The 57,671-nt window shown below is 41.4% G+C and carries 62 protein-coding genes, 1 other RNA gene and 2 other annotated features (2 of these 65 running past the window's edge); of the genes, 51 read left to right on the top strand and 12 right to left on the bottom strand.

Features of this window, described 5'->3' with window-relative positions:
* The 23 genes from IEW67_RS01665 to yajC all read left to right on the top strand — a co-directional run.
* Window positions 1-765: the 3' portion of a rod shape-determining protein gene (locus IEW67_RS01665; protein ID WP_188631313.1), read on the top strand. 276 nt of this gene lie to the left of the window's left edge; the window shows 765 of its 1,041 coding nt (coding positions 277-1,041); the start codon falls outside the window, past its left edge; its stop codon occupies window positions 763-765.
* A 12-nt stretch (window positions 766-777) separates the two neighbouring features.
* A complete protein-coding gene (gene mreC, locus IEW67_RS01660) occupies window positions 778-1,659 on the top strand; it encodes a rod shape-determining protein MreC (protein ID WP_188631312.1) in 882 nt (293 codons plus the stop codon).
* Window positions 1,659-2,198, top strand: a complete 540-nt coding sequence (gene mreD, locus IEW67_RS01655; RefSeq protein ID WP_188631311.1) for a rod shape-determining protein MreD — start codon at window positions 1,659-1,661, stop codon at window positions 2,196-2,198. The genes mreC and mreD overlap by 1 nt, the downstream gene beginning before the upstream one ends.
* A 40-nt stretch (window positions 2,199-2,238) precedes the next feature.
* A complete protein-coding gene (gene minC / locus IEW67_RS01650; RefSeq protein ID WP_188631310.1) occupies window positions 2,239-2,925 on the top strand; it encodes a septum site-determining protein MinC in 687 nt (228 codons plus the stop codon).
* Window positions 2,918-3,715, top strand: coding sequence for a septum site-determining protein MinD (gene minD / locus IEW67_RS01645; protein ID WP_188631309.1), 798 nt, complete (start codon window positions 2,918-2,920; stop codon window positions 3,713-3,715). The genes minC and minD overlap by 8 nt, the downstream gene beginning before the upstream one ends.
* Before the next feature lie 195 nt (window positions 3,716-3,910).
* Complete coding sequence (locus IEW67_RS01640; protein ID WP_188631308.1) at window positions 3,911-4,672, top strand: M23 family metallopeptidase; 762 nt, start codon at window positions 3,911-3,913, stop codon at window positions 4,670-4,672.
* Complete coding sequence (locus tag IEW67_RS01635; RefSeq protein WP_188631307.1) at window positions 4,659-5,522, top strand: site-2 protease family protein; 864 nt, start codon at window positions 4,659-4,661, stop codon at window positions 5,520-5,522. Before IEW67_RS01640 ends, IEW67_RS01635 begins: the two co-directional genes overlap by 14 nt.
* A 69-nt stretch (window positions 5,523-5,591) precedes the next feature.
* Window positions 5,592-5,665, top strand: a sequence feature (ribosomal protein L21 leader region).
* Window positions 5,666-5,678: 13 nt separating this feature from the next.
* The gene (gene rplU / locus IEW67_RS01630) at window positions 5,679-5,987 is read left to right on the top strand and encodes a 50S ribosomal protein L21 (protein ID WP_188631306.1); all 309 of its coding nucleotides are present in this window, start codon (window positions 5,679-5,681) and stop codon (window positions 5,985-5,987) included.
* 11 nt (window positions 5,988-5,998) lie between these two features.
* Window positions 5,999-6,328 (top strand): ribosomal-processing cysteine protease Prp, encoded by a 330-nt coding sequence (locus IEW67_RS01625; RefSeq protein ID WP_188631305.1) that lies wholly within the window; start codon window positions 5,999-6,001, stop codon window positions 6,326-6,328.
* A 14-nt stretch (window positions 6,329-6,342) separates the two neighbouring features.
* Window positions 6,343-6,633, top strand: coding sequence for a 50S ribosomal protein L27 (gene rpmA / locus IEW67_RS01620; RefSeq protein WP_188631304.1), 291 nt, complete (start codon window positions 6,343-6,345; stop codon window positions 6,631-6,633).
* 108 nt (window positions 6,634-6,741) lie between these two features.
* Window positions 6,742-7,263, top strand: a complete 522-nt coding sequence (locus IEW67_RS01615; RefSeq protein WP_188631303.1) for a Spo0B domain-containing protein — start codon at window positions 6,742-6,744, stop codon at window positions 7,261-7,263.
* 17 nt (window positions 7,264-7,280) lie between these two features.
* A complete protein-coding gene (obgE, locus tag IEW67_RS01610) occupies window positions 7,281-8,561 on the top strand; it encodes a GTPase ObgE (RefSeq protein WP_188631302.1) in 1,281 nt (426 codons plus the stop codon).
* A gap of 36 nt (window positions 8,562-8,597) precedes the next feature.
* Entirely contained in the window at window positions 8,598-9,449 is an 852-nt protein-coding gene (gene pheA, locus IEW67_RS01605; protein WP_188631301.1) for a prephenate dehydratase, read from the top strand.
* Window positions 9,450-9,583: 134 nt separating this feature from the next.
* On the top strand, window positions 9,584-10,534 hold the full coding sequence (gene safA, locus IEW67_RS18390; protein WP_188631300.1) for a SafA/ExsA family spore coat assembly protein: 951 nt from the start codon (window positions 9,584-9,586) through the stop codon (window positions 10,532-10,534).
* 121 nt (window positions 10,535-10,655) lie between these two features.
* The gene (gene nadE / locus IEW67_RS01595) at window positions 10,656-11,402 is read left to right on the top strand and encodes an NAD(+) synthase (protein ID WP_188631299.1); all 747 of its coding nucleotides are present in this window, start codon (window positions 10,656-10,658) and stop codon (window positions 11,400-11,402) included.
* A gap of 64 nt (window positions 11,403-11,466) precedes the next feature.
* Window positions 11,467-12,024 (top strand): YhcN/YlaJ family sporulation lipoprotein, encoded by a 558-nt coding sequence (locus IEW67_RS01590; RefSeq protein ID WP_188631298.1) that lies wholly within the window; start codon window positions 11,467-11,469, stop codon window positions 12,022-12,024.
* A gap of 293 nt (window positions 12,025-12,317) precedes the next feature.
* Window positions 12,318-13,046 (top strand): YebC/PmpR family DNA-binding transcriptional regulator, encoded by a 729-nt coding sequence (locus IEW67_RS01585; RefSeq protein WP_188631297.1) that lies wholly within the window; start codon window positions 12,318-12,320, stop codon window positions 13,044-13,046.
* Window positions 13,047-13,149: 103 nt separating this feature from the next.
* Window positions 13,150-13,752: a Holliday junction branch migration protein RuvA gene (gene ruvA, locus IEW67_RS01580; protein ID WP_188631296.1), complete on the top strand. Its 603-nt coding sequence runs from the start codon at window positions 13,150-13,152 to the stop codon at window positions 13,750-13,752.
* A 15-nt stretch (window positions 13,753-13,767) separates the two neighbouring features.
* The gene (ruvB, locus tag IEW67_RS01575) at window positions 13,768-14,769 is read left to right on the top strand and encodes a Holliday junction branch migration DNA helicase RuvB (RefSeq protein ID WP_188631295.1); all 1,002 of its coding nucleotides are present in this window, start codon (window positions 13,768-13,770) and stop codon (window positions 14,767-14,769) included.
* On the top strand, window positions 14,766-14,963 hold the full coding sequence (locus IEW67_RS01570) for a DUF2905 domain-containing protein (protein WP_188631294.1): 198 nt from the start codon (window positions 14,766-14,768) through the stop codon (window positions 14,961-14,963). Before ruvB ends, IEW67_RS01570 begins: the two co-directional genes overlap by 4 nt.
* Before the next feature lie 19 nt (window positions 14,964-14,982).
* Window positions 14,983-16,011 (top strand): tRNA preQ1(34) S-adenosylmethionine ribosyltransferase-isomerase QueA, encoded by a 1,029-nt coding sequence (gene queA / locus IEW67_RS01565; protein ID WP_188631293.1) that lies wholly within the window; start codon window positions 14,983-14,985, stop codon window positions 16,009-16,011.
* Between the two features lie 36 nt (window positions 16,012-16,047).
* On the top strand, window positions 16,048-17,187 hold the full coding sequence (tgt, locus tag IEW67_RS01560) for a tRNA guanosine(34) transglycosylase Tgt (RefSeq protein WP_188631376.1): 1,140 nt from the start codon (window positions 16,048-16,050) through the stop codon (window positions 17,185-17,187).
* A gap of 18 nt (window positions 17,188-17,205) precedes the next feature.
* Window positions 17,206-17,475 (top strand): preprotein translocase subunit YajC, encoded by a 270-nt coding sequence (yajC, locus tag IEW67_RS01555; RefSeq protein WP_188631292.1) that lies wholly within the window; start codon window positions 17,206-17,208, stop codon window positions 17,473-17,475.
* A 214-nt stretch (window positions 17,476-17,689) separates the two neighbouring features.
* On the opposite strand, the gene IEW67_RS01550 is transcribed toward yajC, so the two are convergent.
* Complete coding sequence (locus IEW67_RS01550) at window positions 17,690-18,073, bottom strand: TIGR04086 family membrane protein (RefSeq protein ID WP_188631291.1); 384 nt, start codon at window positions 18,071-18,073, stop codon at window positions 17,690-17,692.
* Between the two features lie 141 nt (window positions 18,074-18,214).
* Between IEW67_RS01550 and IEW67_RS01545 the strand changes: the two genes are divergently transcribed.
* Complete coding sequence (locus tag IEW67_RS01545) at window positions 18,215-19,507, top strand: ArsB/NhaD family transporter (protein ID WP_188631290.1); 1,293 nt, start codon at window positions 18,215-18,217, stop codon at window positions 19,505-19,507.
* A gap of 39 nt (window positions 19,508-19,546) precedes the next feature.
* Here IEW67_RS01545 and spoVB read toward each other — a convergent pair whose 3' ends face one another.
* The gene (spoVB, locus tag IEW67_RS01540; protein WP_188631289.1) at window positions 19,547-21,100 is read right to left on the bottom strand and encodes a stage V sporulation protein B; all 1,554 of its coding nucleotides are present in this window, start codon (window positions 21,098-21,100) and stop codon (window positions 19,547-19,549) included.
* Between the two features lie 128 nt (window positions 21,101-21,228).
* On the opposite strand from spoVB, the gene IEW67_RS01535 reads away from it, so the two are divergent.
* The 7 genes from IEW67_RS01535 (at window position 21,229) to dtd (ending at window position 30,218) form a co-directional block, all read left to right on the top strand.
* Window positions 21,229-21,528 (top strand): post-transcriptional regulator, encoded by a 300-nt coding sequence (locus tag IEW67_RS01535; protein ID WP_188631288.1) that lies wholly within the window; start codon window positions 21,229-21,231, stop codon window positions 21,526-21,528.
* Between the two features lie 46 nt (window positions 21,529-21,574).
* On the top strand, window positions 21,575-23,845 hold the full coding sequence (secDF, locus tag IEW67_RS01530; protein WP_188631287.1) for a protein translocase subunit SecDF: 2,271 nt from the start codon (window positions 21,575-21,577) through the stop codon (window positions 23,843-23,845).
* A 110-nt stretch (window positions 23,846-23,955) separates the two neighbouring features.
* Window positions 23,956-24,285 (top strand): LapA family protein, encoded by a 330-nt coding sequence (locus tag IEW67_RS01525; protein WP_188631286.1) that lies wholly within the window; start codon window positions 23,956-23,958, stop codon window positions 24,283-24,285.
* A gap of 176 nt (window positions 24,286-24,461) precedes the next feature.
* Entirely contained in the window at window positions 24,462-26,789 is a 2,328-nt protein-coding gene (gene recJ / locus IEW67_RS01520) for a single-stranded-DNA-specific exonuclease RecJ (protein WP_188631285.1), read from the top strand.
* Window positions 26,779-27,297 carry an adenine phosphoribosyltransferase gene (locus tag IEW67_RS01515; protein ID WP_188631284.1) on the top strand — a complete coding sequence of 173 codons (519 nt, stop codon included), beginning with the start codon at window positions 26,779-26,781 and terminating at the stop codon, window positions 27,295-27,297. Before recJ ends, IEW67_RS01515 begins: the two co-directional genes overlap by 11 nt.
* Window positions 27,298-27,546: 249 nt before the next feature.
* Complete coding sequence (locus tag IEW67_RS01510) at window positions 27,547-29,748, top strand: RelA/SpoT family protein (protein ID WP_188631283.1); 2,202 nt, start codon at window positions 27,547-27,549, stop codon at window positions 29,746-29,748.
* A 23-nt stretch (window positions 29,749-29,771) separates the two neighbouring features.
* Window positions 29,772-30,218, top strand: a complete 447-nt coding sequence (gene dtd / locus IEW67_RS01505; protein WP_188631282.1) for a D-aminoacyl-tRNA deacylase — start codon at window positions 29,772-29,774, stop codon at window positions 30,216-30,218.
* A gap of 147 nt (window positions 30,219-30,365) precedes the next feature.
* Here dtd and IEW67_RS01500 read toward each other — a convergent pair whose 3' ends face one another.
* Window positions 30,366-31,427, bottom strand: coding sequence for an N-acetylmuramoyl-L-alanine amidase family protein (locus tag IEW67_RS01500; protein WP_188631281.1), 1,062 nt, complete (start codon window positions 31,425-31,427; stop codon window positions 30,366-30,368).
* A 91-nt stretch (window positions 31,428-31,518) separates the two neighbouring features.
* On the opposite strand from IEW67_RS01500, the gene IEW67_RS01495 reads away from it, so the two are divergent.
* From IEW67_RS01495 to ssrS, 4 genes are all read left to right on the top strand, one after another.
* Entirely contained in the window at window positions 31,519-31,695 is a 177-nt protein-coding gene (locus IEW67_RS01495; RefSeq protein WP_188631383.1) for a hypothetical protein, read from the top strand.
* Between the two features lie 48 nt (window positions 31,696-31,743).
* Window positions 31,744-31,968: a binding site (T-box leader), on the top strand.
* A gap of 169 nt (window positions 31,969-32,137) precedes the next feature.
* Entirely contained in the window at window positions 32,138-33,421 is a 1,284-nt protein-coding gene (hisS, locus tag IEW67_RS01490; protein WP_188631280.1) for a histidine--tRNA ligase, read from the top strand.
* A complete protein-coding gene (gene aspS / locus IEW67_RS01485) occupies window positions 33,421-35,187 on the top strand; it encodes an aspartate--tRNA ligase (protein ID WP_188631279.1) in 1,767 nt (588 codons plus the stop codon). The genes hisS and aspS overlap by 1 nt, the downstream gene beginning before the upstream one ends.
* Before the next feature lie 115 nt (window positions 35,188-35,302).
* Window positions 35,303-35,488, top strand: a non-coding RNA gene (gene ssrS, locus IEW67_RS01480) — 6S RNA.
* Window positions 35,489-35,570: 82 nt separating this feature from the next.
* Here ssrS and IEW67_RS01475 read toward each other — a convergent pair.
* Together IEW67_RS01475 and IEW67_RS01470 are read right to left on the bottom strand one after the other, a co-directional pair.
* A complete protein-coding gene (locus IEW67_RS01475; protein WP_188631278.1) occupies window positions 35,571-36,236 on the bottom strand; it encodes an RsfA family transcriptional regulator in 666 nt (221 codons plus the stop codon).
* An 86-nt stretch (window positions 36,237-36,322) separates the two neighbouring features.
* Complete coding sequence (locus tag IEW67_RS01470) at window positions 36,323-37,609, bottom strand: replication-associated recombination protein A (protein WP_188631277.1); 1,287 nt, start codon at window positions 37,607-37,609, stop codon at window positions 36,323-36,325.
* Window positions 37,610-37,760: 151 nt separating this feature from the next.
* On the opposite strand from IEW67_RS01470, the gene cymR reads away from it, so the two are divergent.
* The 16 genes from cymR (at window position 37,761) to IEW67_RS01390 (ending at window position 53,567) form a co-directional block, all read left to right on the top strand.
* Window positions 37,761-38,180, top strand: coding sequence for a cysteine metabolism transcriptional regulator CymR (cymR, locus tag IEW67_RS01465; protein WP_188631276.1), 420 nt, complete (start codon window positions 37,761-37,763; stop codon window positions 38,178-38,180).
* 91 nt (window positions 38,181-38,271) lie between these two features.
* On the top strand, window positions 38,272-39,414 hold the full coding sequence (locus tag IEW67_RS01460) for a cysteine desulfurase family protein (protein WP_188631275.1): 1,143 nt from the start codon (window positions 38,272-38,274) through the stop codon (window positions 39,412-39,414).
* Window positions 39,415-39,428: 14 nt separating this feature from the next.
* Window positions 39,429-40,538 (top strand): tRNA 2-thiouridine(34) synthase MnmA, encoded by a 1,110-nt coding sequence (gene mnmA / locus IEW67_RS01455; RefSeq protein ID WP_188631274.1) that lies wholly within the window; start codon window positions 39,429-39,431, stop codon window positions 40,536-40,538.
* 132 nt (window positions 40,539-40,670) lie between these two features.
* Entirely contained in the window at window positions 40,671-41,339 is a 669-nt protein-coding gene (locus IEW67_RS01450) for a tetratricopeptide repeat protein (RefSeq protein ID WP_188631273.1), read from the top strand.
* A gap of 18 nt (window positions 41,340-41,357) precedes the next feature.
* Entirely contained in the window at window positions 41,358-43,682 is a 2,325-nt protein-coding gene (recD2, locus tag IEW67_RS01445) for an SF1B family DNA helicase RecD2 (RefSeq protein ID WP_188631272.1), read from the top strand.
* A gap of 207 nt (window positions 43,683-43,889) precedes the next feature.
* Window positions 43,890-44,087 carry a YrzR-like zinc ribbon domain gene (locus IEW67_RS01440; RefSeq protein ID WP_188631271.1) on the top strand — a complete coding sequence of 66 codons (198 nt, stop codon included), beginning with the start codon at window positions 43,890-43,892 and terminating at the stop codon, window positions 44,085-44,087.
* Between the two features lie 28 nt (window positions 44,088-44,115).
* Window positions 44,116-45,183, top strand: coding sequence for an AI-2E family transporter (locus IEW67_RS01435; protein WP_188631270.1), 1,068 nt, complete (start codon window positions 44,116-44,118; stop codon window positions 45,181-45,183).
* A 384-nt stretch (window positions 45,184-45,567) separates the two neighbouring features.
* Window positions 45,568-48,210, top strand: coding sequence for an alanine--tRNA ligase (alaS, locus tag IEW67_RS01430; protein WP_188631375.1), 2,643 nt, complete (start codon window positions 45,568-45,570; stop codon window positions 48,208-48,210).
* 94 nt (window positions 48,211-48,304) lie between these two features.
* Window positions 48,305-48,574 (top strand): IreB family regulatory phosphoprotein, encoded by a 270-nt coding sequence (locus tag IEW67_RS01425; RefSeq protein ID WP_188631269.1) that lies wholly within the window; start codon window positions 48,305-48,307, stop codon window positions 48,572-48,574.
* Window positions 48,575-48,991 carry a Holliday junction resolvase RuvX gene (ruvX, locus tag IEW67_RS01420; RefSeq protein ID WP_188631268.1) on the top strand — a complete coding sequence of 139 codons (417 nt, stop codon included), beginning with the start codon at window positions 48,575-48,577 and terminating at the stop codon, window positions 48,989-48,991.
* A 15-nt stretch (window positions 48,992-49,006) separates the two neighbouring features.
* Complete coding sequence (locus IEW67_RS01415) at window positions 49,007-49,294, top strand: DUF1292 domain-containing protein (protein WP_188631267.1); 288 nt, start codon at window positions 49,007-49,009, stop codon at window positions 49,292-49,294.
* 256 nt (window positions 49,295-49,550) lie between these two features.
* The gene (gene mltG, locus IEW67_RS01410) at window positions 49,551-50,669 is read left to right on the top strand and encodes an endolytic transglycosylase MltG (RefSeq protein ID WP_188631266.1); all 1,119 of its coding nucleotides are present in this window, start codon (window positions 49,551-49,553) and stop codon (window positions 50,667-50,669) included.
* A 79-nt stretch (window positions 50,670-50,748) separates the two neighbouring features.
* Entirely contained in the window at window positions 50,749-51,411 is a 663-nt protein-coding gene (locus tag IEW67_RS01405) for an O-methyltransferase (RefSeq protein WP_188631265.1), read from the top strand.
* On the top strand, window positions 51,404-52,045 hold the full coding sequence (gene udk, locus IEW67_RS01400) for a uridine kinase (protein WP_188631264.1): 642 nt from the start codon (window positions 51,404-51,406) through the stop codon (window positions 52,043-52,045). The genes IEW67_RS01405 and udk overlap by 8 nt, the downstream gene beginning before the upstream one ends.
* 103 nt (window positions 52,046-52,148) lie before the next feature.
* Complete coding sequence (greA, locus tag IEW67_RS01395; protein ID WP_188631263.1) at window positions 52,149-52,625, top strand: transcription elongation factor GreA; 477 nt, start codon at window positions 52,149-52,151, stop codon at window positions 52,623-52,625.
* Between the two features lie 291 nt (window positions 52,626-52,916).
* Entirely contained in the window at window positions 52,917-53,567 is a 651-nt protein-coding gene (locus tag IEW67_RS01390) for a YrrS family protein (protein WP_188631262.1), read from the top strand.
* Window positions 53,568-53,722: 155 nt separating this feature from the next.
* On the opposite strand, the gene sigK is transcribed toward IEW67_RS01390, so the two are convergent.
* The 7 genes from sigK to IEW67_RS01355 all read right to left on the bottom strand — a co-directional run.
* On the bottom strand, window positions 53,723-54,430 hold the full coding sequence (gene sigK, locus IEW67_RS01385; protein WP_188631261.1) for an RNA polymerase sporulation sigma factor SigK: 708 nt from the start codon (window positions 54,428-54,430) through the stop codon (window positions 53,723-53,725).
* A gap of 158 nt (window positions 54,431-54,588) precedes the next feature.
* On the bottom strand, window positions 54,589-54,963 hold the full coding sequence (mnhG, locus tag IEW67_RS01380; protein WP_188631260.1) for a monovalent cation/H(+) antiporter subunit G: 375 nt from the start codon (window positions 54,961-54,963) through the stop codon (window positions 54,589-54,591).
* On the bottom strand, window positions 54,947-55,258 hold the full coding sequence (locus IEW67_RS01375; RefSeq protein ID WP_188631259.1) for a Na(+)/H(+) antiporter subunit F1: 312 nt from the start codon (window positions 55,256-55,258) through the stop codon (window positions 54,947-54,949). Before IEW67_RS01375 ends, mnhG begins: the two co-directional genes overlap by 17 nt.
* A complete protein-coding gene (locus IEW67_RS01370; RefSeq protein ID WP_188631258.1) occupies window positions 55,255-55,731 on the bottom strand; it encodes a Na+/H+ antiporter subunit E in 477 nt (158 codons plus the stop codon). The genes IEW67_RS01375 and IEW67_RS01370 overlap by 4 nt, the downstream gene beginning before the upstream one ends.
* A 6-nt stretch (window positions 55,732-55,737) precedes the next feature.
* Window positions 55,738-57,213, bottom strand: a complete 1,476-nt coding sequence (locus IEW67_RS01365) for a Na+/H+ antiporter subunit D (RefSeq protein ID WP_188631257.1) — start codon at window positions 57,211-57,213, stop codon at window positions 55,738-55,740.
* Entirely contained in the window at window positions 57,206-57,544 is a 339-nt protein-coding gene (locus tag IEW67_RS01360) for a Na(+)/H(+) antiporter subunit C (protein WP_188631256.1), read from the bottom strand. The genes IEW67_RS01365 and IEW67_RS01360 overlap by 8 nt, the downstream gene beginning before the upstream one ends.
* Window positions 57,545-57,671, bottom strand: the end of a protein-coding gene (locus IEW67_RS01355) for a Na+/H+ antiporter subunit A (protein ID WP_188631255.1). 2,210 nt of this gene lie beyond the right edge of the window; the window shows 127 of its 2,337 coding nt (coding positions 2,211-2,337); its start codon lies beyond the right edge, outside the window — the gene reads right to left on this strand; its stop codon occupies window positions 57,545-57,547.

The raw sequence follows: 57,671 nt of genomic DNA, 5'->3' as shown, positions 1-57,671 counted from the left end.
AGCAGACGATCGCTTTTTGCCAAAAAGCCGAACGTGATGATATGTGTACCATCAGGTATTACGATGGTGGAAGAGCGTGCTGTCGTTGATGCAACGAAACAAGCCGGAGCAAAGGAAGCCTATCCGATTGCTGAACCTTTCGCAGCAGCCATTGGGGCGGGACTGCCGGTTTGGGAACCGACAGGGAGCATGATAGTGGATATTGGCGGTGGTACGACTGAAGTTGCTGTCATCTCACTTGGCGGCATTGTAACCAGCTACTCGATTCGAACAGCTGGTGATAATATGGATGAGTCGGTCACAAATTATATCCGTAAACATTATAATCTGATGATAGGTGAGCGCTCAGCTGAGTCCATTAAAATGGATATTGGCGTCGCCGGAGAAATTAAGGAAGATATTGAAATGGAAGTTCGGGGACGGGATTTGCTGACAGGCCTGCCCAAAACGATTACAATTACAGCCAGAGAGATTGCTGGTTCACTAAATGAAACCGTAGCAGATATTGTTGAGGCTGTGAAGGATACACTGGAAAAAACACCGCCGGAACTTGCCGCCGATATTATGGATCGTGGTATAGTATTATCAGGTGGTGGCTCTCTTTTGAAAAATCTGGATAAAATTATTAGCGATGAGACGAAAATGCCTGTTTTTATTACGGATGACCCTCTAGAAAGTGTGGCAATCGGTACAGGCAAATCGTTAGAATACATTCACCATTTCCGTTCCCGTCCGAATGTATCTTCCCGTCCCACTGTCGAGTAAGCAGGTGTTCATATGAAGCTTTTTCAAAAAAAAAGACTATTTATCCTATTAATTGGTTTCATTATTCTGGTGGCGTTGATTGGTTATTCATTACAGGACAGGGATGAAGAGACAACTGCAGAACAATTCATCAAAGATACAGTTGGATGGGGACAGAATTTGATACACACACCAATCAATTACATTACAAGTATTTTTAAAAACATTGATGATATCAGAAATACTTATGAGGAAAATAAAATACTGCGTCATAAAATATCAGAGTATAACAGCCTACAGTACAAAGTACAGGAATTGGAAGAGGACAATGCCGAGCTGCGGAATACATTGGATAAAGCTGAATCAATTCGTGAGTATAACCCGATTCAAGCAACTGTCATTTCGCGTTCAACCGAGCGTTGGATTGAACAGGTAACAATCAATAAAGGAACTCAAGATGGCATTGAGGAGAATATGGCTGTTATTACGGCGAAAGGTATGGTCGGCAAAGTGGAGAAACCGTCAAAATTCACATCAACGGTGAAATTGCTGACCGGATTCGATCAGTTCAACCGTATATCAGCTACTATTTCCCGGGATGAAGGCGATGATATTAATGGCATGATTGAAGGCTATGACGAAGAATCAGATCACCTGTTGTTCAGAATCATCGAGGAATCGGACAAAGACCTTGAAGAGGGGGAATTGGTCCTATCTTCGGGGATGGGTGGTGTTTTCCCTGCAGGTCTGCAAATTGGTGAGGTTAAAGAAGTTAAGCCGGATCAGTATGGACTGACAAGCACCGCCTTTGTTGAACCATTGGTTGATATGTATGATATCAATAATGTTATAGTTGTCGAGCGACCGCAGCCGGATGATAATTCATCAGAAGAGAATAGGAAGGATGAGTCGTAATGAGACGATTACTGATTCCGCTGATACTTTTTCTTCTGCTGATAATGGAGGGCGTGGCGCTTGAAATATTGCCGGCTTCCCTTTTAAATGGGGATCTGGTCTTTGTCTCTCACTGGATTTTTATGTTTCTTATTCTGGTTGCTATATTTTATGATCGAGAAAGTACATTTTTTTCTGTTTTTTATGGTTTATTATTTGGACTTTTGACAGATATTGTCTATACCGGAATTTTAGGTGTCTACATGTTCAGCTATGGACTGGGTGCCTATATTGTTCATGGGATGACGAAATTACTGCACGCCAATATCTTTGTGACGATATTGCTCGGTATGGCAGGTTTGGTGTTTGTTGAGATCTTTAATAAATTTGTTTTTTCCGTTATAGGGATTTCTGATTTAACCTGGAAAGCTTATTTAATTGAAAGACTGACACCGACAATTATTGCCAATATTTTATTTCTGCTCATTATATATCCATTTTTTGTAAAATGGCTTGTCGAATGGAAAGAAGAACAGTTATCAGGCAGCTCGAAGTTTTAACGGATGTCATGTTATGCAGAATGTTTGAGGTGAATGCAACATGCATGAGGAAAGTCAAACGATTACAATTAAGGGTACCAAAGATGGACTGACGCTAATGATTGATGATAATCAATCATTTGACAAGGTATTGGAAGAACTAGCTGGTAAGCTTTCGGAATATAATCCAAAACAAGATGATCCGATCGTTCCGGTAACTGTCAAACTGGGCAATCGGTATATCAATGATTGGCAAAAACAGCAGCTGCGTGAACTGATCGGTGAAAAAAACCGATTTTCCATTGAACTTTTTGACTCCGATGTTATCCATCGTGATGAGGCTATTAAATGGAAAGAAGACAGCGATATTAAAATAGTTAATAGAGTTGTGCGCTCCGGACAGGTTCTGGAAAATACCGGCGATTTACTGTTAATTGGGGATGTTAATCCTGGCGGGAAGGTTATAGCAAGCGGTAATGTGTTTATTATGGGTAATCTTATGGGGATTGCGCATGCTGGAGCACACGGGGATCAGAAAGCTGTGATCGCTGCCTCCTATATGAAACCGAGCCAGCTTAGAATAGCAAATTATATCAGCCGTGCACCCGACTACGAAACGGAAGGTGTCTATATGGAATGCGGCTTCATCGATGAAAAACAGGATAAAATCATTATTGACCGCCTCCAGGTTCTATCACATAATCGAATAGATTTAAGCGGGTTTGAAAGGAGAATAGTGAATGGGTGAAGCAATAGTCATAACGTCCGGGAAGGGCGGTGTAGGCAAAACGACCACCACTGCAAACATTGGGACAGCATTGGCGCTCATGGAGAAAAAAGTTTGCCTGATCGATACGGATATCGGTTTACGGAATCTTGATGTTATCATGGGGCTGGAAAATCGGATCATTTACGATATTGTGGATGTGATCGAGGAGCGCTGTAAACTCGGACAGGCTTTAATCAAAGATAAACGATTTGCTGATTTGACACTTTTGCCTGCAGCCCAGACGAGTGATAAGTCGGCAGTCACCACGGAAGGCATGAAAAAGATTCTTCAGGAATTGAAGCAATCCTATGATTATATTATTATCGATTGCCCGGCAGGCATAGAGCAAGGATTTCAAAACGCAGTTGCCGGCGCCGATAAGGCAATAGTAATCACAACTCCGGAAAAGTCGAGTGTGAGAGATGCTGATCGTATTGTCGGCCTGCTTGAAAATGAGGAACTCGAACCGCCCAAGATGGTTATTAACCGCATTCGGAATCATATGATGAAAAACGGTGATATGCTGGATATAGATGATATCATTCAAATACTCTCCATTGATCTGCTTGGCATTGTTATCGATGATGATGACGTTATCAAAGCATCCAATAGTGGTGAACCTGTTGCACTTCAGGGGAATTCAAAGGCTTCTGTCGCATACAGGAATATTGCTCGTCGGATATTGGGTGAAACTGTTCCACTTCAATCACTGGAAGAAGAAAAAGGTATGTTTCAAAAGGTGAAGCAATTTTTTGGTATAAAATCCTGACTGCTTCAAACATATACACAATGCGAGTGGTTATTATGCATGATTGGTAAAGCCGTCTTTTAAAGTACTACTCCTGTAAAATCCTGTTCCTGGCACTATTCTTCGCCTGAGAGCAAAACCCTCATACCGTTATATCATAACTTCCTCCCTTATCTCATACACTTGTACAAAAGCGAGACAAGGGTTGTGAAGCGAATGGATAAAGGTGTAAAAAAGGTAAGAAAATCGATTGATCAGCGGAAGAAAATGCGTGGTGCAACCAGTGAAAAAAGCACGAAACAGATTCTGCCGTCATCCTTTCCGCAAGAAGAAGAAAAACACGGCTACTTCCCTGTTTTCACTGATGACAATGGCCCGGCAAAGCTTGGAAGTGAACGTATCACCCGTTTTGCTGTTAAAGGAATTCTGTCGACTATGCTTTTTCTATCAGCAGCGTTCTTAATGCAGTCTGATTCTGAATTACTTTCAACACCCAAAAAGTGGACAACCAGTACGTTGACAGAAGAGTTTCCCTTTGCCAGCGTCAATCAGTGGTATCAGAAAACATTCGGAGAACCGATGGCTTTATCTTCATCGCAATCTAGCGATGCGCAAGAAGCTTTGGCACTTCCCGTCAACGGAACTGTTTCCGAAACATTTCAAGCAAATGGGAAAGGAATAAAGTTGGCACCTGGTGAAAAAACAGACGTTTCATCCCTGCAAAGGGGCGTAGTCACGTTTGCCGGTAATGACCATGAAACAGGTAAGACTGTCATTGTTCAGCACGCTGATAACAGTGAAACCGTGTATGGAAATTTAAGTTCGATTGATGTTCATTTATACCAGTTTATTGATCGCGGTCAAAAACTCGGCATATTCAGCCCTAATACTGACAATAAAAATGTTTATTTTGCAATTGAAAAGAATAATTCATATGTGGATCCTGTACAGGTGATTCAGGTTGATGATGCGGAGTAACCTTTTACCCTCAGTCCACATCCACCCTATTTTATTAATCTTTATCATCATTTCGTTTTTAACCGGTACTTTTATTGAACTGATGGTGATCCTGACAATTGTTCTCATTCATGAATTGGGGCATTTTTCAGCGGCGAAATGGTTCGGCTGGCGGATTCGGGGGGTAATGCTGTGGGTGTTTGGTGGTGTTATGGATACTGATGAACACGGGACCAGGCCGTTTCATGAAGAAGTATATGTTGCACTGGCAGGGCCGCTTCAGCATGTATTCATTTATCTTTTCCTATTAATGCTCTCCGGAAGCGGGCTATTGTCATCTTATATTATTGAAACAGCGTGTTTTTACAATACCGCAATCCTGCTATTCAATCTGTTGCCAGTGTGGCCGTTAGATGGCGGAAAACTGGTATTATTGGTGCTCTCAGAGAAGCTTCCTTACCGAAAAGCATACGCTTTTGCTGTTATGTTTTCGTTAATTTTGAACATTGTCTTAACAATTGTTGTCATATTCGTAATGCCGTTTACACTTAGCGCCTTTCTTTTGTTTTCTTTCCTGGCCGTGGAAAACAGAAAGGATTGGAAGCAGCGCTATTTTGTATTTATACGATTCTTGTTGCAGCGTTATCAGGGAGACAACTTTTTCAAACGGGTTCAGCCAATTGAGATATCATCCCATTTAAGGTTAATGGACGTATTCAGTTGCTTTCGCAGGGATAGAGTGCATAAGATATATGTTACACTGCCGGGTGATATCCGATGGCAGATGGATGAGATGGAATGTCTTCACAGTTATTTTCATGACCAAAATTATCGCAAATCAATCGGTGAAATAATCAGCCGTGTATCATGAATTTTTTCCAGTGGAACTTGACAACCGATTTTGCATCGTGATAATATTTATACGTTATTCATAGTAGCACCAGTGCTACAACCGCTCAGAACAGGTTTTAAATTCCAATAGCGAGTACCTGTATGGCGAGTCTTAGTTATTCAAGGAGGTGCAGACATGTACGCAATTATTGAAACAGGCGGCAAACAGATTAAAGTTACTGAAGGACAGGAAGTCTATGTTGAAAAAGTAGCAGCTGAAGCAGATGAATCCGTTACGTTTGATAAAGTCCTTTTCGTCAGCGGAGACGATACGAAAGTCGGTGCTCCATATGTTGATGGTGCAACTGTAACGGCAAAAGTTGAAAAACATGGTCGTCAGAAAAAGATTGATGTTTTCAAATATAAGCCAAAGAAGAACTATCATCGTAAGCAGGGTCATCGTCAGCCTTATACCAAATTGGTAATTGACAAAATCAATGGATAAGGATCTAAACTATGATTCATGTCATTATAAAAAGACGAAACAGTCAAATTGAACAGTTCGAGTTATCCGGTCATGCTGCAAGTGGACCTTATGGATATGATTTAGTCTGTGCTGGTGTTTCGGCTGTTTCGTTTGGTTCTGTCAATGCAGTAATGACATTAAGTGGTGCAGATCTTGAGATTGAGCAAGGGGAAGAAGGCGGCTATCTTCGAGTGATTGTACCTCCTGGCATATCGGGTGGTACAATGGAAAAAATACAATTGTTATTCGAAGGTATGCTTGTCTCCTTGAAAACAATCGAGCAAGAATACAGCGAATTTATAACTATACAGGAACAATAAGGAGGTGCCCTGGAATGCTTCGTTTAAATTTACAGTTCTTTTCTCAGAAGAAAGGTGCCGGAAGTACCAAAAACGGCCGTGATTCCGAATCGAAACGTCTTGGTGCCAAGCGTGCCGACGGCCAATCAGTAAACGGCGGAGGCATCATCTACCGCCAGCGCGGTACAAAAGTCTATCCGGGTATGAACGTAGGCCGTGGCGGAGATGATACATTATTCTCCAAAATTGACGGTGTTGTAAGGTACGAACGTGTTGGTCGTAATCGCAAAAAAGTCAGTGTTTATCCGGTAGCTAAAGAAGCATAAGTTTGCTGAACAAGCAATGCAAACTCCAGTCAGTTTTTGGCTGGAGTTTTTTTGGTATAATACATCAATATTTGCTATACTTTTCTTACTACCTGAGGGGGAGAGAACATGAACGAGACAGATGTCATCCAGATGCTCCGTCATTATCGGCACGACTTGATGAATCATTTGCAGATTGTGCAGGGATATCTTAGCATGGGAAAAATAGAAGAAGCCCAAAAAAAATTAAGAAATTATACAGAAGAGTTACAGGAAGAGCGAAAATTGGTCAATTTAGATGCTCCTAGGTTTGCGTTATATATATTACAATTTTATTTTTTACATACGAATTTTCGGTTAACATACCATATACGCACTGTGGCCGAAAATCTCCAGTCAGTGGATGAGCTGCTTGCGGAACAATGTGAAAAAATTATGGAAAGAATAGTGATGTCATCAGATGCGATGCAATTATATGAATTGGATATACTACTGTACGATGCGGACCAGGATATGATTGAAGTGGACTTCACTTTAAACGGTAAAATTCCTGATGTACAGGCTTTCACGAAATCAATTGAAAACATTGTCGGGGACGTGACAATCCAGCATCAGGATAATGAAGTTAAATGTAGAGTCCGTATTCCATAAAATGAGGTGGATAGAAGATGTTTGTTGATCAGGTTAAGATATATGTTAAGGCTGGAGACGGCGGAGATGGTATTGCTGCCTACCGGCGTGAAATATACGTTCCAAAAGGCGGTCCTGCGGGAGGTGACGGCGGAAATGGCGGTGATGTTATCTTTAAGGTTGATGAAGGGCTTAACACCTTAATGGACTTTCGATACAATCGTCATTATAAAGCAAAGCGCGGCGAAAATGGTATGAGTAAAAACAAACACGGGAAAAATGCGGTGTCTTTAGTCGTGGATGTTCCGCCCGGTACTACCGTAACCGATGAAGAAACCGGAGAATTAATAGCTGATTTAACGAATCATGAACAGGAGGCTGTGATTGCCAGGGGTGGACGCGGAGGGCGAGGTAATTCCCGTTTTGCATCTGCTAAAAATCCGGCCCCTGAATTATCTGAAAACGGAGAACCGGGACAGGAACGCAATATTAAGGTTGAATTAAAATTACTGGCTGATGTGGGCTTAATTGGTTTTCCAAGTGCAGGAAAATCCACACTGCTGTCAGTGGTAAGTGCTGCCAGACCGAAAACAGCTGAATATCACTTTACAACCCTGACACCTAATCTCGGTGTGATTGATACTGATGATCAGCGCAGTTTTGTGATAGCAGATCTCCCTGGATTAATCGAGGGGGCTCATGAAGGCACCGGGCTGGGATATCAGTTTTTACGTCATGTGGAACGCACGCGGGTGCTGCTTCATGTCATTGATATGGCGGGAGTTGAAGGAAGAGACCCTTACGATGATTTTGTTAAAATTTATCGTGAGCTGAAGGAATATGATACAAAACTGATAGAACGGCCGCAAATTATCGCCGCAAATAAAATGGATATGCCGGGAGCAGAACAAAACCTACGTGAATTCGAGAGCAAATTAAAAGACAAATATCCGATTTATTCGATTTCAGCGTTGACAAAAGAAGGGCTTCAGAAGCTTACTTTGGCTGTTGCAGATGTGCTTGATAAGACACCAAGACATACAGAGGAAATCGATAAGACCGATGAAAAAGTGGTTTATCGCTATCAAAAAGAAGAAATACCATTTACAATTACTAAAGATTCAGATGGCTCATTTGTGTTGTCGGGAGCAAGAGTCGAAAAACTGTTTAAAATGACAGATTTTACGAAAGATGAATCGGTGCAGCGCTTTGCACGGCAACTACGCGGAATGGGTGTGGATGAGGCATTGCGCAAGCGTGGGGCAAGCGACGGTGATATTATTAGGCTTAATGATTTTGAATTTGAATTTATAGACTGATTTTTGTAGATGATGCTGAAGATTGGGGGAAATTAAATGGCAAAAATAGGTTATTTGGGACCGCGGGGTACCTTTACAAAGCTTGCGGTTGATACCGCGTTTAATGGTGAAAACAAACATAGTTTTACAACAATTCCAGAATGCATTGATGCAGTAAATGATGGGGAGATTGATGTCGGAGTCGTACCACTGGAAAATGCAATAGAAGGTACGGTGCAAATAACTGTCGATTATTTGGTTCACCAAGTCAGGTTGCCGGTAATGGCAGAGATAGTTGTTCCAATTCAGCAGCATCTGCTTGTCAAACCTGGGTTTGCCGGTGAATTATCCGAAGTGCCGGAAGTATACTCGCATAGTCATGCTATTGCCCAATGCCATCAATTTTTACATATGCATATGCCCGATGCGAAAATGAATTTCACCTCTTCTACCGGAAAGGCAGCAGAATTGGTCAGCAGCGGCGAGAACAATATGGCTGCTATAGGTAATAGGCTGGCAGCAAATGAATATGGCTTGGACATTTTCCAGGAAAATATTCACGATTATCCGAACAACCATACCAGGTTTGTGGTACTGGCAAAAAATAAAGAGATAGTCAATGTCAAGCACGAAGCTGAGGCAGAAAAAACAAGCTTGTTGATAACACTCCCAAGCGACTATGCCGGTGCATTATATCAAGTGCTTGCTGCATTTGCCTGGCGCAGGATGAATCTTTCTAAAATTGAGTCAAGACCGATGAAAACTGGTTTAGGTAATTATTTTTTCATTATTGATGTTAACCAGCCTTATGACGAGGTTTTATTTCCCGGAGTCAAAGCTGAATTGGAAGCTCTGGGCTGTAATGTAACAATCCTTGGTACATTCCCTGTTTATCAAATTGATTTATAATGAAATCCGTCTGCACCTGATTAGTGCAGGCGGCTTTTTTCTATTTTTAATTCAACTTTTATCATTTATCTGCATATGGTGATAATGAGTGATTTGCCCAGTATGAATCTGGACTGAAAGGAGTCTGTTTAGATTTGAAAATTCACATTGTACAAAAAGGCGATACATTATGGGAAATAGCAAAACAGTACGACGTTGATTTTGATCAGGTAAAGCAGCTGAATCCGCAGCTTTCAAGCCCGGATATGATAATGCCAGGCATGAAAATCAAAATTCCTGCTTCATCAAAGCCGGTCAAAAAAGAAGGCAAGTACCAGAAGGAGGTTCAAAAAGAAACGCAAATGCCTGCCGCCGAAAAGCCATATAAGGACACTTCACCAAAACCAATGCCAGTTACTAAAGAAGATGATGTCAAACCACCGAAAGACATTAAGCCTAAGATGCCGATGCAGCCAAAAGTAACATCCATGGATCAGGAAATGAACTACTACACCACCATCAACCTCCCACAAATACCAGCCTATGAACAACCTGAGGCAGAATTACCTGAAAAAGAAAAAGAAGTATGCTGCCATTCTCTTCCAAAGCCGGATTTAGCATTTTACCATCAGAAACCTTGCCCGCCGCAAATACCGCAAATGAGTCCTTATTTAGATGAATATCAGGATTGCGGCTGCGGGGCACCAAAACCAATGCAAATGCCGATGTATCAGCACCCTGTACAAATGCCGATGCATCATCACCCGATGCCAAAACCAATGCAGCATCCGGGGCAAATGTATCCGATGTATTGTCATCAGGGACAAATGTTGCCGCCGCATTATAGCGACATGATGGGCTCGGCTAATGCTCCGTCAAATATGGCTATGCCGGCCAGTCCGGACCAATACTATGGAATGAACGAACACGGTTTTAGTCCGAAATTCCCGTCAAAGCCAATGGATATGCAACAAGGCTATCATAATCCGCAAATGCCGCCGCCAGCGACTATGCCGTATTTCTCAAACAGCCAAGCACCAATGCCACAGCCCCCTGGTTTTGACCAATGGTTCCGGGAAGATGAAGAAGATACAACAGACGAATGAATTTAGAAGTAGAGACGAGATCAATGATCGTCTCTCTTTTTTTAAACGTCAATCTTTTTAAAATGATTTAAACCATGCTAAACTAACTATAGGAATTCTGGATGATAGTAAGGTGGTATTTATGAAATCAACAGTAAACGACATTGTAAATTGGCTCCGTGAAAGCGTGCACGAAGCAGGTCTCAACGGTTTGATGGTCGGAGTCAGCGGAGGGTTGGATTCAGCAGTCGTGGCGTATCTTATTCAACGTGCCTTCCCTGACGATTCACTTGGAGTGATGCTCCCGATCAACAGTAGCTCGGAAGATATGGAACACGCGAAAAAAGTGACTGAAAGCTCAGGAATACATGACATGACAGTTGATTTGACTGAAACACATCATATGATGTATTCGTCAATAAGCGATCAGCTGAGATTGAACCATTCATTTGAACAGAAGAATGATCAGCTTGCAGGCGCCAATCTCAGGGCACGTCTGCGCATGAGCACCCTTTATACGATTGCAGCGCACTATAACTATCTGGTTGTGGGAACAGATAATGCGGCGGAGTGGCATATCGGATATTTTACCAAGTATGGCGATGGCGGTGTAGATATTCTTCCATTGGTGGAGTTCACAAAGCAAGAGGTAAGGGAAATAGGAGAGCATCTTGGCGTCAAACATAATATCTTAACTAAAAAGCCAAGTGCCGGTCTTTGGGAAGGACAGACGGATGAAGCTGAAATAGGAACGACTTATGATAAAATTGATGCCTATCTGGAAGGAAAGGACGTTCCGGATGAGGATCGAAAACTTATTGAAAACATGCATAGGAGAACAGCTCACAAAAGGAAACCGGCAAAGCAATTTCACCGCAAAAATCAATAATTCCTTTAATTAACTGTTTAAAAACACCTCGCTTATCCAACCTAAATATAAGGGAGGTTTTTTTATGCAAATAATTAAATGGATGCTTGTACCCGCCGTTTCAACTTTACTTTTCGGCTGTGCACAATATGAAACAGGACAAGAAGACTCTCAAGAAAATATGAATTCACAACCGATTCATTATGAAAATGAAAAGGAACAGAATGAGCGGTTTGGAAAAGAGAAACAAGGGATTGATGAACAAGGCGGTTACCAGCAGAGTGAACAAAAAGAGTTGAACGACGGGGATGAAAATGCACAAAGTGATTTGTTTACGAATGAAATGTCCATGTCCATATCCAAGCAATTAAAAGAACGCAAAGATGTCCGGCAAGCACAAGTTGCCATATCTGACGAAAAGGTGGTTGTTGGTGTTATGCTCACCGATCAAGCACCACCGGATATGCGTGAACTTGTTGAGCGGGAAGTACAGAGGATGGTCCCGACTAAAGAGATTTATGTTTATACAGATGATATATATTGGGACCGGATGCGGAACAAGGATGCGCAACCTGATCAGTTGAATGGGGATATACGCGAGTTTTTGCGTGAATTCTTCAACCGTGACCGGGAACATTTTTAAACTGTCATTTTTGCCTGTAAAGGTCCGATTCTGCTCAACTAATATTCAAAGGGGGAAAAAACCCCTTTGAATAAAGTTTCGCTTTATCCCGCCTTAACAGGCAGTAAGTCCCCTTATTAATATGAAAATTAAACTAAAATATGATTAAAATGGGCAACTGCCTGTAAAGGTCCGATTCTGCTCAACTAATATTCAAAGGGGAAAAACACCCCTTTGAATAAAGTTTCGCTTTATCAACTGTGGGTTTTTTGATATAGTTATAAAGGAAATTCGTGGAGAGAGGAGAATGTCCTATGGCTGGTCATTCTAAATGGCACAATATACAACGCAGAAAGAACGCCCAGGATGCCAAAAAGGGCAAAATATTTATGCGTCATGCCAAAAATATTTATACAGCCGCCAAAGAAGGCGGAGGTGACATAGATACGAATGCGGCACTGAGGACAGCGGTTGATAAGGCAAAAGCGGACAATATGCCGAATGACAATATTGAGCGTGCTATCAAAAAGGCAACCGGTGATCTTGATGGTGTCCATTATGAAGAAATCACCTATGAAGGTTATGGCCCTGGAGGCATTGCAGTTATTGTCAATGTGTTGACAGATAATAAAAATCGAATTGCTTCAGAAATTAGACATGCCTTCAAAAAAAATGACGGGAATCTCGGTGAAAATGGTAGTGTCACATTTATGTTTAACCGTAAAGGCTATATTCTCGTTGAAGAAGATGGCACCATTGATGAAGATGAAATCAGTATGGAGGCTATTGAAGCCGGTGCGGATGATATCGTGGCCGAAGACGGAGTATACGAAATATATACCAATCCGGAGAATTTTCAAAATGTCCGTGATCATTTGCGCAAAAGTAATTATGAACTTATTGAATCCGATGTATCATATTTTCCGCAAAATTACATCGCTCCTTCTGAAGACGACGAGCAAAAAATGTTAAATCTGATTGATATGCTGGAGGACAGTGAAGACACACAAGATATCCATCATAATATGGAGAGATCAGACTAATCAGGAGACTTCCATTCTTCGTTTGGAGAATGGGAGTTTTCTTTCTGCCAACACTGGATACTTGTGTTAAAATGAGATGAGGGATAAAAAAGGAGAAAATCACATGATTGCTTATATAAAAGGAATATTGGTCAATATACATGAAGATGCTGTCATTGTTGATGTACAGGGAGTTGGGTATGAGGTTTTCTGCGCCGCTCCATTTGTGTTTCAGGCATCATTACATAACGAAATAACCATTAATACATATCATTATGTTCGTGAAGACACACAGGTTTTGTATGGTTTTCGGGACCAGGATGAGAAATTGCTGTTTACAAAGCTCATTTCTGTATCAGGCATTGGCCCCAAGGGTGCATTAGCTATATTGGCCAGCATTGATACACAAGGATTTATTGAGGCGATTGAGCGCGAGGATGATAAATTTCTGACCAGTTTCCCGGGTATAGGCAAAAAGACAGCCAGACAGATTATTCTTGATTTAAAAGGTAAATTGTCTGCGATTGTGTCAATTTCTGCTCAGTCTGCTGAGAGTAAGCCATCCCGCGAAGTTTCAAAAGGGGTGCAAGAAGCTCAGGAAGCATTAAAATCACTCGGCTATACTGAACGGGAGATCAGATCAATTACACCTGAGCTGCAGAAGGAAAACAGCAATAATACCGACGAAATCGTGCGAACAGCTCTGGCATTGCTAATGAGAAATTAATAAGGTGGGATTAAGATGGATGAGCGCATGGTCGCAGGTGAATTACAGAATGAAGATTCCGCTGATGAACTCAGTCTACGCCCCACAAATCTGAGCCAGTATATCGGTCAGCAGAAAGTAAAAGACAATTTAAGCATTTTTATTCAGGCCGCAAAAATGCGTGATGAAGCTCTCGACCATGTTTTACTATATGGTCCTCCCGGCTTAGGGAAAACAACTCTTGCAGCTATTGTTGCCAATGAGATGGGGGTTCAGTTCCGCTCAACATCAGGTCCGGCTATAGAACGCTCCGGTGATCTGGCGGCAATACTCTCATCGCTTGAACCGGGTGATGTCCTGTTTATTGATGAGGTACACCGGTTGCCTAGAGCTGTTGAGGAAGTACTGTATCCGGCAATGGAAGACTTTTTTATTGATATTGTAATCGGTAGCGGCCCGAGTGCACGATCTGTCCAAATTGATTTGCCACCATTCACACTTGTAGGAGCAACTACAAGAGCGGGTTTGTTATCAGCCCCTTTGCGTGATCGCTTTGGAGTCCTGAGCAGACTGGAATTTTATAACCCAAACGAATTGTGTGATATCGTCGAGCGGACCTCGGATATTTTTGAGACGTCCATTACGCACGAAGCAGCTCTTGAGGTGGCCGGCCGTTCAAGGGGTACGCCCCGGATTGCCAACAGGCTGCTAAAACGGATACGCGATATATCACAAGTGAAAGGGGAGACAGAAATCAGTCTGGAAACAACGAATGAAGCTTTGAAGATGCTACAAGTTGATGATGCCGGTCTGGATTATACGGATCATAAACTGCTGCATGCCATCATCGATGGTTTTCAGGGTGGTCCTGTCGGTTTAGATACAATCGCAGCGACGATTGGAGAGGAATCACAGACGATTGAGGATGTGTATGAACCGTATTTACTGCAGATCGGTTTTATTCAGCGCACACCGCGGGGGCGTGTCGTAACGTCGAGTGCATACGAGCATTTTGGTTTAAGGAAAGATAATGAATGAATATGGGAAAGATGTTTATTACGTTCGGCATCATTTTTATTGTGATTGGCATCATCTGGTCATTTATAGGCAGACTGCCTGGGGATATCACTATAAAACGTGATCATTTTACGTTCCATTTCCCAATCATGACATCGATAGTCGTAAGTATTATTTTGTCACTCATCTTATTCATTATAGGAAAATTTCGCTAAGTACAGTTAGGAGAGCATCATGAATATAGAGGATTTTGATTTTAATCTACCGGAAGAGTTAATTGCACAAACTCCGTTGAAAGATCGCACCGCATCTCGTATGCTTGTTTTGCAGCATCAGACGAAGAAAGTGGAGCATAAACAATTTACAGATATTAAAAACTATCTTAAAAAAGATGATTGTCTTGTATTGAATGATACACGTGTTCTTCCGGCAAGGTTATATGGCACCAAACAGGATACCGGAGCAAATGTGGAAGTGTTGCTCCTGCATCAGCAGGAAGCGGATACATGGGAAGTCCTTGTAAAACCGGCCAAAAAAGTGAACATTGGAGCAGTTATCGTTTTTGGCGACGGAAAACTCCGTGCAACCTGTGTCGGTCTGAAAGATCATGGCGGACGTATTCTACAGCTGGAGTATGATGGTTTTTTTAATCAAATACTTGATGAATTGGGTGAAATGCCATTACCGCCTTATATAAAAAAACAGTTGCCCGAAAAAGAGCGGTATCAGACAGTATATGCGACAGAAGAGGGTTCAGCCGCAGCACCGACTGCCGGGCTGCATTTTACGAATGAACTGCTTGATGACATTCGCAGTATGGGCGTTAGCATTGAGTTTATCACACTGCATGTCGGTCTGGGTACATTCAGACCGGTAAGCACTGATAGAATTGAAGAACACAAAATGCATGCAGAATTTTACCATATGTCAAAAGAAACAGCAGATGCACTTTCGTCGGTCAGAGCGAATGGCGGACGTATCATTACAGTTGGTACTACTTCAACACGTACATTGGAGACGATTGCGCGTGACAATGGCGGCAAATTTGCAGAATCAAGTGGATGGACAGATATTTTTATTTATCCGCCATACGACTTTCAGGCAATTGATGGATTGATTACTAACTTTCATTTACCAAAGTCAACATTAATTATGATGGTCAGTGCACTTGCGGGAAGAGAAAACATTATGCATGCGTACCAAGAGGCCATAAAGGAACGCTACAGGTTCTTCAGTTTTGGGGATGCAATGTTGATTTTATAGGTGTTAATAATCTTGAATAGTAAAGGAACGAATAGTATGAGTGCCATAACGTATGAACATATTAAAACATGTAACCAAACAGGGGCCCGTCTAGGAAAGGTCCATACACCGCACGGATCATTTGATACTCCAGCGTTTATGCCTGTCGGAACTTTGGCTACCGTAAAGACGATGAGTCCGGAAGAATTAAAAGAGATGAATGCTAACATTATCTTGTCCAACACATACCATCTATGGCTGCGGCCCGGTCAGGATATTGTTGTGGAAGCCGGTGGTCTGCATCAATTTATGAACTGGAATGGTGCAATATTGACCGATTCAGGCGGTTTTCAGGTATTTAGTCTTAGTGACATGCGCGATATTAAAGAGGAAGGTGTTCATTTTCGAAATCATTTGAGTGGCGAGAAGCTCTTTCTTTCACCTGAAAAAGCGATGAACATTCAAAATTCGCTCGGATCGGATATTATGATGGCATTTGATGAATGTCCGCCATATCCAGCCTCACATAATTATATGAAATCCTCGGTAGAACGTACAACACGTTGGGCGGAGCGCTGTTTGAATGCCCATGAAAGATCTTCTGAACAGGGATTATTTGGTATTGTCCAAGGCGGTGAATATGGAGATTTAAGAAAACAAAGTGCAGAAGATCTGGTCTCGCTTGATTTTTCGGGCTATGCGATTGGCGGGCTGTCGGTCGGTGAACCCAAGAACATCATGAACCGAATGCTGGAATTCACAACACCACTCTTACCGAGTGATAAACCACGGTATTTAATGGGAGTCGGGTCACCGGACTCATTGCTTGACGGAGCAATGCGCGGTATCGATATGTTTGATTGCGTACTCCCGACGCGTATTGCACGTAATGGGACCTGTATGACATCAAATGGCAGGCTAGTGGTACGCAATGCCAAATATGCCCGTGATTTCAGACCGATCGATGAAAATTGCGGCTGTCATGTATGCAAAAATTATACCCGTGCCTATATCCGGCATTTGGTAAAATGCAATGAAACGTTTGGATTCAGACTTACTACTTACCATAACTTATATTTTCTGTTAAAATTAATGGGGCAAGTGCGAACAGCAATTGCTGAAGACAGGCTAGGCGATTTCAAAGAAGCATTCTTTGAACAATATGGTTTTAATAAAGAGAATGCCAAGAATTTTTAATAAAGGAGGGACATGCAAGTGAATACATTATTTTCACTGTTACCGATCATTTTAATGTTTGTAATTTTTTACTTCCTGCTGATCCGTCCGCAGCAAAAGCGGCAAAAGCAGGTAAAACAAATGCAGGCTGATTTGCAAAAGGGTGATAAAGTCGTGACAATCGGCGGTCTTCATGCCGAGATCCACGCACTTGATGAAGATACGGTTGTGCTTCAGGATGGCGACGGTCCAAGACTTACGTATGATCGTTCGGCGATCCGGGAAATTAAAAACAATAATGCACAGTAGAACTTTATGATATACATAAAGGTATGAGAAAACTGGATAGCGGCCATTTTAGAAAAACTCGGCATTCGTCTCGTCTTACAGCGAATGCCGAAGCTTTTCTTATAAGGTCATCCATCATTTATATTTCCAGACGTTATAAAAGAAGTCAGTGCATTTGCAACTGACTTCTTTTCGTTCCGGGCTGTTGATGAAGATAGACTAAGACCGCCTGTGCTTAAATTTCACTTCCTGATTTGATCATATTTACCCCAATAACACCACCAAGCAATGCTGCCAGTATAAAACCTGCATGATGCAGAGTTTGCTCAAGTGAAAAACCCTGCTGGTAGCCCAAGTATTGTACAAGAAAGACAAAAAGTGTAAAGCCCGCTCCCGTGATCACCCCAATGATCCACCCTTTTTCTTTTCCTTTAACCCCGGCAATTACGCCACCAATAAATAAGCTGATTAGTCCGACAGCCAATGTGATCCAAGACAATGTCATCTCATTCAGCCCAGTAAATTGAAGGAAAAATGCGAGAATGATACTTGTCAAGAGCAGCAGTCCAAGAATAATAATCCATCCATACAACAGGGCAACGAATTGTTGTTTCCGCACGCTGGTTCAGCCTCCCTCTAAGTGATTGTCCATATATCATTATCATATTCGTCCAAACAAAAAAATAGACTGAAAATATTTTGCATTGTGCGGCATATATTTGTAAAAGGATCAACCTATAATACCGAAAGAGGATGTTGTATGGATGTTATATTAGCTGGAGTCATTTTCGCTATAAGTTATATTTTTATCATGACGGAGAAGGTGAACCGGGCTGTCGTAGCAATGACGGGTGGCATATTGCTGCTGTTAACAGGGATTTACAGTGTTCAAGATATGTTTACCAAGTATATTGATTGGAATACCATTGCCTTGTTGTTCTCCATGATGGTACTCATATCCATTACCGAAAAGACCGGACTGTTTTCATTTGTTGCCATCCGGCTCACCCAACTTGTACGGGGTTCGCCGATTCCGCTTTTGATCGTTGTGAGCATACTGACTGCCCTTGGCTCAGCATTGTTGGATAATGTTACGACAGTGCTGATATTGGTTCCGATCATCCTGAAAATTACCAAACAATTAAATTTACCAACGTTTCCGTATTTGCTGATAGTTATTTTCAGTTCGAATATTGGGGGAACGGCTACTCTTATTGGAGATCCGCCAAACATAATGATCGGACAGGCTGTTGATCACTTGACATTTCTGTCCTTTATCAATCATCTGGCACCTATGGCTCTTTTAATGTTTATCATTATGCTGTTGCTAGTGCTTCCCTTGTTCAGACAGTCATTACAGTCTATAAACGGCCATGCAGAAGAGTTAATGAAAGCTGATGCGTCCGCCTATCTTGTGCGCTCCCCGATGCTATATCAATCAATCACTGTTCTGACTATGACACTTTTAGGATTCTTGCTGCATGCGTTCCTGCATATTGATTTAACTGCCATTGCATTAAGTGGAGCTGTTTTACTGCTCCTGCTGACGGAAAAAGAGTTGAATACAGAACGTGTTTTCTCCGGGGTTGAATGGGTCACATTATTTTTCTTTATCGGACTATTTACGTTGGTGGGCGGGCTTGAATCGTCCGGAATCATCGATGAATTGGCAAGAGGAATTATTCTTTGGACGGATGGTGATTTTGTCGCAACTGCTATTTTAATTTTATGGGTATCTGGGCTATTCTCAGGTATTGTTGATAACATCCCCTTTGTCGCAGCCATGATTCCGGTTGTTGAGGAATTTCAGGGTTATGGTATGGTCTACTTGGATCCGATATGGTGGTCATTGGCGCTTGGGGCTTGCCTAGGCGGGAATGCAACGCTTATCGGCGCTTCTGCCAATGTCGTAGTGGCAGGTCTCGCAGAAGGCGAAGGACAAAAACTGCCCTTCATACGTTTTATGAAATATGGCATACCTTTTGTTCTGTTGTCTTTAGCAGCATCAACCATTTACATTTACATACGATATTTGATCCCATATACGTCTTAGTCAATAAATATAACGCCATAAAAGTTGGCGTTATATTTATTATGATAGCCATTTTTGCAGTAGAGGTATTTGTTTGATCTCTTCTTTTGTTAAAAACTTTAATATAAAGAGCAGAATAACATAAACGATTAGCAAGGTCATAAGCATTAAAGCAAAAATAAACAGATTAGATTCCAGACCGCTAAACACGCCGCGTAAAAATCTTCCGCATAGCCATGTTAATGATACTAAAAGTCCCATTTTCAGTAAGTCCCAGCCCGCTATTATAAATCCGATTTCCTTATAAAGACTGGCCAGATGCAATAATGTTACGAGAATAACACCGACTGACATGGCGATTGCAACACCGTTTATGCCAAAATCCGGATTTGATGCCAGCAAAAAAAGCACCGTCAACTTGATAGCTGCTCCGATTAAACTGTTCCACATGGCAGGCCTTGCTAGGTCGAGTGCTTGCAACGCAGCCTGTAGTGGTGACTGGATATAAAGCAGGATGAAGAAAGGTGCCATAAGGACTAAAAAATGACTTGCATTATCAGTTCCATACATATAGTTTAGTATGGGAGCTGCGAATAAAGTTAGTATGACGGTTGCGATCGCACCTGATGCAAATGAAATCCTGATTGATTGATGAATCCGGTAATGAATTAAGTGTTTATTTTGATGGGCATCAGCCTCTGATATGGAGGGGACTAATGCAATTGATAATGAATTTGTAATAAATGTAGGTAAAAAAAGCAACGGTAAGACATAACCTGTCAATTCACCATACTGTTTCGTCGCAAGCGAACTGGAAATACCTGCAATGGCCAGGCTTTGTGCAACGAGTATTGGTTCCAGAAAATGGGAGATATTGCCGATTAATCGGCTGCCCGTACTAGGAAGTGAAATAGAAAACAATTCATATAATGTATCTTTTCCTGACTTCAAATTATGGAAGAACCGCTTCCGGACTTTTACAATTTTTTGTTTTTTAAACACACGTGTCAAATATAACATCGAGGCTAGCTCGCCAATTATAATACTAAACATGGCACCTGCTGCAGCAAACTCAATTCCATAAGGAAGCAGTAATTTAACAAATAAAGCAACAAGGGTAATTCGTACAAGCTGTTCGATGACCAGTGCATAGCTTTGCGGCTTCATATTCCGCCGTCCTTGAAAATAGCCTTTAAGAACGGAAGATATGGCAACAATCGGTACAATAGGGCTAATGGCCACCAGTGGATACAAAGTCCGTTCGTCAGTCAGCAATGTTGTGGCAATAAATGGTGCTGCAGCAATCATGCCAATTGTGAAAACAACACTTGTTACAGCAGTTATGATCAATGATATAATAAGAATCCGCTTAATTTTAGCTTTATCATTCTTAGCTTCAGCTTCGGATACGCGTTTGGAAATAGCGACCGGAAGCCCAAGCTGTGTAAGTGTGATGACCAGAAATAGTGTTGGAAGTGCCATCATATATAAGCCGACACCTTCCTCACCCATCACCCTGGCAATAACCAGACGGTTAACAAAACCGAGCATCCTCGTTATCATGCCTGCCATTATCAGGATTAGCGTTCCCTGGAGAAATGTTTGTTTGGTCAATATTGCCGACCTACCTTCTCAAAAAATATATTTTCAGATACAATGATATATATGCAATATAGTGGTCCAAGCATGACAAGCATCACGATATAAAGGGAATGGTTTTACGAGGGGGAGTAGTTGAGAGTATGATAAAAACAGTCAGCGAATGGAAAACTGAAATCGAGCCGGCATTAAAAAGCAAAGCAAGCGAACTGCGTCTTATGGGATATCATAACGCAACAAGTGATGATGTATGGAACTGCTTGGAGGAAAAGGTTTGGAAAGGTGACCCTTCCAAACGGTTATATGAAGTGGTACAGGATATTTTCCATTTATCTTCCAATATCTACATGAGCTATTTAACGGTCAATGCCTATCAGGATGATGATCTGTCAGCGTCTATTGCAGCATTGACTCAAGATGATCAAGAAGAGACGGATGAATGATACATAACGAACAACCCGTGAAGTCTTAAGGGAGGCAAAATCATATATGAAAACAAGAGGCAGAATAGTTGCCTTTTTTCTGATCGTTCTTATTTTGGCAGGAACGATCGGTTCAACGGTAACGGGAATTGCGAAAGATATTAATCTGGGTCTGGATCTGCAGGGCGGCTTTGAAATTTTATACGAAGTGGAACCTGTTGAAGAAGATCAGGAAACAGACAGGGAACTTCTTGAAAATACCGTTCGAATTCTTAATGAACGTGTGAATAGATTAGGTATCAGTGAGGCAAATATTGATATAGAGGGCAATAACAGGATAAGGGTTCAGCTTGCCGGGGTTGAAAATCAGGAAGAAGCTCGCGAACTCTTGTCGACATCCGCACGTCTGTCGTTACGGAATGTTGAAGACGAAAAACTGCTCGACGGAACTGATTTTGTTAAGGGTGGTGCCCAGCAGGATTTCAGTCAGCAGACAAACCAGCCAATTGTTACATTGAAACTGAAGGATGCATCACAGTTCGGTGATATCACCAGCCGGATTAAAAACAAACAAAACACTGATACTCCATACCCGGATAATTTGCTTGTCATCTGGATGGACTATCAGAAAGAGGATTCATTTGCTGAAGAATATGGAAAAGAAGATTCGAAATATGTCTCCGCACCTACCGTCAAAAAAACATTGAACACAACAAACGTACAAATTGACGGTGATTTTACGGTCGAATCCGCGCAACGGCTGGCTGACATCATTAATGCGGGGTCATTGCCGGTTAATATGAAGGAACTTTATTCAAACACTGTCGGCGCACAGTTTGGAGAACAGGCTTTGGATAAAACAGTGTTTGCAGGCATGATCGGAATAGGCATTGTCTTTCTGTTCATGATGGCTGTTTACCGTTTTCCAGGCATTATTGCGGCTATCAATTTAAGTGTTTATATCTTTTTGGTTTTATTAGTATTTGATCTGATGAATGGTGTGCTCACTTTGCAAGGGATAGCGGCGCTAATTCTTGGTGTTGGTATGGCAGTCGATGCGAATGTGATTACTTTTGAGCGTATCAAAGAAGAGCTGAGGGAAGGCAAGTCGGTACAAGCCTCCTTTAAAGCCGGATCGAAAAACTCGCTGAGAGCCATTGTCGATGCGAATATCACAACAATTTTAGCAGCTGCAGTTTTGTTCATTTTTGGTACAAGCTCTGTTAAAGGGTTTGCGACAATGCTGATCCTCAGTATTGTTGTCAGCTTTCTAACAGCTGTTTATGGTACAAGGTTATTGATGGGGCTTTGGGTTAAGAGTAGATCACTTAAAAACCGTCCAGGCTGGTTTGGGGTTAAGCGAAAAGATATTAAGGACATTGCGGATTCAACTGAATATGAACCAAAAGTGTTTAACCGGCAACTCAATGTTGTACAGCACCGGAAAAAGTTTTTTGTAGCTTCGGTCTTGATGGTCATACTTGGCGTTGCTTCGCTGGGGATTTTTCAGCTTAACCCTGGAATTGATTTTACAAGTGGATCTCGAATTCAGCTTGCAGCAGAAAACAGCTTGAATACAGAAAAAATCGAAAGCGGTTTGGAAGAACTGGATTTAGAAGCCCAGTCGGTTGTGCTGACAGGTGATAGTAACGAAGGAGCTATTCTGCGCTATGACAGAATAATTGACGAAGATCGCATTTCTGATATACAAACGTATTTTAAGAAAAATTTCAACGCGGATACGAGCGTGAGCGTTGTATCCCCGATTGTTGGAGAAGAATTGGTTAAGAATGCGCTGTATGCAGTGGCAATCGCCTCCATTGGCATGATTATCTATGTCACCTTCCGGTTTGAACTGTTTTTCGGGGTTACAGCAATTATCGCGCTAGTGCATGATGCATTTTTCGTATTAGCGATATTCAGTCTGACACAAATTGAGTTTGACGTAACGATTGTTGCGGCTATATTGACGATTATCGGCTATTCTATCAACGACACGATTGTAACGTTCGACAGGATACGTGAAAATCTAAGAAGAAAAAAACGGATAAAGACATTTAAGGAACTTGCCAAAACGGTGAACAGAAGTCTGGTGCAAACGATGACACGCAGTATTAACACCACTGTAACGACCATGATTGCAGTACTTGCATTTTTATTCCTTGGTGCACAGTCGATCAGCGGTTTTGCTATTGCCCTGGCAGTCGGACTTCTTGCGGGTACGTATTCATCATTATTCCTCGCGTCACAACTATGGCTCGTCTGGCGCGGTAAAAGTATCAAGGAAAAGCCGGTAACGTTTGCCAAAAAGAAACGCACGGAAGGTCCACAAGTGTAATGAAAATGAAACGCCCCCTGAAGCTAGATGGCTTCGGGGGGTTATTGTGGTTATGTAAAAGTAAAAGAGGGTAAATTAAATGAAGAGTCGTTTGAAAGGAGGTTTAGAATTTGAGAGGACAAACCTACGTTATTCTGGCAATCATTTTTGTATTTATTGTCGCTATTTTTGCAGTGATTAACGTTGACCCTGTTGAATTCAATTATGTTTTTGGGAGCGGGGAAGCACCATTAATATTGGTTATCCTTTTTTCTGTATTAATGGGAGGAGTGATAACAGCTGCTGTCAGTTTAGTAAAGATGATTCGATTGCAGCGTGAACGCAATACTCTCGTGTCCGAAAACAAGCACATGAAAGAAACCTTGAAAAAACATGGTTTACTTAAAGAGAATGGTTCCAAAAAAGATTCCTCTGGGCAGTTAGAGAAAAATAAACATTAGCGTAACTTCATTCAGCAGAACACTATTTTCTGCTGAATGTTGGTTGGGCCGAATTCGACACCTGCGGACAGTCAATTGGCTGATTTTGAAGCGTTGCCTGTCCTTTCATACAACGAATAGCCCTGATTGCTCACCGCACTTATCTCCTGTATACTAGACAAGTCAGGGGTGAGTTTATGTTAGAGAGTAAAATGAAATGGAAATTTGCAGACAGTCAAACCGCGAGGCCAGCTTGGGATTCCAACCGATTCTCACCGCTTATTAAAGAATTGTTACTGCAGCGGGGTATCACAACCCGTGAAGAAGCTGAAGCGTTTGTATCGCCCGATTTAGCGCAATTACATAATGTACAGTTGTTGTCAGATATAGATAAAGCTGCAGAACGTGTACATAGGGCAGTAAATGCTGATGAGAGCATTCTGGTATATGGTGATTATGATGCTGATGGTGTGAGTTCTACAGCCATCATGATCAAAACACTTCACGAACTTGGTGCCCATTGTAATTACTATATTCCGAACCGTTTTACAGAAGGTTATGGACCGAATGAAGAAGCATTCAGAACGGCATATCAAAATGGATATCAATTAATTATAACGGTTGATACCGGGATTGCTGCTGTTGATGAGGCAGCTTTAGCAAAACAACTGGGAATTGATCTCATCATAACGGATCACCACGAACCACAGGAACAACTGCCGGATGCTTATGCCATCATCCACCCAAAATGTTCCCCTAATTATGATTTTAAAGAACTTGCAGGTGCAGGTGTAGCGCTTAAACTTGCTGAACGCCTGCTTGGATATTTTCCAAAACATCTGCTTGATTTTGCAGCTATTGGCACGATTGCAGACCTTGTGCCACTCATAGGAGAGAATCGCGTCATTGCCTCCTATGGATTACAAACTTTATCACGATCCAGAAGACCAGGGCTGAAGGCATTACTGAAAGTTTGCGACATTGAGGGAGGCATCACTGAAGAGGATATTGGATTTTCAATTGGCCCCAGATTAAATGCGGTTGGAAGATTACAGAATGCTGACCTGGCGGTACATCTGCTATTGACAGATGTTCAGGATGAAGCTGAAGAAATCGCAGACATGATACAATCAATCAATCAAGAACGAAAAAACATTGTTAATGCTATTGTAAAAGAGGCTGAAGAAATGACAGGCTCTGTTGAAGATCAGGGTGTTATTGTTGTGGCAAAAGAGGGTTGGAATCAGGGTGTATTAGGTATTGTCGCTTCAAATCTGGTTAGGAAGTACGACCGTCCGGCAATTGTTTTATCAATTTTGTCGGAAGACGGGGTCATGAAAGGGTCTGCAAGGAGTATCCCCGCCTTTGATTTATTTACAAACTGCATGAAAATAAGAAATACATTTACACATTTCGGTGGTCACTCTCAGGCTGCAGGAATGACACTTCCGATAGAAAACTTACAAATTTTACAGGTTGAATTAAATAATCTGATCCATCGGGAACTATCATCAGAAGATTTCACTCAGGAAATTGAGATTGCCAAGTCCATAGCTTTACCGGAAATAAATGAGGAGTTGGTAGAGGAAATCAGGCAGTTGGCACCATTTGGCATGGCCAATCCGAAACCTGTTTTTCAATTAGAAGACATTCCTGCAGAAAAAAGACAAATTGGGAATAATAAAAATCATCTTAAAATACAGTTTCGCCATCAAAATAAAACCCTTGATGGTATTGGTTTCGGGCTGGGAAAGTTATTTTATTATCTGACACCGAAGACACCGATATCTGTGGTCGGTGAGCTTGGCATAAACGAGTGGAATGGCTACCGGAAAGTACAGATGATAGTGCAGGATATCAAAATTGATGATAACCAACTGTTTGATCATCGAGGAAAGAATTCGTCACAGGTAACATCATATGTCCAGCATAATCATGCGTGCGCAGCAATCTCTCAGAAATTGCCAAACATGACAGACTTTCCCGGCAGCGTCCAATGTCTTACTTATGATGCAAATGTAAACAGCTTAGAAGAGACTGAGACGCTATTTTTGTTCGATATGCCGACAGATTTGGAAACATTCAAGTTATTGCTGCAGCGCTTGAATCCCACCAATATTCATGCTTGTTTTCAATTGGAGAACAGTGTCTACATGAACGTTTTTCCATCAAGAGCAGACTTCAAGTGGCTGTATGCGCTCTTGTTCAAGCGAAAACAGATTGACATGAATAAGGATTTGCCTATGATCATGGAAGCTAAAGGTTGGACAAAGGCACGGATCGAATTTATGATAGACGTGTTTTCTGATCTTGGTTTTGTTAAAATAGAGGATGATTTTATTATAATTAACCCAAATCCTGTTCATAAAGACCTGGAGGCATCTGTAGTCTATCAGGGGCGCATGACCAAAGTTGAAATTGAAAAAACATTATATTATTCAACGTATGATGAGTTGAGAACATGGCTGTCCGAATGTTTGAAAGACAGGGTTAACTCCAAGGAGGAAGTAGTTTATGGACTATAAAAAACACATTCAAATTGTTGAAGACTGGCCAGTAGAAGGCGTACAATTTAAAGATATCACACCACTAATGAATAATGGAAAAGCGTTTAAGTCAGCAGTGGATGAAATTGTTGACTTTTCCAAGCAAAAAAATATTGACCTTGTTGTTGGCCCTGAGGCAAGAGGATTCATTATCGGCTGTCCCGTTTCCTATGCGCTGGAAGTGGGCTTCGCTCCTGTACGGAAGGAAGGGAAGCTGCCCCGGGAAGTGATAAAAGTTGATTATGGTCTGGAATATGGTAAAAGCGTACTCACGATTCATCAAGACGCCATCAAGCCCGGGCAGCGTGTTTTGATAACTGATGATTTACTTGCAACAGGCGGAACGATAGAGGCAACAATCAATTTGGTGGAAGAATTGGGCGGAGTTGTTGTCGGGTGTGCTTTTCTGGTTGAGCTTTCCTATTTGAATGGACGGGAAAAATTGGATGGCTATGATGTGCTGACGCTAATGCACTATCTGGATTAAGTATTTATGTCAGGTCTGATTGAATTCATTATCAGACCTGTTATTATTAGGCAAGATTGTTTAAAACGTCTTAATCCAGAATGAAAACAGTTTTCTCTTTACATTTCAGAAAAATTTTTTAATACTATAAACAATAGAAAAAGCTTTGAACAACAATATTTTGATTTACAGACTGGTTGGAAACCGCAGAAAGAGTCGGGGTGAATCCGGCCGACAGAAAGAATTGTCAAACTGAATTCAGGTGATTTTATGGCTAAAGACGAATTGTTAACAAGTAAAGAAGTGATTGATAAGGCTCGGGAGTATCTTTCTGAGGACGATGCTGTTTTTCTACACCGTGCATACGACTTTGCTAAAGATGCTCATAAGGAGCAATTCCGAAAGTCAGGGGAGCCTTATATCGTTCATCCTATTCAGGTTGCCGGAATTCTGGTGGAACTTGAGATGGATCCTGTGACAATAGCAGGTGGATTTTTGCATGATGTTGTTGAGGATACCGAAGTGACACTGGAAGACCTCGGAAATGCATTCAGTGAAGAAGTGGCTATGCTTGTGGATGGCGTTACAAAGCTTGGCAAAATCAAATATAAATCAAAGGAAGCCCTGCAAGCGGAAAATCACCGAAAAATGTTTGTGGCGATGGCAAGGGATATTCGGGTTATTCTGATAAAGCTTGCTGATCGTTTGCACAATATGCGTACGTTAAAACACTTACCACCGGATAAGCAACGGCGTATTTCAAACGAAACACTGGAAATATTTGCACCACTGGCTCATAGGCTCGGAATCTCAACAATTAAATGGGAGCTTGAAGATACCGCGTTGCGCTACTTGAATCCACAGCAATACTACAGGATTGTTCAGCTGATGAAGCAAAAACGTGAGGAGCGCGAAACTTATATCGACGACGTGATCGAAGAACTAAAATCACAGCTTGATGATGTCAATATTGAGGCGGATATATCAGGAAGACCAAAACATCTATACAGTATTTATCGCAAAATGGCTAAGCAAAATAAACAATTCAATGAAATATATGATTTGCTGGCGGTTCGGATTCTTGTTCACAGCATCAAGGACTGCTATGCAGTGCTGGGTATTATTCATACGTGCTGGAAACCGATGCCGGGGAGATTCAAAGATTATATAGCCATGCCCAAGCCGAATCTTTATCAGTCATTGCATACCACTGTCATCGGTCCGAAAGGCGACCCGCTTGAAGTGCAGATCCGGACTAAAGAGATGCATGAAATTGCCGAATATGGAATAGCGGCGCATTGGGCTTATAAAGAAGGAAAACAGGTGGCCAAAGATAACAAATCATTTGAAGATAAATTAACCTGGTTCCGGGAAATTCTTGAGTGGCAAAGTGAAACACATGATGCTGAAGAATTTATGGAAACTTTAAAAGTCGATTTATTTTCTGATATGGTCTACGTGTTCACGCCCAAAGGTGACGTCATCGAATTACCGTCAGGGTCTGTACCGCTTGATTTTGCATTCCGGATTCATACAGAGGTTGGCAACAAGACAATTGGGGCAAAAGTGAATGGAAAAATGGAGCCACTTGATTATCAGTTGAAAAATGGGGATATTGTGGAAGTGATGACTTCCAAACACTCATACGGCCCATCCCAGGATTGGCTTTCGATAACCCAGACATCACAGGCCAAAAGTAAGATTAAGCAGTTCTTTAAAAAGCAGCGGCGTGAGGAAAATATCAGTAAAGGCAAAGAAGCGGTCGACAAAGAAATCAGGTCGCTTGGAATCGATCCTAAAGACGTTCTGACCCAGGAAAACTTGAAACTTGTATTCGAAAAATTCAATTTCACTAGCGAGGATGACATGTATGCTGCAGTGGGTTACCAAGGTATTACACCTGCATTGATTGCAACACGTCTGACAGATAAACTGCGGCGGGAAAAACAAAAAGAACAAAACCTCGAAGAAACCTTGGAGGAAGTCAAGACAGATAAAGTAACCAAAAAGATACAGAAACGGGATTCAGGTGTCAAAGTAGAAGGTGTCGATAACTTATTAGTAAGGCTTGCCAAATGCTGTAATCCTGTCCCCGGGGATGCTATTGAAGGATATATTACAAAAGGCAGGGGGGTCTCCGTTCATCGAGCGGATTGCCCGAATATTCAGACGGATGAAGCGCAAGAGCGCCGTCTTCATGTTGAATGGGAAAATAAGGATACCGGAAAAAAACAATACCATGTTGATTTGGAAATTTCGGGCTATGATCGGCGCGGTTTAGTGAATGAAGTGTTACAGGCCGTGAATGAAACAAAGACGAATATTACGTATGTCAATGGTCGCTCCGACCGAAACAGAATGGCTGTTATTAACATTACGATATTGATTCATAATACCGGCCACTTAAAACGGATCGTTGAACGTATTAAACAGATAAAAGACGTTTATACGGTAACACGGACCGTTCAATAATTGGAAAATGGAGGACTAAAGCCATGAAAGCAGTTATCCAGCGTGCGGCAGATGCAAGTGTGACAGTTAACGGATCGGAAACCGGAGCGATAGGACACGGCCTTGTCGTTCTACTCGGTGTAACACATGAAGATGCAGAACAAGATGCTGATTATCTGGTCAATAAACTGGTTCATTTGCGGATTTTTGATGATGAGAACGGAAAAATGAATCGCTCGTTAAAGGATGTTTCGGGAGAAGTTTTGTCAATATCACAGTTTACATTGTACGCTGATACACGCAAAGGCAGGCGGCCAAGCTACTTGCATGCTGCCAGGCCTGACCATGCAAATGAACTATATCAATATTTTAATCAGTTGATTGTCCGGCATGATATACATGTGAAAACCGGTGAATTCGGCGAAATGATGAAAGTACAGCTGACAAATTCCGGCCCTGTGACAATAATCCTGGATACAGACGATAAATAACGGAGGGTGTGCAATCATCCTCCGTTATTTATTTAGGTTTTTTTGTAACGTTAGAAAGTATAAATTATGGATGACCATATAAGAAAAGCTTCAGCATTCGCTATAAGACGAGGCGAATGCCGAGTTTTCTAATCAAAAACAACATATTTAGAAAGTAATCTGTTTAAAGTATTTGGTAAGGCCGCTAACAATTCCGTGAACTAATAGTTTTTGGTAGCTGTTGGTCTCTAGCAGCTCCTCTTTTTCTGAATTGGAAATAAAACCCAACTCAACGAGTATGGATGGATTGAGACTTTGCCTGATAACATGATAGTCTTTTCTAAGTGCTTTACGGTTATTGGCTCCGGTTTGATTGATGAGACTTTCCTGGATAGATTGGGCAAGCTTTTCACTTTGTTTATGATAATAATATGTCCCGATGCCGGTCACTTCAGGCGCTTGGGGAAAGCTGTTATAGTGGATACTGATAAAAGCATCTGTACCTGCTATATTCGCTAGGCTCGTCCTGCTTACAAGCGAAATAAACTGATCTGCCTTCCTGGTCAGAACAACCTCAGCGCCAAGCATGGTCAATTCTTTCTTTAGTTCCTGCGCGGTCCGCCAGGTGACATTTTTTTCATATGTACCACTTGCACCGATCGCTCCCACATCACGCCCGCCATGACCGGCATCAATAACGATGGTTTTATCTTCAAGAGCTGATGTGGTTGGTTTGGTGTGGACAGCGGCAAAAGTTTTTAATATAAACCCCGACAACTCCTCATTTGCAATTTTATACCAATTTCCTTCTTCGCCTGCTACGTTAAACGCCTCACCTTTATTGGCAAATCCGACAATGTCGTATGAGGTTGAAGGCCCTTTTCGCAAATGGGTGTTGTCATGCTGAATCATAATGTTTTCGATATCGTTTCCGCCGACAGGCTGGCTGTTTGCGGAATCTCTGTCTAGGTTTGAATGAATGTCGACATAGTCACTTGATACCCAGGCAGTTCTATTATCATACGTAATTTCCACCCAACCATCTTCAACGCTGACCATATGAAGAGCTGTACCGGTATTGACTTGACCGATCAGATTATATTCCGTCCCCGGACCCGAACGGATATTTAAATTATCACTGGTTACAACCGCTTTATCGGCCTGTACTGCAGGAATGAAGGCAAAATAAATAATAAGCAAAAACAAACCGGCTATTTTTTTAACGAACACAAATTTCCCTCCTCCTAAACAGTTTATATTACTGAAATTGTAATAAAAAATTTAAAAATAGGCAAAAATAAACTGAATGAGGGAGGTCAATATGATGCGTGTAAATGATAAGCAATGGGTCACAAGTGTTGATCAAGATATCTTTGGTGCGGATTTTCATCGCTTCATGGAGATGGAGGATCAGTTTAATCACATGGAAATAGCAGATGAGCTGGGTATTTCGCTTGGTGAGGTAAAAAAATTGAAGAAAAAAATAATCCGTACTTGACAAATGGATGTTAAAACATTAATATAATAGTCATTCAATATGAAATGAAATTAACCAGTGAGGGAAAGAGTAATCAGATTTCTGCTGCAAAGAGAGAAAATGTCATCGGCTGAAAGCATTTTCGCAATTAGACCTGATGAACGACATTCCTTAGGTTCTGTATCGAATAATAACAAGTAGGTATAGACGTTTTGCAGGCGTTAACTGTGAAGAGCGGGTGCTTTTAAACAGCACCAACCAGGGTGGCAACGCGGTTGAACTTCCGTCCCTTATTATCATAAGGGAGACGGAAGTTTTTTGTTGTTTGAGCAATGTTAAACCGTTAGTTATATGGTAAGGTGATGAAAGCGACAATCCGGTCTGTGAAAGCCTATGTCCGGGAGTGGTCCGGCAATAGGAATTTAACGAACCGATCATTTGAGTGACTAAGGGGGTACTGTGGATGAATATAAAAGCTCCACGCGGAACGGCCGATACTCTGCCGGAAGAAGCGGCAAAGTGGCAGTTTGTTGAAGAAACGATTAAAAATATTTGTAATAGATATCACTTTGAAGAAATCCGCACACCTTTATTTGAACACACCGAACTTTTTCAGCGGGGCGTTGGTGATTCGACGGATATTGTTCAAAAAGAGATGTATACGTTTGAGGACAAAGGAGGGCGGAGTCTGACACTAAAACCTGAAGGCACTGCGCCGGTTGTCCGGTCTTTTGTGGAACATAAAATGCACGGAAATCCAAAACAGCCGGTCAAACTATATTACTTTGCCCAAATGTTCCGATATGAACGTCCACAAAAGGGCAGGATGCGGCAACTTAATCAATTCGGCGTCGAGGTGATGGGGAGTGCTGATCCGGCGGTGGACGCTGAGGTCATCGATCTGGCAATGACTTGTTACCGTGAGCTTGGTCTTAAGTCACTAAAACTTGTGATTAACTCGCTAGGAGACAAGGATAGCAGAGAGAGCCACCGTCAGGCATTAGTTGATCATTTTACACCCTATAAAGATGAATTATGCAGCGATTGCCAGACAAGGCTTAAGCAAAATCCAATGCGCATTTTGGATTGTAAAACCGATAAAGATCATCCTGCGATGAAAGATGCCCCATCTGTTCTTGATTATTTGAATGAGGATTCCAAGGCTTATTTTGAAAAGGTCAAAAATTATTTATCGCTGATGGACATTGATTATGAGGTTGATGCGAATTTGGTACGGGGGCTCGACTATTATAATCATACCGCATTTGAAATTATGAGTGAAGCTGAAGGATTTGGTGCGATCACCACACTAGCCGGCGGCGGCAGGTATAACGGTTTGATAGAAGAGCTAGGCGGTCCCGAAACACCAGGAATTGGTTTTGGCATGGGCCTGGAGCGGTTAATGATGGCACTGGAAGCTGAGAATATTGAAATACCTTCAGGTGAGGATTTGGACTGCTTTATTGTAACAGTTGACGATGAGGCCGATGAAGCTTCAGTTCAAATTATTCATGATTTGCGCACAAATGGTATTCAGGTTGATCGGGATTATCAGGACCGAAAGTTGAAGGCTCAATTTAAAGCTGCCGACCGTTATCATGCCAAATATGTCCTGATTTTAGGTACAACTGAGCTGAAAAAGAAGACCATAAATGTGAAAGAAATGACAACTGGTGATCAGGTAGAAGTGTCACTGACTGAATTACCCGGGTTTTTGAAGGGAAAACTTTTCAGGAGGAAATGCTAATGCGTGAACGAGTGCTGGCCGGAAGATTAAGTGAACAAAATATTGGAGAATCAGTGTTGCTGAAAGGTTGGGTTCAAAAACGCCGTGATCTGGGTGGCCTGATTTTTATTGATTTGCGTGACAAGTCCGGTCTTGTACAGGTTGTGTTCAATCCGGATCATTCGAAAGCTGCACTGGAAGCGGCTGAAGGAGTCCGGACCGAATATGTTCTGGAGGTGACTGGAAGTGTGGTCAAACGTGATGAAGGAACGATTAACCCGGCAATCGCGACGGGGCGAATTGAAGTTGTTGCTAAAGATTTGACCATTTTAAATAAAGCAAAGACACCACCATTTTTAATCCAGGATGATACGGATGTTGCTGAAGACTTGCGTTTAAAGTATCGTTACATTGATTTGCGCAGAAATAAGCTGCAGGAAACATTTAAAATGAGACACCAAACAACACAGGCAATTCGAAGCTTTTTGAATGATGACGGGTTTCTGGAAATGGAAACCCCCATTTTAACGAAAAGTACACCTGAAGGTGCAAGAGACTATCTTGTGCCAAGCCGGGTGCATCATGGGCAATTCTATGCATTGCCACAGTCTCCGCAACTTTTTAAACAGCTGATTATGATGAGCGGTTTTGAAAAATATTATCAGATAGCCCGGTGTTTCAGGGATGAGGATTTGCGGGCGGATCGACAGCCGGAATTCACTCAGGTTGATATTGAAACGTCATTTTTGACCAGCGATGATATTATGGACATGACTGAGCAAATGATGAGGCGTGTGTTAAAAGAAGTCGGCAATGTTGATATTTCCTTGCCTCTGCCGCGAATGCCATATGATGAGGCGATGGCACGGTTTGGCTCCGACAAACCTGATACGCGTTTTGGGATGGAATTGATCCATGTTTCCGATATCGTGGAACAATCATCGTTTAAAGTCTTTAAAGGAGCCATTGAATCAGGCGGAAAAGTCTGTTTATTAAATGTTAAAGGACAAGCAGTTAATTACTCTCGCAAGGATATTGATCAATTGACAGACTTTGTTAAAGTATATGGTGCTAAAGGTTTGGCATGGCTCAAAGTAGATGATGGACAATTAACAGGCCCTATTGCTAAATTTCTCTCAGATGAAGAGAAAAACGGGCTGATTGAGCGTGCCACTGCTGCTGATGGTGATCTGCTTTTATTTGGCAGTGATAAAACATCTATTGTTTATGATAGTTTAGGCGCATTAAGGCTCAAGCTCGGAAAAGAATTGGACCTGATTGATGAAAACACGTTCCATTTTCTTTGGGTTACCGATTGGCCGCTTTTGGAATATGATGAGGATCTTGAACGTTATTTTGCAGCGCATCATCCGTTTACAATGCCTGTTGAGGAAGACTTTGATAAACTTAACACCTCACCAGGTGATGTGAGGGCCAACGCGTATGACCTTGTGTTGAACGGTTATGAACTTGGCGGGGGATCTCTACGTATTCATAAGAAAGAGCAACAAATGAAGATGTTGGATGTATTAGGTTTCACAAGAGAAGCGGCAGATGAGCAGTTTGGTTTTTTACTTGAAGCCTTGGAGTACGGTGCACCACCACATGGCGGAATTGCTTTGGGTCTTGACAGAATTGTCATGCTGCTGTCTGGAAGCTCGAACTTGAGAGATACAATCCTATTTCCAAAAACTGCTTCGGCTTCCGATTTGCTTACGAATGCCCCAAATGATGTCAGTAAGACACAGCTGGATGAACTGTCGATTCAAGTTAATGACAAAGAGTAAGGAATGGAAAGAGGCTGGATAATGGTTACTTTCGCATAATTTCTGAGAGTGAATATTGATAATACATTTTGTATATGTTACTATATCTTTAAAGATCATAAAGGGAATAACTTTTTCAATCCTGATGTGTACGTCTGGTATATTCGTTTTGACCGAACACTTATATTAAAGGGAGCCTGAATAGGTTTTCGTATTGAGTGCAAGCCCTTGAAAAGGGGAAGCGCAACAAATATGGAACAGGGCGCCCACCTGCCTGGAGCGGGATCAAAACTTCTCAACAGACGGCACAATTGGGATTGATAGATACATACATTCTATATGCTTATTAAAAGGAATCGGTTAAAACGCCGATTCCTTTTTGCAGTTTCATCTTTATGTTATGTTTACTGATTTGGTCCATCTGCGACCTGCTGTAAATTACCATTTTTATCCATTCTGAACGAAGGGGATTTTAATGAATTCTGGTCTTCAAAGACAGTCATTTTTCGTGCTCTATCCATAATTTGCATAAATACTTGGTAATCCTCTTGTACAGTTTCAAGCTGTTTCGCTGTACGGGTCAATTTACCTTCCAAATCACTTATTTCGTTCCTTAATGCCTCGTTTTCCTGCTGTATTTGTTCCAATGACTGTTTTGATTGATTGGAAGCCTGATAGTCTTTTTTTACGTGTTTTAAAAAGTCAATCACAGAATCCATTGTTATTGGTTGTTGTTCAAGCTGCTCATATTTCTCTTTCGTTTTGGTGGTCTCCATATAATTATTCTGTTCATTTTGAGATACCGTGATGACCGGTTGTTTTGCTTTTCTGGCTGTTTCGCGTTTTTTCTCTTTTCGCTGTCGTTTTGCAAGTTCGATTGCATCATTATATTTATTTCTTACTTCAGCATTCCAGCGAAAGCCACATGCAGCAGAGGTGCGGTTTAATTTATCACCAACTTCCTCAAATGCATGTAATTGGGTGCTGCCTTCTCTTATATGCCGCAACACCGTTTCTGCTAGGAGCAGATCATCTTCATGTGACCATGCATCCTGTCTCACTTTAACCATTAATTTCAACTCCTTTTTCAATTACAGTCAAACGAAAGGTTCCACCTTATTGTTTAGTTTGACCGTCTGAAAAAAGAATTATACTTCTAAAATCTAGTATTATTTTTTTCCTCCTGTATTTTGTCATGGACCTGCTTTAGTTGCTGTTCAAATTTGCCGCTGTCTTTTGGCTTGTAATATTTTTTATTCTTGATAGTATCCGGCAAATATTGTTGATTAACCCAGTTGTTTTCAAAATTATGCGGATATTTATAATCCACTCCCCGCCCCATCTTTTGTGCACCCTGGTAATGGGAGTCTTTTAAATGGGCTGGTACATCTCCGCTTTTTCCGCTGCGAATATCGGAAAGAACGTCATCCAGCGCTTTATATGCTGTATTGGATTTAGGTGACAACGCAAGTTCTACGATTGCAACAGCCAGTGGTATACGCGCTTCAGGGAAACCGAGACGTTCTGCAGCTTGCACGGCGGATACAGCACGAGGTCCGGCCTGCGGGTTGGCCAGGCCAATATCTTCATATGCGCAGACGATCATGCGGCGAGCGATACTGTCAAGATCGCCCGCCTCAATCAGTCGGCCGAGATAGTGGAGCGCTGCATTGGCATCGCTGCCTCGAATCGATTTTTGAAAAGCCGATAAAACATCATAATGAGCATCACCGTCTTTATCATGAGAAAAGCTTTTCTTCTGCATGCATTCTTCAGCGGCGTCAAGTGTGATAACCACTTTACCTGTTGTGTCTTTTGGTGTAGAAGATACAGCGAGTTCAAGTCCGTTCAATGCTGTACGCATGTCACCATTGGCTGCCAAAGCCAGATGCTCCAGTGCTTCTTCCTTTAATTCTATGGATTGAGAGCCAAGTCCATATTGTTCATTTTCTGAAGCTCGTTTAATCGCAGTCTTGATGTCGCCTATTTTTAATGGGTAAAGCTCAAATAAATGACATCTGCTGCGGATTGCAGGATTAATAGAATGATAAGGGTTACTGGTGGTGCAGCCAATCAGTGTTATAAGGTTACTTTCAATATGAGGAAGCAAAAAATCTTGTTTTGCCTTATCCAGTCTGTGGACCTCATCAAGCACCAATACGGCCTGCCCGTTCATTTTTGCTTCTTCAACAACGATTTCCATATCTTTTTTCTTGTCAACAACCGCATTAAGCATTCTGACCGGCAGTTGAAGACTTCTGGCAAGTGCAAAGGCCATGGAAGTTTTTCCGGTTCCGGGAGGTCCGAACAAAATCATGGATGCTAGACGCTCTGCCTGAATCATACGTGAAAGTATCTTGCCGTCTCCCACCAGATGGTCTTGTCCGATAATGTCATCTATGTGTTCAGGTCGCATACGAAATGCAAGTGGTTTTTGTTTCAATTTAATCGTCCTTTTTATAAAATAATAAGATGTATATGTAAAAAGCGTAATTCTGATTGTGTTAAAATGCAAGAGACAGGCTATTCATGCTATAATATTTTGTATTGTAAATAATGATAATGAACGTTAAGCTTGTCGCGAGGTGTATTTAATGAAAATTTCGACAAAAGGCCGTTACGGTTTGACCATTATGCTGGAACTGGCCAGAAAGTATGGCAATGGACCGATTTCCTTGAAAGCAATAGCACGGGAGAAGGAATTATCTGAGCATTATCTGGAGCAGCTGGCTTCTCCACTAAGGAATGCAGGACTGGTCAAAAGTATACGTGGTGCATATGGCGGTTATGAACTGGCAAAAGACCCCCGTGATATAAAAGCAGGCGATGTTATCCGCGTGCTCGAAGGTCCTATTTCGCCTGTTGAAGGGATGGAGAATGAAGAGCCGGCGAAACAAGCACTATGGATGCGTATAAGAGACGCAGTCAAAGAAGTGCTGGATACCACCACACTGGAAGACTTGAAACAGCATGAAAATGATGAATTGCATGATGCGTATATGTTTTATATATAGAATGTGTAAGATTGTTCTAATAGAGACGGATTGCTCGGGGATGACTGCAATCTGTATCTGAAATAGTAAGAATCCGGAAAGGGTAATAAAAATGGAGTATATTTATCTGGATCACGCCGCAACGACCCCAATGGATCAGCGGGTGGTAGAAGCCATGATCCCTGTAATGACAGAGGTTTTTGGAAACCCATCCAGTGTGCATTCATTTGGCCGAAAAGCCAGACAATATCTTGATACGGCAAGAAGAACGATAGCCAGAAGTATTCATGCTAATGAAAAAGAGCTTGTATTTACAAGTAGCGGAACTGAAGCAGACAATCTGGCCATGATCGGTACCGCCGTCGCTAATAAAGAAAAAGGGAACCACATCATTACGACAATTCAGGAGCATCATGCTGCACTTCATACAGCTGAATATCTGGAGGGACAGGGTTTTGAAGTAACGTATCTCCCGGTTGATGAAACAGGTCATATTAATGTCGATGACTTAAAAGAAGCTTTGAGGGACGAAACCATTTTAGTATCAGTCATGTATGTTAACAACGAAACCGGTATAATCCAGCCAATTGAAGCGATTGCACACGTGTTAAAGGATCACCAGGCTTATTTTCATACTGATGCAGTACAGGCATTTGGGTTATTGGATGTTAACGTTAACGCAACAGATATTGATCTTCTAACGATTTCTTCCCACAAGATCAACGGCCCGAAAGGCATCGGTTTTTTATACGTTTCGAAAGATGTAAAAATCGAAGCACTGCAATTTGGGGGAGAACAAGAAAGGAAGCGCCGTCCGGGTACTGAAAACGTTGCGTCCATAGCAGGTTTTCAAAAAGCTGTTGAACTGCTTATGGCAGAAAAGAAAGAACGAAAACAAAGGTATAGAGATTATAAAGAGCAATTTATGAAGCAGCTATCTGATAATGGTGTAACCTATAAAATAAACGGTGAGCCGGAGCAAGGAATTGCCTCGATTATCAATCTCAGTTTTCCGGGTACCAACGTGGAGTCGCTGCTGACCAATTTTGATTTGGAAAGAATCGCGGCATCGAGCGGCAGTGCATGTACTGCGGGATCAGTAGAGCCTTCTCACGTGCTTGCAGCTATGTATGGCGAGAATCACGAACGGACAACCAATTCAATCCGGTTCAGCTTTGGCTCCTCCAATACGAAGGAAAACGTGATTGAGGCAGCCAATCGTGTTGCCAATATCGTCAAAAGGGTAACGAATTAGAAAGTGGTGAGAACATGAAGAATAAACACGATACACGTGTGGTGGTTGGAATGAGCGGCGGCGTTGATTCTTCTGTAGCAGCGTTGCTTCTGAAGGAGGAAGGCTATGATGTTGTCGGCATTTTTATGAAGAATTGGGATGATACAGATGCGAATGGTGTGTGCACAGCCACTGAAGATTATGACGATGTTGTAAGGGTCTGCAATCAGCTGGATATCCCATACTTTGCGGTCAACTTTGAAAAGCAATACTGGGATAAGGTATTCACCTATTTCCTTAATGAATATAAAGCAGGAAGGACACCGAATCCTGATGTCATGTGCAATAAAGAAATAAAATTCAAAGCATTTCTTGAGCATGCTATGTCACTTGGAGCAGATTACCTGGCGACGGGTCATTACGCACGAGTGAGAGAAAATGATGGTAAATATGAAATGTTGCGCGGCATTGATGCCAACAAGGACCAAACGTATTTCCTGAACCAGTTATCGGAGGATGTGCTGGAGAAAGTGATGTTCCCGTTAGGGCATCTTAACAAGAACGACGTACGAAAAATCGCGGAGGATCATGATTTAGTAACTGCCACAAAGAAGGACAGTACTGGCATTTGTTTTATTGGCGAACGAAACTTCAAGGACTTTTTGAGTGAATATTTGCCAGCACAACCTGGTCAGATGAAAACTTTGGATGGCATTGAAAAAGGACGACACGATGGACTCATGTATTATACTATTGGTCAGCGCCAAGGATTAGGAATCGGCGGTGCAGGGGAACCATGGTTTGTCGTCGGCAAAAGCCTGAACGAAAATGTATTATATGTTGGTCAGGGGTTTGACAATGAGAAACTATATTCGGACGGACTGATTGCATCGGATGTCAACTGGATTAACACCGTTCCTGATGGTGCATTTTCATGTACAGCAAAATTCCGTTATCGCCAGAATGACAGCACTGTTACGGTTACCAAGATGGAAAACGGGAAAGTATATGTTGAGTTTTCTGAAAAACAGCGGGCAATCACGCCGGGACAAGCAGTGGTATTCTATGATGGCGTAGTTTGTTTGGGGGGCGGAACGATTGATAACATCATCAAGGGTGAATATTATTTGGATTACGTTGGGTAAATTGAAACTACCCTTCAGCGGGGGACCTTTCTGAAGTAAACATTTATGGCCCGTCATCTCCCATTTGGGGGACTACGGGCTCGTTACATACAGTGTGAACGCGTATTACATATCCGGAAGAGAGGTGAGTTGATGGATAAAAATGAACGAGCGATTGAGCTTATGAAAGAGCAGAAGTACGAGGAAGCAGCCGAACTGTTTAATGATATTATAGAAGAAAATCCAAAAGATCCGCTCGGATATATTAATTTCGGTAATTTATTGTTGCATATAAATGATGCAGAACGTGCTCGGCGTTTTTACGAACGAGCAATTGAACTGGATAAACATGCAGCTACTGCTTATTACGGACTGGGTAATCTCTATTATGAAAAATCTGAATTCCAAAAAGCTCAGCAAAATTTATTAAAAGTAATTGAGATTGGCCTTGAAGAGGCTCATGCATATTATCTGCTTGGCATGACATTCTTTCACCAAGAGCAATTTAAACTGGCACTCCCATATTTAATGCGTGCAACAGATCTAAGCCCGGAAGATACAGAATTCACGTTTCAGTACGGGCTGGCATTAGCACAAAGTGAGCATATTGACGAAGCCAAACCTGTTTTTCAAAAAGTTCTGGAGCTGGATAGTAACCATAGCGATGCACATTACAATCTGGGTGTCGTTGCTCTATATGAGGAAAATCTATCTGAAGCATTAGATCATTTCAATCATGCATTGGCGGTACAGCCTGAGCATGCCCTGGCAGCAAATGCTAAAAAACAAATCATGGAGGTATGGGATAATACCGACATGTAAGTTAGTGAGGTTATTCGTATGGTAGCGGATGAACAATCTCATCAGGAGCGGGGTTTCATAAAAGGAGAACTGCTGTATACAATTTTTCATAATGATCAAGAAAACTTCTCCATCGCCAAAATTAAAATACTTGAAACAAATGAAGATTACAACGAGAAGGATATTGTTATGAAAGGCTATTTTTCGGATCTCCAGGAAACAGCCGCCTATTATTTTTATGGGAATTTTGAACGGCATGCTAAATTTGGTTTGCAATATAAAGTTTCTTCTTATCAAACGTTTATTCCTGACACAAAAGATGGATTGATTGCTTACCTTTCGAGCGATATGTTCCATGGAATCGGTAAAAAAACGGCAGAAAAAATTGTCACGGCACTTGGAGATAATGCCATTTCCAGGATTTTAAATGATTCGAAGGTATTGGCGAATGTTCCCGGCTTAAAAAAAGATAAAGCCGATCAGCTTGCCGAGAAGTTGGCAGAAAACCAAGGATTCGAGCATATTGCGGTTTATTTGTCCGCCTATGGAATAGGTCTTAAGATGGCTCAAAAGATTTATAAGAAATATAAGGACGAAGCTATTCATGTATTAAATGAAGATCCATATCAGTATGTGTTTGATATTGAAGGCTTTGGCTTCCAGACGGCTGACCATATAGCCCGGGAGAACGGTTTATCACTAACACATCCAAACCGCATCGGCGCGGGGTGTATTTATGTACTGCAAAAAAATGTACAGGATGGCCATGTATATTTGCCTATTGAAACATGTCTCAGGCAGGTGATTGATTTACTGGTGAACCCTGATGACACGCTAACAAGTGAGATGGTTACCAATCGTCTTGAGGAACTAAATCAGAAAAAAACAGTGATCATGAGCGGTGGGAATGTGTATCTTCCATCACTATATTACGCTGAGGACGGATTTGCAGCCAATCTAATGCGGTTGATTTCCAAACCTGTTGAACATGATATCCCTTTAGCGGAATTGATGAAAATTATCGGCCATATCGAAGAAGAAGAAGTATTAAGTTACGGCAAAGAACAATTTGAGGCCATTCAACAGGCGCTTAGTTCAAAGTTAATGATTGTTACCGGTGGTCCTGGAACGGGCAAAACAACCGTCATCAAAGGAATTCTTAATGCTTACGCAGAAATACATAGTATCTCATCTGATCCAAAAGACTATGATTCTGAAACAAATTATCCCTTTATTTTAACAGCACCTACAGGAAGAGCGGCCAAACGTTTAACCGAATCAACAGGTCTTCCGGCAGTTACGATTCATCGTTTATTGGGGTGGGACGGGCAAAATGGTTTTGAGAAGAATGAGCATGAGCAATTGGCAGGGAAATATTTAATCGTTGACGAGTTTTCCATGGTTGATATTTGGCTTGCCAACAGTCTGTTCAAAGCCATTCCGGATGATATGCAAGTATTGCTTGTAGGTGATGAGGATCAGTTACCATCAGTCGGTCCCGGACAAGTTCTGGCTGATTTGATCTCAAGTGGACAGGTTCCATATGTCAGTCTCCATGAAGTCTATCGGCAAAAGGAAGGCTCAAAAATAATCGAATTGGCCCATTTGATTAAGCAGGACGCGTGTGATCGAAATGTGTTGCAGAACGCAAGGGACTTCAGTTTTATCTCTTGCAGCGAAAAACGACTGATTGATATTGTTACTGCTGTGTTTGAGCGGGCAAAAGCAAAAGGAATCGATCTGAAAAACATTCAGGTCCTGGCGCCAATGTACCGATCACAAACAGGTATAACGGAAATCAATCGCCATTTGCAGTCTCTCATAAACCCTTCATCAACTGAGAAACGGGAAGTTCGAACAAAAGAGACCGTGTTCCGTATTGGTGATAAAGTATTGCAACTAATTAATCAGCCCGAAGATGCTATATATAATGGTGATATAGGTCGCGTTGTTGCTATCTTTGAAGAAGATGAAAACGTTGATCACACAGAACAGCTTGTTGTGGATTTTGATGGAAGAGAAGTTGTCTATGAGCGAAAGGATTACGTGAATATCATGCACGCCTACTGCATCTCTATCCATAAATCACAGGGAAGTGAGTTTCCAATTGTTATCATGCCGGTGGTCTCAGCATATCATCGTATGCTGAAGAAGAATTTGCTCTACACAGCCATAACCAGAAGCAAGAAGTCACTGATTATATGCGGGGATAAACGTGCATTTTTACGAGGAATTAAAACATTAGACTCCAATCAGCGGTTCACGTCGCTAAAGGAGCAGCTTCGTGAACGTTTGCAGAATTTTGATTCAGCTCACGTTCAAGAAGTGGAAGAGGAAGAAATAACGCCATACGATTTTATGTGAATACCATGTATATTTTTTTGGAATTTGGACAAGCATAGAACAATAAAGTGAAACTTCATTCAATGGAAGAAATTCTTCCTGCTCTCCCAGAATGTTAGTTGAACAGAATCGGATCTTAACGACAGTTGCCGCCGACTGAGTATTTGCCTATCGAATATGGTCAGTTGGGGCTGACCCGTTAAGTTGGGGTAAAAAGGAGCTTTTTCTATGTTGGTATGTCCGAATTGCCAAGGCAAAGATATAGGGAAAATTGGAACACAACAGTTCTATTGCTGGAATTGCTTCATTGAATTGACCGTATTTAATGAAAGACTCGCCATTCATCAAGTTGAAGCAGATGGTTCATTAAGTTCTCTTGATGATTTGTTCACAGAAGATGAACGGACAATTCGATGGTACTGGTAGCCCACTCTGGTCTAAGGGGGGGCAGAGTATGTTACGTGATCATAAACCACTGAATTTTCTTTTTTGGATTATAACCGGTATTTTTTCGTTTTTATTTATTTATTTACTAGTTAAACTTTTCCCTGTGTATGATGCCGTTTTTTCTTTCCTGTGGCATCTATTGCTCCCTTTTTTGATTTCTGTTCTGATTGCTTATTTGCTTTATCCGGTTATTCAGAAAATGCACAAGCACGGTCTGCCGAAAAGTATGGCGATTTTATTAATATACCTGCTTTTTTTTGGTGGAGCCGGTTATTTAGGCTATCGGATCTATCCGCTTGTCATAGAACAAATCAGTGATCTGCAGGAACAACTGCCTCAATTGATTGAGATGTATCGCGAATTCATTTACCGCCTTTATGAGTATACATCCTTTTTGCCTGAAACGGTACATGACAGGATGGATGGTTTGATATCCGAAGCGGAGACATATATCGAGAACCTGCTGACGGACTTGGTTCGAAGTTTCACCAAAATCTTTGATATGATTATTGTCATCACTGTCATACCAGTTCTAGTCTTTTACTTTCTAAAGGATTTTGACAGTATAAAAAAGTACGTCAAAAACTGGATTCCCGGAAAATACCACACACGAACCCGACTTCTTTGTCAATCTATTGATGAAGGACTGGGAAGCTATATACGTGGACAGCTTATCGTTTGTTTATTTGTCGCGGGTGCATCTTTTACGTTGTTTAAACTTTTGGATATTCCTTACACTTTGTTACTGTCGATTACCATGGGTCTGACAAATATAATTCCATATTTTGGTCCGATTATTGGGGCAATTCCGGCAATTGCTATAACCGCACCTGTTTCCGGTAAGCTGGTTCTGATTGTGCTGGCGGGTATTTTTGCTATTCAGGTTATTGACGGTAATCTGCTCTCGCCTTATATTGTTGGCAGAAGCATTAATATCCATCCGATTGCCATCATTTTTGTTCTGCTATTGGGTGGTCAATTAAACGGTGTGATTGGAATGATTCTGGCTGTTCCGGTACTAGCTGTTGTCAATGTTATCATGTCGAATGTTATATCCGTCAGAACAAAAAATTGACATTTTTAAAATTGTTGTCTATACTAACAGCAAATCAAACGCGAAAATACACTGAAGGTTACGAGTACATGTGCCTCCATTCAAAAGAGTCTGGATATGGTTGATAGGATGAGCGCCGCTTATCAATGAAGCGAGTGATCCTGAACTGTTACTCTGAACTCTCCAGAGAGGGATTTCAATGGGCTGGAAGAATCCTGATTGTCGAGTCATGGAAGCTAAACCTGAGTACGGTTAATACCCGTCGGTTTCGTACCGTTATCAATGCAGAGTGATGAATGAAGAACTCATTCGTAATTAGGGTGGTACCGCGAACAATCTCGTCTCTAAAGTAAGCAGAGAGGGGATTTTTTTATTGGAAAAAATGAATCGTGGAGGTTAAAGATGATGAAACAGTTAACATCAGCTCAAGTCAGGCAAATGTTTCTGGATTATTTTGAAGAAAAAGGACACCAGGTAGAGCCGAGTGTATCGCTGGTTCCCAAAGAAGATCCGACATTGCTGTGGATAAACAGCGGCGTATCAACGTTGAAGAAATATTTTGATGGACGCATCATTCCGGAAAATCCGCGGATTGTGAATGCGCAGAAATCAATACGCACAAATGATATTGAAAACGTCGGGTTTACGGCAAGACATCACACATTTTTTGAAATGCTCGGGAACTTCTCGATTGGGGACTATTTTAAAAAAGAAGCCATTGCGTTTGCATGGGAATTTTTAACAAGTGACAAATGGATCGGGTTTGAACCTGAGCTTCTATCTGTCACCGTTCACCCTGAAGATGATGAGGCGTATGAACTTTGGCTTCACGATATACAGATTCCGGAAGAACGGATAATCAGACTGGAGGAAAATTTCTGGGATATCGGGGAGGGACCAAGCGGCCCTAATTCGGAAATTTTTTATGATCGCGGTGAGCGTTACGGGAATGATCCAACTGATCCTGAGCTTTATCCGGGCGGCGAAAACGAGCGTTATCTTGAAATTTGGAATCTGGTCTTTTCCCAGTTCAACCATAATCCTGACCATACGTATACACCGCTGCCAAAGCAAAATATTGATACCGGAATGGGACTTGAACGGGTTGTATCCGTTATTCAGGACGCACCGACAAACTTTGATACCGATTTGTTTCTGCCGCTTATCCGTCAAGTGGAAACTATTTCGGGCAAACCATACGGACAAAAAGAAGATGATGATACAGCTTTTAAAGTGATTGCCGATCACATCCGGACAGTATCGTTTGCGGTAGGTGACAAAGCGCTGCCGTCCAACGAGGGAAGAGGTTATGTGCTGCGCAGATTATTGCGACGAGCCGTGCGTTTTGCCAAACAGCTTGGAATTGATGATCCATTTATGTATAAATTGGTACCAACCGTTGGCGAAATTATGGAGGATTACTTCCCGGAAGTGCTTAAACAGCAGACCTATATCGAAAACGTGATCAAAACAGAAGAAGAGCGATTCCATGAAACGCTAAACGATGGGCTTTCCATATTGAATAATATTATGCAAAAAGAAAAACAAAAAGGAAGCACGGTATTTCCTGGTGCTGAAGTGTTCAGATTATATGATACGTATGGGTTTCCGAAAGAATTGACGGACGAATATGTCGCTGAGCATAATTTTACTATCGATGAGCAAGGATTTGAACACGAAATGGAAAAGCAGCGGGAACGAGCCAGAAATGCACGACAAAAAGTTGATTCAATGCAGATTCAGGACAGTGTACTGGGTGAAGTGGAAACAAACAGTACGTTTGTCGGATATGATAAGCTTGAAGTTGAAACATTAGTCAACGTGATCATCAAAGAAAAAGAAATGACTGATATGGCAATAGCAGGTGAAAATGTATACATTTTCTTGAATGAAACACCTTTCTATGCTGAAAGCGGCGGTCAGATTGCTGATAATGGCTGGATTTATACAGATAATGCATCCGCATATGTCGTAGATGTCCAAAAAGCACCAAAAGGTCAACATGTACACAAGGTTCATGTTAAAGAAGGCGCATTTAGGACGGGTGAAAATGTAAAAGCAGCCGTGGAAGCAGCTTTCCGCTCCGGGATTGTGAAAAATCATACGGCAACGCATTTGCTGCACCAGGCTCTGAAGGATGTACTCGGTGATCATGTTAATCAGGCAGGATCCCTTGTAACACCAGATCGGCTAAGGTTTGATTTTTCCCATTTTAGCTCCGTGAATCAGGTACAGATCGACCAAATTGAACAAAATGTCAATGAAAAAATTTGGGATTCGATTCCAGTTGTCATTGATCGTATGAAGCTTGAAGAAGCTAAAGAGATAGGTGCTATGGCTTTGTTTGGTGAAAAATATGGCGACATAGTAAGAGTTGTCCAAATTGGCGAATACAGCATTGAACTCTGTGGCGGTTGTCATGTAGGAAATACAAGTGAAATCGGTCTATTCAAAATTGCCTCTGAAACAGGCATTGGTGCCGGAACCAGAAGAATCGAGGCTGTTTCAAGCAGACAGGCCTACGACTATGTGAATGAAAAGCTGGGCATACTGAAATCAGCTGCTGATCTTTTGAAAACGAATGACGATCGTCTCCTTGACCGCCTTGAAGGATTATATGATGAAATCAAATCACTGCAGCAGGAAAATGAATCACTTAATGCAAAATTATCTAACCAGGAAGCCTCCTCTATCATTGAAAATAGTGAAGTTGTTGCTGGTGTCACAGTACTCGCTCAGAAGGTTGGTGTGAAGGATATGAATCAGCTCCGGAATATGGTGGATGAACTGAAACAAAAACTTGAATCAGGAGTAATCCTGCTGGCAGCGGAGAATGATCGGAAAGTTCAATTGGCTGCAGGTGTGACTAAAGACTTGACTGCAAAAGGTCTTCACGCCGGTAATATGATCAAACAAGCTGCTGAAATTTGCGGCGGTGGCGGCGGCGGCCGTCCCGATATGGCTCAAGCAGGCGGGAAAAATCCGGATAAAATTAATGACGCCCTTAATAGTGTCAAACACTATGTAACACAACAATTAAAAAAGTAGAAAACCTTTACCTATCTGGTAAAAAAGATATAATATAAATGATAAACATGTTAAAATAGAAGTCAAAGTATAATATATGGAATGAGGTGTCACTATGAGCTCTATTGATAAAACAATGAAATTCAATTTTTCGGAAGAGCCCTTTGATCAGGACATTAAAGAAATCCTGTTCACTGTACACAGTGCGCTTAAAGAAAAAGGTTACAATCCAATCAATCAAATAGTTGGCTATTTATTATCCGGTGACCCTGCATATATACCGAGATATAATGATGCACGAAATTTGATTCGCAAGGTGGAACGTGATGAGGTCATTGAGGAAGTCGTAAAGTTTTACCTTGAGGAACAACAGAAGGAAAACTGAATGAAAATTATCGGGCTTGATGTTGGCTCCAAGACAATAGGAGTTGCTGTGAGTGATCCTTTGGGCCTGACAGCACAGGGGCTTACGACAATTAAATGGGATGAACAGGATGTCACTTCCGCTGATGCACAACTCAAAACGATTATAGCTGATCAGGTTATTGGGAAGGCTGTTATTGGACTTCCTAAACATATGAATGGAACGATTGGTGAGCGCGGTGAAGCATCCAAGAAATATGCAGAACATTTCGAGGCGGTTCATGACATTTCAGTGGTGCTTTGGGATGAGCGCTTATCAACCGTTGCAGCCGAACGTGTTCTGCTTGAAGCTGATATGAGCAGGAAAAAAAGAAAAAAAGTGATTGATAAAATGGCAGCGGTTATGATCCTGCAAACTTATCTGGATCAAAAACCGTAAAAAAGGAGAATACTAATGGCACTTGAAGAAAATGAACGGATTATCATACCTGATGAAAATGGAGAAGAGCACCTATTTGAAGTGCTGTTCACATTTGATGTTGATCAAACGGGAAATTCCTATTTGGCTGTCGTTCCGGCGGAGCAAAAGGAAGATGAAGAAGTGGAAGTGTATGCTTTCCGATACGAAGAACAGAAAAAAGATGATGACGACCTTTCTCTTTTTCCCATTGAATCTGATGAGGAATGGGATATGGTTGAAGAAACACTGCATACATTGATTGATGAAGAAAATGGCGAGTGAAGATAGAATCGGTTAATATGAACTGATATCTTGATGATATCAGTTTTTCTTTTGCAACGTCAGAACGTCTAAATTATGGATGACCTTATTAGTAAAGCTTCGGTGTTCTCTCTTTAAGAGGAAAATGCCGAGCTTTTCCCAAAGTTCAAACGACATTCTCTAACGGACGAAGCAAAGTCGGATTTCACTTGGACATTTCATGATAGATTGTTACTATTTTTTTTAGTATAATAAAGCGGGTGAAGGGGGGAAACGGATGTCCAAAAAGAAAATGTCGGGAAATTACAAGGAAAATTTGTTAAAGCGCAGTGAAGATGCCAAAATGGTTCGAAAGATAGCTGCAATTATCATTATTTCACTGTTGCTTATTTTTATTGTCGGTAGCATATCGGCATATTTCTATATAAAATCTGCATTGCAACCTGTTGATCCTGACAGCAATAAGGATGTTGCCATTGAAATTCCGATGGGTTCCTCAACATCGGAGATTGCGGCAATCCTCGAAGAAAATGGTATCATCAAAGATGACATTGTCTTTCGCGTATATACAAAGATAAATAACGAAACTGAATTCCAGGCAGGTAAATATACTTTTTCCCCTTCCATGGAGATTGACAACATTATTCAAGCATTGCACAACGGAAAAGTCAGGGAAGATCCGTTATATACCATCACAATACCTGAGGGGAAATCAATCGATGAAATTGCTGAGATATATGCCAATAAAATGCCGTTCAGCAAAAAAGACTTTCTAAAAAAGGTAAATAATCGTGACTATATTGAAGCACTAATCGATTCATATCCTGAGATTCTGACAGACGATATTTTAAATCCGGAGATCAGAACACCATTGGAAGGATATCTGTTTGCAGCAACATATCGATTTTATAACGAGAAACCCTCCATCGAAGCAGTTGTAAGCCGTATGCTTAAAAAAACAGTCAGCGTTGTCACACCTTACCTGGATGAAATCTCCGCTCAGGATTTATCAGTACATGAGGCTTTAACAATGGCATCTATTATTGAAAATGAAGCTAGTTCTGAAAAACAGCGTAAGAAGATTGCCGGATTATTTTATAACAGGCTTGATGAAGAAATGCCCTTGCAGACAGATCCGACAGTGCTGTATGCTCTTGGGCAACATAAAGATAAAGTATCGCACAAAGATCTTGAAGTGGAATCACCATATAATACGTACCACATTAATTCACTGCCCGTTGGACCGATCTCAAATTTTGCTAAATCGTCACTGAAGGCAACTGTCGACCCTAAGGAATCGGACTACCTATATTTCCTTCATGATGAAGAAGGGAATATACATTTCTCAGAAACAAATAAAGCGCATAACAAATTAAAAAAGAAGTATATAGATTAAAAAATGGAAGTGCGGTGTTAACTCTATCCGCATTTCCTGCTTTTTATTTATTTGCTTTTACGGTAAAGAAGGTGAACAAATGGATGAGGTGTTAACAGATTACTTATTACAAACATTGCCGGAAGAAGACAGCCGTATTAAAGAACTTGAACGAACGGCTCATCAGGACGGAATCCCTATCATGGATGCAGTGAGTATACAATTTGTCATGCAATTAATACGGCTGACAAAGCCTAAAACCATCCTGGAAATTGGTTCGGCTGTCGGGTATTCAGCGTTAAGAATGCTGGAGGCAGGTCCGAAGGCGCACATTGTAACCATTGAAAAAGACGAACAACGATATGAACAGGCTGTGCGGAATATCAATGAAAGAAGAAAACAGGATCATATACGGATCATACATGGAGATGCGATTGATGAGTTGAAGGGCATGCCAATTGAATCATTTGATCTGGTATTGATTGATGCTGCAAAAAGTCAATACCGCCGATTTTTTGAACTTTCTGCTCCGCTTTTAACGAACGATGGATTTATATTAACTGATAATGTTTTGTTTAAAGGGTATGTAGCGGATGAAGAAAAACAACATTCAAGATATCAGAAAATCGCCCGAAAAATCCGTCAATACAATGATTGGCTTATTAATCATCCGGATTTCACAACCACTATCGTGCCTGTTGGCGATGGCATTGCAATCAGCAAAAACAGTGAAGGAAAGGAGCTGCTTTCAACCCATGCCTGAGAAACCAGTTGTCATTGGGGTTGCCGGCGGTACCGGAAGCGGAAAAACTTCCGTCACCCGTTCGATTTGTCAACGTTTCCATGATAAAACCATTCTTGTTATCGAACAGGACTATTATTATAAAGACCAAAACCATTTACCCTTTGAAGAACGGTTGAATACCAATTATGATCATCCGTTGGCATTTGACAATGACTTGCTTATTAGCCATGTCAATGAACTGATTAACCATCATACGATTCAAAAGCCGGTTTATGACTACAAAATGCATACACGTTCAAAAGAGGTAATCACTGTAGAACCAAAAGAGGTGATCATACTCGAGGGTATCCTGATACTGGAAGATCCCCGTTTGGTGGATTTAATGGACATTAAGGTATTCGTTGATACGGATGCTGATGTCCGTATCATACGCAGGCTATTAAGAGATATTAAAGAACGGGGCAGAACATTGGATTCGGTTATTGACCAATATGAGAACAATGTCCGCCCAATGCATCTTCAATTTGTCGAACCAACCAAGCGTTATGCTGACATCATAATTCCGGAAGGCGGTCAAAATCATGTCGCCATAGATATCATGGCTACCAAAATTGAAAAGATTCTGTCGCGAACCAGGCAAAATTCACATTGAAAAGTATTGAAAATCTAAATTAAATCTGCCATAGTAGTTGCTAGTAACCATTTATGTCAATACGGTTTATGCTGTACTGAAGGTAAAAGGAGTGTAAATGTTCATGGCTACAGAGAAAAGTTATTACATGACTCAGGAAGGGAAAGATAAACTGGAGGAGGAACTGCAACATCTAAAAACGGAAAAAAGACAGGAAGTTGTAGAGCGTATAAAGGTTGCCCGTAGTTTTGGTGACTTGTCCGAGAACTCTGAATATGATGCTGCCAAGGATGAACAGGCGTTTGTCGAGTCGCGCATATCACAAGTTGAAACAATGATTCGCAATGCTGTTATCATCGAAAATGATAATGAGAATCCGGATATCGTTTCTTTGGGCAGTTCTGTTACGTTTAAAGAGTTGCCTGATGGAGATGAAGAGACATATTCAATCGTCGGCAGTGCCGAATCGGATCCGTTTGAAGGTAAAATATCTAATGACTCACCGATGGCTAAGAGTCTGATTGGTCAGGAAGCCGGAACAGAAGTATCTGTAACCACGCCTGCCGGGGATATCATGGTAAGAATTGAAAAGGTTGAATAAATCGCCTTAATACACCTAGCATGTGTGAACGCTGTATAATGAAGTAAGGAACTATAGAGCCATATATAGTTCCTTTTTTTTATAACGTCAAAAAAGTATAAAATATGGATGACCTTATAAGAAAAGCTTCGGCATTCACTATAAGACGAGGCGAATGCCGAGTTTTTCTAATAACATCAAAAAGTATAAATGATAGATGACCTTATAAGAAAAACATGGTTAAAAGACATATAGCATCTTTTGAAAAATATGATACCATAAAAGGTGATAGCAGATGGGAGGGATCACCCCATGTCGAGCTCGCGTGTTAATAAATATGAAAAACGAAGGAAAAACACAAAACTTTTATCCATGTTTACTTTATTGGGAAGTTTTTTAGTAATTGTGTTACTAGGGTTGCTAATCTTCGGCGGCGGTAATACTGAGCCAGAAAACAGCCAAACAAGCGAATCGTCATCGCAGGAAGAAAAGTCTGATTCCAATTCAGCATCGGAAGAGCAGGATGAATCGGCTGAAAATAACCCTGATCCTGAAACGGACAGTCCTGAAGAAGAATCCGAATCCACCGGAAGCTCTGATACAGAAGAAACGGAGACTGAACAGGTTGAGCCTTCTGATGATAATGTCGCAGAAGCTTACACAGGTGACTGGGAGCCTGTGGGTACAAAACAGTCTGAACCGCATTCGATAGATTATAATGAGGGCTCTCAGGACAGAGAGGAGATGCAAAAAGCAGTAGCAAAAGCGACAGGGCTGAACGAGGATCATTTCACCATGTGGTGGATTGAGCGCAATGGAGATGGGAAAGTGGTGAATACCGTTTCGGATTCTGACGAGACTGAAACGTACCGTGTCTATAATAAATGGGTGCTGAATGAAGGATGGCAGCCTGTGAAAGTAGAAAAACTGAAAAAAAATGATCAGAAATGGCGATTTGAATAAGGTGTGATACCGTATTCATGAAATCCGGAATCGGTAAAGTATATTTGGCAGCTCTATAATGCATGAATGGTTCAACTCATTTTAAAGTCATCAATACCGGCTCAGCACTAGGGTAGAGAAGGGGGGACATAGAATACGGGCCAGAACCCCGTACTCTATGTCTGTCTATATTCTTTTCGGTAATACTCATGAAAAACTTTCATCAAGGCTCGCTTTTCTATACGTGAAACATAACTTCGTGATATATCCAGCATATCGGCAATTTCCCGTTGTGTCATTTCTTTATAATTATTCAATCCGTAACGATACAGAATCACTTCTCTTTCTCTGCTGTCAAGGATGGATAAGTAATCATTCATCTTTTCAATTTCCATATTTAATTGAATGTATTCAATGATATTCTGATTCTCAGCTTCAAGAATATCAATCAGGCTAATTTCGTTCCCTTCTTTATCCTGACCAATCGGGTCGTGCAGCGAAACATCTTTTTTTACTTTTTTTAATGCCCGCAAATGCATTAAGATCTCATTTTCAATGCATCTGGCCGCATAGGTTGCCAGTTTCGTTCCCTTATCGGACGAATAGCTTTCGATTCCTTTAATTAACCCGATGGTCCCAATCGAAATAAGATCTTCCATGTCCTCTCCGGTATTTTCAAATTTTTTGACGATATGAGCAACGAGTCGTAAATTGTGCTCAATCAGCTTGTTTCGGGCGTTCTCGTCACCCTCCTGCATTTTCCTGATATATTCCGCTTCAACTTTCGGTGACAAAGGCTGAGGAAAAGCATGGTTTTTAACATAGGAGACAAAAAATAATGCTTCTTTAATTAGCAGGCCGAGAAAACTCAAAATGCCTGACAAATATAATGCACCTCCCTGGATTATGACACTGACTGGGTGATTGCCTATATAGTAACTATATGAAGGAGATGCGGGTATTGTGTCTGTCCGAATAGAAAAGAGCTATCTTTATTTGACATTATACAGATTTGAGCATAAAAAAAAGCGACCTGTCAGGGTCACTTCTGTTGCTGTTTTTGTTTTTGAATGGCTTCTTCATATTCATCCGTTCGATTGTTTGTAACCGGTTTGACACCTGCTTTGTGAGCTGCTCTGGAGATCATATGACCCGCCACAGGAGAAGTTAGAAGCGTAAACACAATTGCCAGTAACAGCTTACCGCTGATAATGCCATGCTCGATGGACAGAAATAAGAAGGCACCGATAAGCAAACCCGATATACCCAGTGTCGCACCTTTTGTTGTGGCATGAAGTCTTGTATAGACATCCGGAAAGCGGATAACCCCAATTGAGCTGGACAGCAGGAAAAAGGCTCCGGAAAGCAGTAAAAGGGCGGTAATGATGTTCGTGATAATATCAATCCAGTTTTCCATCAATGATAACACCCTTCTCCAAATATTTTGCTATGGCCACTGTCCCGATAAATAAAAGAATGCCAATCAGCAATATGACATCATTCAATTTTGTTGTCGGAAGGAGGACCGCCATCAGTGCTGTTAATCCCATCATATTCATACCCACTGAATCAAGAGCAACCGCACGATCCGCATTTGTTGGGCCAACGATAATCCGATAGAGAAGCAGAATGAGTGATATCGAAATGGCAGCTAGACAAATGACTGCGGTTATTTCCACAATGGTATTGGTAGCGGATAAAAGATTGTTCATCTTGTCACCTCCATGATGGCTTTTTCAAACGTGTTTTTAATGGAATTGATTTCCTCATTTATGTCATCAATCTGCATAGCATGAATATACAAGTGGGTATTATCATGCGATACAGCGACTGAAAGGGTACCCGGTGTTAATGAAATCAAATTGGCAAGAAGCGTAATTTCCCAGTTACTTGTGAGTTCTGTCGGTAAAGCAAAAATACCGGGTTCGAATTCAGGTTTGCGGGCATAGGCAAGCTTAACGATATCGATATTTGATAAGACAAGTTCCTTTATGAACAGTATAATCAACGCAACTATTTTGATAACACGCTTTATGTAAAAATTATCGGGAATAAAACGGTTCAATAGAAGCAGCAGCAGGATGCCCAGTAAGTAACCGGAGAGAAAGCTGGGTACGGTATAAGCTTCACTCAGAAGCATCCACATTACGGCTATAATCAGGTTGATAACAATTTGGAAAGCCATCCTATATCATCCTTCCATGACAGCATTGATGTAATCTGCAGGATTAAGCAAATACTTGGAAATTGATTCAATCGACGGGTATATAAATTCCGCACCTATGCCAAGGAACACGGATAAAGCTAATAACACGACAATTGGGGCAGTCCTGCCTTTAATCGACTTTGGCTGGAATGATTGATCTTTTTCTCCCCAGAACCCTCTGATGAAGATTTTCATAATCGAATAAAGAATCAATAGACTGGACAATAATGCAATGATTACAATGACAACTTCTCCAGCCGAAAATGCACCGCGCAGCAACAGCACTTTTCCAATAAATCCGCTGAAAGGGGGGATACCTGCCAGGACAAATCCCGAAACGAACAACATCCATCCAAGAAATGGATAATAGTGGATAAGTCCGCTGAATTTGCGTAAATCGGATGTTCCAGCGGCATAAGTAATGGTCCCCACCAGCAGGAAAAGGCTTGCTTTGATCAGCATGTCGTGAATCAAATAATAGATAGAACCGCTAATGCCATCCTGATTAAATATACCAATTCCCATTATAATAAAGCCAATGGCCGGTATAATATTATAAGCGATAATTAATTTTATATTTTGGGTGGATAATGCCCCTAACACCCCAAAAATCATTGATAAACCGGCTATCCAAATAAATGCTTCATGAGTCAGCTCAATTTTATGTACAAAGATCAGTGAAAATACCCTGATAATTGCATAGATGCCCACTTTTGTCAGTAATGCCCCAAACAGGGCTGAAATGACGGGATTTGGTACAATATAAGATTTTGGCATCCAATAATACAGGGGAAACAGCGCTGCTTTCACTGCAAAGACAAAGAACAAGAGAATACCTACAGTTGTCAGAATACCTTGTTGATCTACTTGCTGAACACGTTGTGCAATCTGCGCCATGTTGACTGTTCCGACAGTCCCGTACAAAAATCCAACGGCTGTTACGAACAGCATTGACGAGAAAAGATTGATGAATACATACTTCATAGATTCACGGAGCTGTACTTTATCGCCGCCAAGTATAATCAGGGCATAGGAAGCCATAAGCAAGACTTCAAAAAAAACAAACATGTTAAAAATATCACCGGTCAAAAAAGCACCCGAAACGCCCGATATCAGTAAGAAAAAGAATGTATAGAAGTAATACTTTTCTTTTCTGTCTGTCAGAGAGTGCGGAGCGTAAAAAGCACAAGCCGCAGCAACAATGTTTGTTGTCAGAACCAGAAGGATCGACAGCTCATCGGCAACAATGATGATGCCGTATGGCGCAGCCCAGTCACCGGTTTCAAGAATGACGGGTCCTTGACTAAACACAAGCCAGGTTATAAAACTGGCCACGGCCAGGTTACTGACGATAAAGATTTTTGACAGTATACGAACGAAAGTTAGTCGTTTTGGGAAAAAGGCCAGAATAATTCCCGATAATAATGGAATGATGATTGGTAAAACTGCCAGGTTACTCATTTTCGTTACCCCTTAATTGCTCGATATTATCTGTGTTGTTCTCCTCAGCTGTACGATATGCAAGCACCAATAGTAAGCTGGTGATACCAAAGCTTATGACAATTGAAGTTAAGATCAGTGCCTGTGGTAATGGATCAGTGTAATCATTGACATTGTCAGTCAAGATAGGCGGAGCACCTCTTTTTAGCTTTCCCATTGTCAACAAAAATAAGTGTGCTCCGTGGGAGAGAAGGACCGATCCTATAACTAATCGCAAAAACTGCTTTTGCAGCAGATTATAAATGGCAGTAGCGAACAGAACGCCTGCAAGAATTGAAATGATAAACTCCATTTATTTCCCTCCTCTGTTTGTTTTAAATTTTATGAGGGTGTAAATGGCAAGGGCTGCTATGCCCAGTACGGTTATTTCAAATAATGTATCCAGACCGCGCATGTCAACAAGAATAACATTGACCACG

Source organism: Lentibacillus kapialis (assembly GCF_014646635.1).
Classification (GTDB): Bacteria; Bacillota; Bacilli; order Bacillales; family Amphibacillaceae; genus Lentibacillus; species Lentibacillus kapialis.
The sequence above is the reverse complement of the archived record's forward strand: the minus strand, read 5'-3'. Positions and strand labels throughout refer to the sequence as shown.

Excerpts from the sequence above, each read along its gene's own strand:
- minC (WP_188631310.1), top strand. The coding sequence starts at position 2,239 with ATGCATGAGGAAAGTCAAACGATTACAATTAAGGGTACCAAAGATGGA.
- secDF (WP_188631287.1), top strand. The coding sequence starts at position 21,575 with ATGAAAACAAGAGGCAGAATAGTTGCCTTTTTTCTGATCGTTCTTATT.
- IEW67_RS01570 (WP_188631294.1), top strand. The coding sequence starts at position 14,766 with ATGAATATGGGAAAGATGTTTATTACGTTCGGCATCATTTTTATTGTG.
- ruvX (WP_188631268.1), top strand. The coding sequence starts at position 48,575 with ATGAAAATTATCGGGCTTGATGTTGGCTCCAAGACAATAGGAGTTGCT.
- IEW67_RS01585 (WP_188631297.1), top strand. The coding sequence starts at position 12,318 with ATGGCTGGTCATTCTAAATGGCACAATATACAACGCAGAAAGAACGCC.
- IEW67_RS01515 (WP_188631284.1), top strand. The coding sequence starts at position 26,779 with ATGGACTATAAAAAACACATTCAAATTGTTGAAGACTGGCCAGTAGAA.
- IEW67_RS01390 (WP_188631262.1), top strand. The coding sequence starts at position 52,917 with ATGTCGAGCTCGCGTGTTAATAAATATGAAAAACGAAGGAAAAACACA.
- alaS (WP_188631375.1), top strand. The coding sequence starts at position 45,568 with ATGAAACAGTTAACATCAGCTCAAGTCAGGCAAATGTTTCTGGATTAT.
- IEW67_RS01590 (WP_188631298.1), top strand. The coding sequence starts at position 11,467 with ATGCAAATAATTAAATGGATGCTTGTACCCGCCGTTTCAACTTTACTT.
- IEW67_RS01375 (WP_188631259.1), bottom strand. The coding sequence starts at position 55,258 with ATGAACAATCTTTTATCCGCTACCAATACCATTGTGGAAATAACCGCA.
- mltG (WP_188631266.1), top strand. The coding sequence starts at position 49,551 with ATGTCCAAAAAGAAAATGTCGGGAAATTACAAGGAAAATTTGTTAAAG.
- obgE (WP_188631302.1), top strand. The coding sequence starts at position 7,281 with ATGTTTGTTGATCAGGTTAAGATATATGTTAAGGCTGGAGACGGCGGA.
- udk (WP_188631264.1), top strand. The coding sequence starts at position 51,404 with ATGCCTGAGAAACCAGTTGTCATTGGGGTTGCCGGCGGTACCGGAAGC.
- recD2 (WP_188631272.1), top strand. The coding sequence starts at position 41,358 with ATGGTAGCGGATGAACAATCTCATCAGGAGCGGGGTTTCATAAAAGGA.
- tgt (WP_188631376.1), top strand. The coding sequence starts at position 16,048 with ATGAGTGCCATAACGTATGAACATATTAAAACATGTAACCAAACAGGG.
- IEW67_RS01545 (WP_188631290.1), top strand. The coding sequence starts at position 18,215 with ATGGATGTTATATTAGCTGGAGTCATTTTCGCTATAAGTTATATTTTT.
- ruvA (WP_188631296.1), top strand. The coding sequence starts at position 13,150 with ATGATTGCTTATATAAAAGGAATATTGGTCAATATACATGAAGATGCT.
- mnmA (WP_188631274.1), top strand. The coding sequence starts at position 39,429 with ATGAAGAATAAACACGATACACGTGTGGTGGTTGGAATGAGCGGCGGC.
- cymR (WP_188631276.1), top strand. The coding sequence starts at position 37,761 with ATGAAAATTTCGACAAAAGGCCGTTACGGTTTGACCATTATGCTGGAA.
- hisS (WP_188631280.1), top strand. The coding sequence starts at position 32,138 with ATGAATATAAAAGCTCCACGCGGAACGGCCGATACTCTGCCGGAAGAA.
- greA (WP_188631263.1), top strand. The coding sequence starts at position 52,149 with ATGGCTACAGAGAAAAGTTATTACATGACTCAGGAAGGGAAAGATAAA.
- IEW67_RS01415 (WP_188631267.1), top strand. The coding sequence starts at position 49,007 with ATGGCACTTGAAGAAAATGAACGGATTATCATACCTGATGAAAATGGA.
- recJ (WP_188631285.1), top strand. The coding sequence starts at position 24,462 with ATGTTAGAGAGTAAAATGAAATGGAAATTTGCAGACAGTCAAACCGCG.
- dtd (WP_188631282.1), top strand. The coding sequence starts at position 29,772 with ATGAAAGCAGTTATCCAGCGTGCGGCAGATGCAAGTGTGACAGTTAAC.
- mreD (WP_188631311.1), top strand. The coding sequence starts at position 1,659 with ATGAGACGATTACTGATTCCGCTGATACTTTTTCTTCTGCTGATAATG.
- IEW67_RS01365 (WP_188631257.1), bottom strand. The coding sequence starts at position 57,213 with ATGAGTAACCTGGCAGTTTTACCAATCATCATTCCATTATTATCGGGA.
- queA (WP_188631293.1), top strand. The coding sequence starts at position 14,983 with ATGAATATAGAGGATTTTGATTTTAATCTACCGGAAGAGTTAATTGCA.
- IEW67_RS01425 (WP_188631269.1), top strand. The coding sequence starts at position 48,305 with ATGAGCTCTATTGATAAAACAATGAAATTCAATTTTTCGGAAGAGCCC.
- IEW67_RS01435 (WP_188631270.1), top strand. The coding sequence starts at position 44,116 with ATGTTACGTGATCATAAACCACTGAATTTTCTTTTTTGGATTATAACC.
- IEW67_RS01495 (WP_188631383.1), top strand. The coding sequence starts at position 31,519 with ATGATGCGTGTAAATGATAAGCAATGGGTCACAAGTGTTGATCAAGAT.
- minD (WP_188631309.1), top strand. The coding sequence starts at position 2,918 with ATGGGTGAAGCAATAGTCATAACGTCCGGGAAGGGCGGTGTAGGCAAA.
- IEW67_RS01635 (WP_188631307.1), top strand. The coding sequence starts at position 4,659 with ATGATGCGGAGTAACCTTTTACCCTCAGTCCACATCCACCCTATTTTA.
- aspS (WP_188631279.1), top strand. The coding sequence starts at position 33,421 with ATGCGTGAACGAGTGCTGGCCGGAAGATTAAGTGAACAAAATATTGGA.
- rplU (WP_188631306.1), top strand. The coding sequence starts at position 5,679 with ATGTACGCAATTATTGAAACAGGCGGCAAACAGATTAAAGTTACTGAA.
- nadE (WP_188631299.1), top strand. The coding sequence starts at position 10,656 with ATGAAATCAACAGTAAACGACATTGTAAATTGGCTCCGTGAAAGCGTG.
- IEW67_RS01640 (WP_188631308.1), top strand. The coding sequence starts at position 3,911 with ATGGATAAAGGTGTAAAAAAGGTAAGAAAATCGATTGATCAGCGGAAG.
- IEW67_RS01360 (WP_188631256.1), bottom strand. The coding sequence starts at position 57,544 with ATGGAGTTTATCATTTCAATTCTTGCAGGCGTTCTGTTCGCTACTGCC.
- rpmA (WP_188631304.1), top strand. The coding sequence starts at position 6,343 with ATGCTTCGTTTAAATTTACAGTTCTTTTCTCAGAAGAAAGGTGCCGGA.
- IEW67_RS01615 (WP_188631303.1), top strand. The coding sequence starts at position 6,742 with ATGAACGAGACAGATGTCATCCAGATGCTCCGTCATTATCGGCACGAC.
- IEW67_RS01535 (WP_188631288.1), top strand. The coding sequence starts at position 21,229 with ATGATAAAAACAGTCAGCGAATGGAAAACTGAAATCGAGCCGGCATTA.
- IEW67_RS01370 (WP_188631258.1), bottom strand. The coding sequence starts at position 55,731 with ATGGCTTTCCAAATTGTTATCAACCTGATTATAGCCGTAATGTGGATG.
- mnhG (WP_188631260.1), bottom strand. The coding sequence starts at position 54,963 with ATGGAAAACTGGATTGATATTATCACGAACATCATTACCGCCCTTTTA.
- IEW67_RS01475 (WP_188631278.1), bottom strand. The coding sequence starts at position 36,236 with ATGGTTAAAGTGAGACAGGATGCATGGTCACATGAAGATGATCTGCTC.
- IEW67_RS01510 (WP_188631283.1), top strand. The coding sequence starts at position 27,547 with ATGGCTAAAGACGAATTGTTAACAAGTAAAGAAGTGATTGATAAGGCT.
- mreC (WP_188631312.1), top strand. The coding sequence starts at position 778 with ATGAAGCTTTTTCAAAAAAAAAGACTATTTATCCTATTAATTGGTTTC.
- IEW67_RS01625 (WP_188631305.1), top strand. The coding sequence starts at position 5,999 with ATGATTCATGTCATTATAAAAAGACGAAACAGTCAAATTGAACAGTTC.
- IEW67_RS01405 (WP_188631265.1), top strand. The coding sequence starts at position 50,749 with ATGGATGAGGTGTTAACAGATTACTTATTACAAACATTGCCGGAAGAA.
- IEW67_RS01440 (WP_188631271.1), top strand. The coding sequence starts at position 43,890 with ATGTTGGTATGTCCGAATTGCCAAGGCAAAGATATAGGGAAAATTGGA.
- ruvB (WP_188631295.1), top strand. The coding sequence starts at position 13,768 with ATGGATGAGCGCATGGTCGCAGGTGAATTACAGAATGAAGATTCCGCT.
- IEW67_RS01450 (WP_188631273.1), top strand. The coding sequence starts at position 40,671 with ATGGATAAAAATGAACGAGCGATTGAGCTTATGAAAGAGCAGAAGTAC.
- pheA (WP_188631301.1), top strand. The coding sequence starts at position 8,598 with ATGGCAAAAATAGGTTATTTGGGACCGCGGGGTACCTTTACAAAGCTT.
- IEW67_RS01460 (WP_188631275.1), top strand. The coding sequence starts at position 38,272 with ATGGAGTATATTTATCTGGATCACGCCGCAACGACCCCAATGGATCAG.